Source organism: Cupriavidus sp. GW822-FHT02D05, assembly GCF_058802485.1.
The window spans coordinates 1-57671 of the sequence record NZ_JBXAOE010000022.1; the positions used below are offsets into that span (position 1 = coordinate 1).

General features: G+C 60.7%; 45 protein-coding genes and 1 pseudogene. 14 read left to right on the plus strand and 32 right to left on the minus strand.

The genetic code is table 11. The annotated features are described in order from the left end of the window. The 7 genes from AC1RQK_RS26590 to AC1RQK_RS26620 form a co-directional block, all read right to left on the minus strand. Window positions 1-554: SDR family NAD(P)-dependent oxidoreductase (locus tag AC1RQK_RS26590; protein WP_492812028.1), on the minus strand; the 554-nt coding region annotated here is incomplete at its 3' end. A gap of 183 nt (window positions 555-737) precedes the next feature. After that, window positions 738-1643: a LysR substrate-binding domain-containing protein gene (locus AC1RQK_RS26595; protein ID WP_492812030.1), complete on the minus strand. Its 906-nt coding sequence runs from the start codon at window positions 1641-1643 to the stop codon at window positions 738-740. Between the two features lie 691 nt (window positions 1644-2334). Further along, window positions 2335-3060 (minus strand): hypothetical protein, encoded by a 726-nt coding sequence (locus tag AC1RQK_RS26600; protein ID WP_492812260.1) that lies wholly within the window; start codon window positions 3058-3060, stop codon window positions 2335-2337. Window positions 3061-3165: 105 nt separating this feature from the next. Beyond that, window positions 3166-5301: a TonB-dependent siderophore receptor gene (locus AC1RQK_RS26605; RefSeq protein WP_492812032.1), complete on the minus strand. Its 2136-nt coding sequence runs from the start codon at window positions 5299-5301 to the stop codon at window positions 3166-3168. A gap of 187 nt (window positions 5302-5488) precedes the next feature. Next, window positions 5489-7774 carry a TonB-dependent siderophore receptor gene (locus AC1RQK_RS26610; protein WP_492812034.1) on the minus strand — a complete coding sequence of 762 codons (2286 nt, stop codon included), beginning with the start codon at window positions 7772-7774 and terminating at the stop codon, window positions 5489-5491. 122 nt (window positions 7775-7896) lie between these two features. Beyond that, window positions 7897-8898, minus strand: a complete 1002-nt coding sequence (locus AC1RQK_RS26615) for a FecR domain-containing protein (protein WP_492812036.1) — start codon at window positions 8896-8898, stop codon at window positions 7897-7899. Then, complete coding sequence (locus AC1RQK_RS26620; RefSeq protein WP_492812038.1) at window positions 8877-9383, minus strand: sigma-70 family RNA polymerase sigma factor; 507 nt, start codon at window positions 9381-9383, stop codon at window positions 8877-8879. Before AC1RQK_RS26620 ends, AC1RQK_RS26615 begins: the two co-directional genes overlap by 22 nt. Window positions 9384-10012: 629 nt before the next feature. On the opposite strand from AC1RQK_RS26620, the gene AC1RQK_RS26625 reads away from it, so the two are divergent. From AC1RQK_RS26625 to AC1RQK_RS26635, 3 genes and pseudogenes are all read left to right on the plus strand, one after another. Beyond that, window positions 10013-10588, plus strand: a complete 576-nt coding sequence (locus AC1RQK_RS26625; RefSeq protein WP_492812040.1) for a TetR/AcrR family transcriptional regulator — start codon at window positions 10013-10015, stop codon at window positions 10586-10588. A 101-nt stretch (window positions 10589-10689) separates the two neighbouring features. Then, window positions 10690-11385 carry a pentapeptide repeat-containing protein gene (locus tag AC1RQK_RS26630; RefSeq protein ID WP_492812042.1) on the plus strand — a complete coding sequence of 232 codons (696 nt, stop codon included), beginning with the start codon at window positions 10690-10692 and terminating at the stop codon, window positions 11383-11385. A gap of 456 nt (window positions 11386-11841) precedes the next feature. Further along, a pseudogene (locus tag AC1RQK_RS26635) lies at window positions 11842-12227 on the plus strand (transposase); the annotation flags it as partial. A 454-nt stretch (window positions 12228-12681) separates the two neighbouring features. Here AC1RQK_RS26635 and AC1RQK_RS26640 read toward each other — a convergent pair. From AC1RQK_RS26640 to AC1RQK_RS26690, 11 genes are all read right to left on the minus strand, one after another. Beyond that, on the minus strand, window positions 12682-13284 hold the full coding sequence (locus AC1RQK_RS26640) for a nitroreductase family protein (RefSeq protein WP_492812044.1): 603 nt from the start codon (window positions 13282-13284) through the stop codon (window positions 12682-12684). A gap of 101 nt (window positions 13285-13385) precedes the next feature. Continuing rightward, window positions 13386-13982, minus strand: a complete 597-nt coding sequence (locus AC1RQK_RS26645; protein ID WP_492812046.1) for a malonic semialdehyde reductase — start codon at window positions 13980-13982, stop codon at window positions 13386-13388. Window positions 13983-14070: 88 nt separating this feature from the next. Beyond that, a complete protein-coding gene (locus tag AC1RQK_RS26650; protein WP_492812048.1) occupies window positions 14071-14823 on the minus strand; it encodes a class II aldolase/adducin family protein in 753 nt (250 codons plus the stop codon). Between the two features lie 100 nt (window positions 14824-14923). Then, on the minus strand, window positions 14924-15364 hold the full coding sequence (locus AC1RQK_RS26655; RefSeq protein WP_492812050.1) for a Zn-ribbon domain-containing OB-fold protein: 441 nt from the start codon (window positions 15362-15364) through the stop codon (window positions 14924-14926). After that, a complete protein-coding gene (locus tag AC1RQK_RS26660; protein WP_492812052.1) occupies window positions 15361-16563 on the minus strand; it encodes a thiolase C-terminal domain-containing protein in 1203 nt (400 codons plus the stop codon). The genes AC1RQK_RS26655 and AC1RQK_RS26660 overlap by 4 nt, the downstream gene beginning before the upstream one ends. Window positions 16564-16583: 20 nt before the next feature. Beyond that, entirely contained in the window at window positions 16584-17990 is a 1407-nt protein-coding gene (locus tag AC1RQK_RS26665; protein ID WP_492812054.1) for an amidohydrolase family protein, read from the minus strand. A gap of 162 nt (window positions 17991-18152) precedes the next feature. Then, entirely contained in the window at window positions 18153-19391 is a 1239-nt protein-coding gene (locus AC1RQK_RS26670; protein ID WP_492812056.1) for an FAD-dependent monooxygenase, read from the minus strand. A gap of 71 nt (window positions 19392-19462) precedes the next feature. Further along, window positions 19463-20449: a fumarylacetoacetate hydrolase family protein gene (locus AC1RQK_RS26675; RefSeq protein WP_492812058.1), complete on the minus strand. Its 987-nt coding sequence runs from the start codon at window positions 20447-20449 to the stop codon at window positions 19463-19465. Window positions 20450-20461: 12 nt separating this feature from the next. Further along, entirely contained in the window at window positions 20462-21397 is a 936-nt protein-coding gene (locus tag AC1RQK_RS26680; protein WP_492812060.1) for a VOC family protein, read from the minus strand. A gap of 122 nt (window positions 21398-21519) precedes the next feature. After that, entirely contained in the window at window positions 21520-22698 is a 1179-nt protein-coding gene (locus tag AC1RQK_RS26685; RefSeq protein ID WP_492812062.1) for a CaiB/BaiF CoA transferase family protein, read from the minus strand. 163 nt (window positions 22699-22861) lie between these two features. After that, entirely contained in the window at window positions 22862-24361 is a 1500-nt protein-coding gene (locus AC1RQK_RS26690) for an aldehyde dehydrogenase (RefSeq protein ID WP_492812064.1), read from the minus strand. A gap of 441 nt (window positions 24362-24802) precedes the next feature. Between AC1RQK_RS26690 and AC1RQK_RS26695 the strand changes: the two genes are divergently transcribed. Then, the gene (locus AC1RQK_RS26695; RefSeq protein WP_492812066.1) at window positions 24803-26104 is read left to right on the plus strand and encodes an NtaA/DmoA family FMN-dependent monooxygenase; all 1302 of its coding nucleotides are present in this window, start codon (window positions 24803-24805) and stop codon (window positions 26102-26104) included. A gap of 62 nt (window positions 26105-26166) precedes the next feature. Further along, on the plus strand, window positions 26167-27486 hold the full coding sequence (locus AC1RQK_RS26700) for a flavin monoamine oxidase family protein (RefSeq protein ID WP_492812068.1): 1320 nt from the start codon (window positions 26167-26169) through the stop codon (window positions 27484-27486). A gap of 142 nt (window positions 27487-27628) precedes the next feature. Here AC1RQK_RS26700 and AC1RQK_RS26705 read toward each other — a convergent pair whose 3' ends face one another. The 8 genes from AC1RQK_RS26705 to AC1RQK_RS26740 form a co-directional block, all read right to left on the minus strand. Beyond that, entirely contained in the window at window positions 27629-28240 is a 612-nt protein-coding gene (locus AC1RQK_RS26705; RefSeq protein ID WP_492812070.1) for a TetR/AcrR family transcriptional regulator, read from the minus strand. 651 nt (window positions 28241-28891) lie between these two features. Beyond that, the gene (locus tag AC1RQK_RS26710) at window positions 28892-30361 is read right to left on the minus strand and encodes an MFS transporter (RefSeq protein WP_492812072.1); all 1470 of its coding nucleotides are present in this window, start codon (window positions 30359-30361) and stop codon (window positions 28892-28894) included. A gap of 83 nt (window positions 30362-30444) precedes the next feature. Further along, window positions 30445-31236 carry a TorF family putative porin gene (locus AC1RQK_RS26715; RefSeq protein ID WP_492812074.1) on the minus strand — a complete coding sequence of 264 codons (792 nt, stop codon included), beginning with the start codon at window positions 31234-31236 and terminating at the stop codon, window positions 30445-30447. Between the two features lie 625 nt (window positions 31237-31861). After that, window positions 31862-32233: a nuclear transport factor 2 family protein gene (locus AC1RQK_RS26720; RefSeq protein ID WP_492812076.1), complete on the minus strand. Its 372-nt coding sequence runs from the start codon at window positions 32231-32233 to the stop codon at window positions 31862-31864. A gap of 170 nt (window positions 32234-32403) precedes the next feature. Next, entirely contained in the window at window positions 32404-32922 is a 519-nt protein-coding gene (locus AC1RQK_RS26725; RefSeq protein ID WP_492812078.1) for a flavin reductase family protein, read from the minus strand. A 166-nt stretch (window positions 32923-33088) separates the two neighbouring features. After that, a complete protein-coding gene (locus AC1RQK_RS26730; protein WP_492812080.1) occupies window positions 33089-34264 on the minus strand; it encodes a cupin domain-containing protein in 1176 nt (391 codons plus the stop codon). Between the two features lie 105 nt (window positions 34265-34369). After that, a complete protein-coding gene (locus AC1RQK_RS26735; RefSeq protein WP_492812082.1) occupies window positions 34370-35338 on the minus strand; it encodes a dihydrodipicolinate synthase family protein in 969 nt (322 codons plus the stop codon). A gap of 52 nt (window positions 35339-35390) precedes the next feature. Next, window positions 35391-36860: an aldehyde dehydrogenase family protein gene (locus tag AC1RQK_RS26740; protein ID WP_492812084.1), complete on the minus strand. Its 1470-nt coding sequence runs from the start codon at window positions 36858-36860 to the stop codon at window positions 35391-35393. Window positions 36861-37182: 322 nt separating this feature from the next. Between AC1RQK_RS26740 and AC1RQK_RS26745 the strand changes: the two genes are divergently transcribed. From AC1RQK_RS26745 to AC1RQK_RS26755, 3 genes are read left to right on the plus strand one after another with little or no spacing between them, the layout of a single operon-like run. After that, a complete protein-coding gene (locus AC1RQK_RS26745) occupies window positions 37183-37878 on the plus strand; it encodes a MarR family winged helix-turn-helix transcriptional regulator (protein WP_492812086.1) in 696 nt (231 codons plus the stop codon). Next, the gene (gene ribBA, locus AC1RQK_RS26750) at window positions 37875-39026 is read left to right on the plus strand and encodes a bifunctional 3,4-dihydroxy-2-butanone-4-phosphate synthase/GTP cyclohydrolase II (RefSeq protein ID WP_492812088.1); all 1152 of its coding nucleotides are present in this window, start codon (window positions 37875-37877) and stop codon (window positions 39024-39026) included. Before AC1RQK_RS26745 ends, ribBA begins: the two co-directional genes overlap by 4 nt. Before the next feature lie 41 nt (window positions 39027-39067). Continuing rightward, window positions 39068-39574: a MarR family transcriptional regulator gene (locus tag AC1RQK_RS26755; protein WP_492812090.1), complete on the plus strand. Its 507-nt coding sequence runs from the start codon at window positions 39068-39070 to the stop codon at window positions 39572-39574. Window positions 39575-39665: 91 nt separating this feature from the next. Here AC1RQK_RS26755 and AC1RQK_RS26760 read toward each other — a convergent pair whose 3' ends face one another. After that, on the minus strand, window positions 39666-40646 hold the full coding sequence (locus AC1RQK_RS26760; protein WP_492812092.1) for a tripartite tricarboxylate transporter substrate-binding protein: 981 nt from the start codon (window positions 40644-40646) through the stop codon (window positions 39666-39668). Between the two features lie 377 nt (window positions 40647-41023). On the opposite strand from AC1RQK_RS26760, the gene AC1RQK_RS26765 reads away from it, so the two are divergent. After that, window positions 41024-41641, plus strand: coding sequence for a MarR family winged helix-turn-helix transcriptional regulator (locus AC1RQK_RS26765; RefSeq protein WP_492812094.1), 618 nt, complete (start codon window positions 41024-41026; stop codon window positions 41639-41641). 268 nt (window positions 41642-41909) lie between these two features. Here AC1RQK_RS26765 and AC1RQK_RS26770 read toward each other — a convergent pair whose 3' ends face one another. Then, entirely contained in the window at window positions 41910-42440 is a 531-nt protein-coding gene (locus AC1RQK_RS26770; protein WP_492812096.1) for a MarR family winged helix-turn-helix transcriptional regulator, read from the minus strand. 190 nt (window positions 42441-42630) lie between these two features. On the opposite strand from AC1RQK_RS26770, the gene AC1RQK_RS26775 reads away from it, so the two are divergent. From AC1RQK_RS26775 to AC1RQK_RS26785, 3 genes are all read left to right on the plus strand, one after another. Further along, on the plus strand, window positions 42631-43653 hold the full coding sequence (locus tag AC1RQK_RS26775) for a Rieske 2Fe-2S domain-containing protein (protein WP_492812098.1): 1023 nt from the start codon (window positions 42631-42633) through the stop codon (window positions 43651-43653). Between the two features lie 200 nt (window positions 43654-43853). Beyond that, entirely contained in the window at window positions 43854-45050 is a 1197-nt protein-coding gene (fdhA, locus tag AC1RQK_RS26780; RefSeq protein ID WP_492812100.1) for a formaldehyde dehydrogenase, glutathione-independent, read from the plus strand. Between the two features lie 96 nt (window positions 45051-45146). Beyond that, the gene (locus AC1RQK_RS26785) at window positions 45147-46094 is read left to right on the plus strand and encodes a PDR/VanB family oxidoreductase (protein ID WP_492812102.1); all 948 of its coding nucleotides are present in this window, start codon (window positions 45147-45149) and stop codon (window positions 46092-46094) included. Here the strand turns inward: AC1RQK_RS26785 and AC1RQK_RS26790 are convergent. The 3 genes from AC1RQK_RS26790 to AC1RQK_RS26800 all read right to left on the minus strand — a co-directional run bounded on the left by AC1RQK_RS26790 (window position 46083) and on the right by AC1RQK_RS26800 (window position 48607). Continuing rightward, window positions 46083-46442: a hypothetical protein gene (locus AC1RQK_RS26790; RefSeq protein ID WP_492812104.1), complete on the minus strand. Its 360-nt coding sequence runs from the start codon at window positions 46440-46442 to the stop codon at window positions 46083-46085. The genes AC1RQK_RS26785 and AC1RQK_RS26790 overlap by 12 nt on opposite strands. Before the next feature lie 706 nt (window positions 46443-47148). Beyond that, on the minus strand, window positions 47149-47655 hold the full coding sequence (locus AC1RQK_RS26795; RefSeq protein WP_492812106.1) for a hypothetical protein: 507 nt from the start codon (window positions 47653-47655) through the stop codon (window positions 47149-47151). Window positions 47656-47980: 325 nt separating this feature from the next. Next, window positions 47981-48607 (minus strand): hypothetical protein, encoded by a 627-nt coding sequence (locus AC1RQK_RS26800; protein ID WP_492812108.1) that lies wholly within the window; start codon window positions 48605-48607, stop codon window positions 47981-47983. Between the two features lie 4692 nt (window positions 48608-53299). Here AC1RQK_RS26800 and AC1RQK_RS26805 point away from each other — a divergent pair. Further along, complete coding sequence (locus AC1RQK_RS26805) at window positions 53300-54007, plus strand: nucleotide-binding protein (RefSeq protein ID WP_416046825.1); 708 nt, start codon at window positions 53300-53302, stop codon at window positions 54005-54007. Then, window positions 54007-54339, plus strand: a complete 333-nt coding sequence (locus AC1RQK_RS26810; protein ID WP_492812110.1) for a hypothetical protein — start codon at window positions 54007-54009, stop codon at window positions 54337-54339. The genes AC1RQK_RS26805 and AC1RQK_RS26810 overlap by 1 nt, the downstream gene beginning before the upstream one ends. Before the next feature lie 79 nt (window positions 54340-54418). Here the strand turns inward: AC1RQK_RS26810 and AC1RQK_RS26815 are convergent, their stop codons facing one another. Next, entirely contained in the window at window positions 54419-55753 is a 1335-nt protein-coding gene (locus AC1RQK_RS26815) for a replication initiation protein (protein WP_492812112.1), read from the minus strand. Window positions 55754-57671 lie beyond the last annotated feature (1918 nt).

Consider the following 57671-nt stretch of genomic DNA (forward strand, 5'->3'; position numbering starts at 1 on the left):
GGCGTGATGGAGTTGATGCGGATGTTGTCGCCACCGAATTCGCGGGCCATGGCACGTGCAAGGCCAAGTACGCCCGCTTTGGCCGCGCTGTAGTGCGGCCCCCCGAAGATGCCGCCGCCGCGTTGCGCGGAGACAGACGACATGCAAACGATGCTGCCGCGCCTTTGCGCCTTCATTTGCGGGAGGACGGCCTGCGACATGTGGAGCGTGCCGCGCAGGTTCACATCGACCACGGCGTCGAAATTGGCGGGCTGGATGTCCAGTGTCCGTACCGGCTGCGTAATCCCCGCGTTATTGACCAGGCCATCGATCCGGCCGTATTTTTCCAGGGTGGCGCGTGCTGCCAGTTGGCAGGCCTCGCGGTCGGTCACATCGCATGCGAGGCCGAGATGGCCTGCGCCCAGTTCCAGCGCTGCGCGCTCAGCGTCAGCCTGCCGCAGGTCCAGGACCACCACCTTGGCGCCCTGCGCGGCAAGGGCGCTTGCCGTTGCCCTGCCGATGCCGCGGGGGGAGGCGGCGCCGGTTACGATCACAACCTTGTTCTCGAGCATCATGTCTGTCTCCTGATTATTGAAATGATGATTCGAGTGTGGTGCCTCGGGCAGCGCTGATCAATGCAGTCCATCTCAGCTATTGCTGAGAAATTTTCAGATGAGAAACGCGGTTCAGCAAAAACGGGAATGGTGCGCCGCACAATTTCCGGCTTTGAGCGAGAAATAGGCCAAGCAAAGCGTGGGCTAAGCTCCCGCCATTTTTCCGGCAGTTGACTTCCGTTCGCGCTCGATCCAGTCCAGAAATCGTTGAACCCGAGGCAAGTCCGCATTCTGTGATGGGCAGACGATATGGTGCGCTCCCACTTCCACGGCATGCGTATGGTCAAAGACCGGTACCAGCGTTCCCTTCCGGAGGTGCACTGACGCCAGCAACATGCTTTCCAATGCCACGCCGATGCCAAGGGCCGCCGTCTCCAGTGACATGTACGAGCGGTCAAAGGAAAAATCAAACGCTTGGGGCTGACTTGAGACGCCGAACCTGGCGAACCATTGCTGCCACTGGACAAGAGGCGTCTCTGAGAAGATCAGGCGTTGCTCAAGCAGATCAGCCGGACTACGAACGGGGTGCTCGGCAAGATACTCTGGGGACGCCAGAGGGGCGATGAACTCGTCGCGGAGTGTCTTGACCTGCAAATCACGCCAATGCGCATAGCCGTATCGGATATCGATGTCGTAGTAGCCGCTAGTGAACGAGATGTCCTCATAGGAGCAGGATAAATTCAACTGGATGTCGCCATTGTCGGCTTGAAACGACTCAAGCCGCGGCAGCAGCCACATCAGGCCGAAACTCGGACTCGAGTGCACCCTGAGTATGTCGACTTCGGCCTGGCTGGATGCGCGCTCCGTGGCGCGGTTCAGTTCTGCAAGCGCCCCCGTGACGTCGCGCAGGTATTGCTCACCAATAGGAGTGAGGGCCAGCCCCCGTCCTTGTCGAAAGAACAGCGGCTGGCCAACGATGGACTCGAGATTGGCAATCTGATGGCTCACTGCCGACGCGGTCAGACCTAACTCCTCGGACGCCCGGCCTACGCTCTTCGTTCTGGCGACACTCTCAAACGCGACGATCGACTTCACCGGCGGAATGCGCATGTTTGGTTCTCTAGTGACAGCGGTGAAGAGAGTAAATACTTGAAGTACCCGTCCCAGCGGTCTTCTGCTCCCAAGTCAATCGGCATACCGCCAAGACATGAAAACGAGCAACACGATTCTGAAGTTTCGCATAAAGTACACCACGGTTGTGAAGGGTCCCGCAATCGGTGATGACATCCCATCAGAGCGAGGCGAGTCATTTCACACCAAAGCTGCGAACGACGGAGCCGACGACGGCGTCCCTGCTTTCGAAGCAGCCGGTACAGTATTCTCCACTTGGCGGCGAGTTGGACAAGCGTCGCCTCAGATGTGGGTATTGACAAACTCGCGGTAGCTCCATCCTTGATCTGAGATTCACGCGGCGACGGGGCCAAGCGCCTGTTGGTATGGGTCGCCCCAATCGCTGGCGCCGCTACGTCGCAAGGCTGGGCTAAGCGGCTACAGCCTCGTCAGCAAAACAGACGCGGTGCTATGAGCCAGCAACCGGTCATGACTGCCCGGTCTACGGTGAATTGTAAACACAACCCCTCCGCGAGCGTAGCCCCCTCACAATGGCAGACCGCATCAACCATTCAACTCACCTCGTGTCCAGTGCGAGCAGTTTCGTACTTCCGCCGGCCAAGACAGAATGACCAGCAATCGACCATGGAGTCGCCCGACTGAAACGGGCGCCCCCCCGGGACGGCACGCGCTACCTGGCGACCTTCTCCTTCTGCAAGCCGACCGCCCAGTCCACCGCTCCATCGAATAACCGCACACCCTGCGTGCTGAGTTGTCCGAAGGTCAGGTTGTCCAGGAATAGCGCCGCACGGCGCGCCGGCGCGATGAAGTCATAGTCCATGGTTGCGCCCTGCTCATAGCCAAACACCACCGCCTTGTCGGGATCGCCCGGCAACGTGGCGATCACGATGGCGCTGCGCGCAGGGGTGCCCCAGCCCATCGCCACGTCACGCGGATAGACGTAGGTCTTGCCGGCCGGCAGCCCCGCTGCCAGTGGATGCGGCGCATTGACGACGCGGATGTAGTGCTCTTTCTCGACCTCGCCGTAGTCCACGCCCTTCCTGCGCCCTGTCAGGCGCAGCGAGTCGAGCAGGTCGTTCTCCCAGGTCACCAGCGGAACCGGTAGATTGCGGTAGGCGGTGTCCGCCATCTCGCGAGACTGCACCACCGACGACAAAATTACCAGGTCGTAGTTGCGTGCGGCATCAGGTGCCGCAGCCTGGTCCGCCATGGTGACTCGGAAACCACGGGATTCGAGATGCGCGCGGACCCTGGAGTCGCTCTCCAGCCCTTTTTGCTGAAGTTCACGGTGTCGCTCCGAGGCATTGGGATCCTGCTTGAGGCGGGTGACATACAGCACCGATTTGCCGTTGTCTTGCGCCTGCGCTGGTGCAACGCCCGCGATCAGCATCAGCATGCCGAGTGCGGCGGAGGCAGTGAATCGCGTCAGCAAGGACTTGGCATAGGGGGCAAATTGCATGGGAAATCCTTGTAAAGAATCAGATGGAGACGTTCGGGAAACTCAGAACTCGAAGACCGAGGCGAGGGTCACGGTGCGCGGCATGCCTACAGCCATCTGGCCGCTGCCCGCCGCACTCCAGTAGCGCTTGTCGCTGAGGTTGTCGATATTCGCCCGTACCGTTGCCCGCGTACCGTAAACCCTGGTGGTATAGCTGACGCCGGCGGTAAAGGTAGTGTAGCCACCGATATAGGCCTGGTTCAGGTTATTGACCGGCCGCGAGCCAACCGCATAGGCACCCGCATTGACGCTCAGACCCGCCAACAGCGGCACGCGATAGCTGAGAAACACGCTGGCGGTGCGCTGCGGCGTATTCTCCGGCGTCTTGCCGACCAGGTTGGCGCTGGTCGACGAAATGACCTTGGCATCGAGCAGCATCAGCGAGGCCAGCACGGAGAGATCGCGCGTCAGCTTGCCTTGCAGCGAGAACTCCAGCCCGCGATAGCGCTCCTTGCCGTTGAGCGAATAGATGTCGTCGCTGCCCGTGCTAGCCGACGGCCGCCCTAGTTCGAAGTAGGCGGCCGATGCCAGCAGGTCGCCAAAGACACGCGAGCGGATGCCGATCTCCTTTTGCCGGCTGACGGCGGCGGGCAGCGACTGCCCCGCGTTGCCGGCAGTGACGGGCGCCGTGCCGGCAGACTCCAGCCCCTCGATATAGCTGCCGTACAGGCTGATACGCGGCGTGGCCTTGTAGATGACGCTGACCGCCGGCGATGTGGCCGAAGCCTCGTAGGACGCGCTATTGCGCTGGTCGATGGTGTACTTACTGTAGCGCAACGCGCCCACCACCTGCCACTGCTCGTTCAGAGTGATGCGGTCCAGGGCAAATACGCCGCCGTTGCGCACGGTCTGCTCATAGAAGGAACGGTCCCGCTGCGTGTTCTTGCTGCCGTTGGGCGCGCGCTGCAGCGAGGTGATCTCGACCGGGTCGTACAGGTTCTGGGAGGCTCGGTACATCGACGTTTCGAAGCTCGGCTGATATAGCCGGTTCTGGCTCGCCCCGATCAGCACGTCATGCCCGATCGGGCCGGTCTTGAACACGCCGTTGACTTCGGCCCGCACGTTCTGGTTGAGGTAATCCTGCCCCGGCTGGTCCGCACCGTACAAGGTGCCGGCGCCGGTCTTGACATTGTAGTTGTCGAAGATCCACAGCCAGCGGTCCCGCCGCGTGCGGGATTGGCCCAGGCTCAGGCTGGCGGTCCAGCCTTCATTGAAGGCGTAGTCGGCTCGCAGCAAATGCGTGGTGGCCTCGGACTGTGTGTCCTTGCCCTTCATGGACAGCAGCCTCCCAGGGTCCGGGATTGAGGGCAGCGTGATGACGCCGTTGACCGCGTTCTGCGGCACGATACCCGCCTGCTCCGTGATGCGGGCGCGGATGCGCTCCATATCGTACTTGAGGGTCAGGCTGTCGGTCACGCGCCAGTCCAGCGCGGCGCTGAACATACGGCGGTAGCCATTGTCGCCGTCAATCGGCGTATGGACGTTGTTGGTGAGTGCGTTGACACGCACGCCGAACTGCTGGCGCTCGCCAAAGCGCCGGCCCAGATCGATGTGGGCCAACGACGAACCGTTGTTGTCGGTGGAAAACGCCAGCGCCGTGACCGGGTTGGCGCCGGCGCGCTTGGTCACCATATTGACCACGCCGCCCGGATCGACAAAGCCGTAATAAAGCGCCGCGGCGCCCTTGAGTACCTCCATGCGCTCCTTGTCCTCCATCGGGATCGGGAGATTATTGTCGAACGGCAGGACACTGTTGAACATATAGCTCGACCGGTTGTCGAGGCTGATGCCACGTACCGAGAGCTGGTCGTAGGCAATGCCGCTTTGCTGCTGGCGCACTACGCCGGCCACGTTGCGCAGCGCGTCGTGCAGGCCGGTGGCGCCCTGCTCGTCCAGCACCTCGCGCGGCACCACGTTGACCGTAGCAGGGATATCGAGCATGTCCAGCCCGCGGTACATGCCCAATTCCGCATGGACCGGCGCGAATCCGTTGGCGATGTTGCCGACCACGTTGACGGCGGGCAGGTCGTTCGGGGCAGCCGCCGCCTCCGGCGCGGCGGTTTGCGCAAGCGCGGGGGCAGTCGATTCGATCAGGGCAAGCGTGATCAGCGCGCGACGAAGCGCTACGGCAAACATCATGATTTCCTAGGTTGTCTTTCGGCCGGCGAACGGGAGCGGCCATGCGAGCGCGCGCCCCGAGGGCGCGGCGAGCGGCGTGGCTCCTATGCACCACGCCCTGCTCCGCCGAGCTCCTACCTGGTAAGCCGGACGAGAACAGAAAACGTGCAAATGCGCGCGAGAAATTCGCGCGGCGCGGAGCGCGAGCTCAGAAGGCGACGCTTGCCAGCAGCCGCGCCTCGCGCCGCGCGCCCACATTGACCCGCAGCGCGCCGGCGCTCGACGGATAGTAAGCCTGGTCGAGCAGATTGTTGACGTTGACTTGCAGCCGCGTCCTGTAGCCGCCCAGCCGGCTCTCCCAGCGCAGGAACAGGTCGACGATGGCGTAGCCGGGTAGCCAGAATGCGTTGGCCTCATCGCCAGCGCGCCTGCCGACATAGCGCGCGCCGCCGCCGATGCGCCACTGGCCGGCGAACGCGGGCAGGTCCAGCCGGTGGCTGGCGTACAGGCTGAACGCGTGGCGCGGCACATTGACTAGGCGGTTGCCCGCCGTGACGGGATCTTCCAGCACCCGGGCATCGGTATAGGCATAGGCTCCGACCAGTTCCCAGCGCGGGCCCAGCCGTGCCCTGACATCCAGCTCCACACCGCGCGAGCCGGCCTTGCCCAGCGCGCGGCTGACACTCAGCCCGGTTTGGGGATCGGCTTCGGCCACTACGATATTGCGCTTGCGGATGTCATACACAGCCAGGCTGCCCGCCAGTCCCGTGGACAGTTCGAGCTTCGCCCCGGCCTCGAAGCTGCGCCCTTGCTCGGGCTCGAATCCCTGCCCGGTCTGCGTAGCGGCACGGTTCGGCACGAACGAGCGGCTGTAGTTACCATACAGCGAGACCTGTGGGGTGAGCCTGTACACCAGGCCAGCGAAAGGCAGCCAGGCCTGCAGGCTGTCGTCGGTCCTCGGCACGAACGGCCGGCCGATACCCTGGTATTGGTGCAGGCGCTGGTAGCGGGCCCCCAACGCAAGCATCCACTGCTCGCCCAGGTGCCAGTTGTCCTTGAGATACAGCGCGGATGCCGCGATGCGCGACACATAGCCGCTGCTTGCTTCGTCCACCACCGCCGGCGCCGCCAGGTTGCCGTACGCCGGGTCGAACACATCGAATGCGCCGTTGACAGCGCCGCGCAGCGAGTCACCCCGGGTTTCGCCGTTGCGCTCCAAATTGGCGCCCACCACCAGGTCGTGGCGCACGCCAGCCACCACGGGATGGCCCTGCACGCTCCAGTCGAGGTAGTGGATGGTCTCGTGCACGTCCCGGTTGCCGTCGCTGCGGCGCGTGAGCATGCCCGCGCCGGACAGCGCCACCGGCCTGGCCATGCTGTCATCGTAGAGGCTCTTGCTCCAATTGTAGTGCAGCCGGGTTTTCCAGTCGCCGGCCAGGCGCCGCTCAACTTGCAGGCTGAGGTTTTCATTGTGGCCATCGGCCACGGCCCAGTGTTCGTCAAAGCGCTGGCGGTAGCCGGTGCCGACGGGCTTACCGTCGACAAATACCGTGCCCCGGTCGAAGGGCTGCGTGTAGTCGTTGCGCTCGTAGGCCAGCAGGATCCGCGTATTGCCGCCGGTCCAGCGCAGAGACGGCGCCAGCAGCGTGTGCACGTTGGCACCGAAGTTGCGCCAGTAGTCCTCATGCCCGCGCTCCGCGATCATCCGGTAGTCCAGCCCGCTGTTCGCCACCGGCCCGGTCACATCCGCCATGACGGTGCCGCCGCCATAGCTGCTGGTTTCCGCACGCGCCTCTGCGTGAAAAGCAGAGAGTGGCTGCCTGGAGATAACGTTGATCACGCCACCCGGCTCCATCACGCCGTAAAGCAGAGATGCCGGGCCTTTGAGGATCTCGACCCGCTCCGTGGTGGCGCTGAACTTGTGTTGGCTGGCGCTGCGCGCGCCGTCGCGCAGAACCGAGCCATCGGTATTGGTGCCGAAGCCGCGCTTGATCAGGCCGTCCTCGGTGTTGCCGTAGGTATTGCTCTGGACCACGCCGCTGGCAAAGCGGGCGATATCGTCCAGCGAGCGCGCGCGGAAATCGTCAATCATCGCCGGCGTGATCACGTTGACTACCTGCGCGTCTTCCAACGCCAGTATCGTCATCATGCCGGCGGTGACGCTGGCGCTGGCGTGGTAGCCCTGGATGGCGCCCGCGCTGACGGTCACGGCGGGCAGGAGTGGATCGGTCTGCGCCGGCGCTGGCGCCGCCAGCTGGCGCAAGGTGTATGCGCCGTCGCCCAGCGCCACCGCTTCCAGGCCGGAGCCCGCCAGCAAGGCGGCAAAGCCCGCCGTCACCGTGTAGCTGCCGGCCAGCCCCGCAGCGCGCAGCCCGTACGCGTTAGCGGGATCGAACGATAGCGCCACACCTGCCTCAGCGGCAAAGCGGCCCAGCGCCGTCGCCAGCGGACCGGGCTCGACGTGGTACGACCGGCCTGATTGGCTACTGGGCACAGCCGGCTCTGTACTGCTGAATCCCAGTTGCGGCGCTAGCACCGCGCAGGCAGCCACGCCTTGCGCGGCAAGCCGGATCCAGGCGGAAAACAAGATCGCCGCGCGCATCGATGCCACCCGAGCTACAACGGCAAGACAGTGACCCAGTACCGCGTCAGCGACGCAATCCGGATGGGAAGTGTCCTGGCGAGGACGGCCAGCGCCTTGTCGGTGTTGTCGAGTGGGAACGCGCCGGAAACCCGCAGCGCAGCCACCGCCGGATCGCAGGCCAACCGGCCGCTGCGATAGCGGCGCAGTTCGGCCAGGATATCTTCGAGGCGCCAGTCGTTGACGACCAGGCTGCCGTCTTCCCAGGACGCGGCGGCAGGATCGGCAGTATGGATCGGCCCAACGCGCTCGCGCGTGAAGCTGGCCTGCTCGCCCGCGCGCAGCAGCAGCGACCCGCCAGCGCCGGCGCGGATCTCCACGGCACTCTCCAACACCATCACGCTGGTGCGGTCATCTTCCACGCGCACAGTAAAGCGCGTGCCCAGGGCCCGCACGCTTCCGTGTGCCGTGCCGACGAGCAAGGGGCGCGCATCGCGCGGCCTGCGTATGCCGGCGCGGGCCGTTTCGACCAGGATTTCGCCGGCACGTAACCGCAGCAGCCGCCGTGTAGCGCCGAACGTCACATCGACCGCACTGCGGGTGTTCAGGATCAAGTGCGAGCCGTCGGCCAACGCCACGCTACGGCGCTCGCCCACGCCGGTGCTGTAGTCCGCCAGCAGCGCCGGCGCCAACTCGCCATCGCGCAACCAGCGATATGATGCCGCCGCCAGTGAGCCCATGCACACGAGCACAGCCACGTTCTTGAGCCCGCGCCGCCGGCGCCGGCCCGCCGCCGTCAGCGCCGGCACCGCGATGCCGGCGGGCACTTGGCGCATGACATCGCGAATGGCCTCCAAGCGCTGCCACGCGCGCTGGTGGGCGGCATGCCTGGCGTGCCATTGCTGCCAGGCCTGGTACTCCGCCGCGCCGACCGCGCCGGAGCACAGGCGGACATACCACGCGATGGCTTCGCGCCGCACCGTGTCGGCATTGGGCTCGGCCGCGTGCGGCCCGCTCACGGCGCCAGCAGGAAGCACTGTTCGAGCGCCTTGATCATGTAGTTGTTGACGGTGCGCAGGCTCACGCCAAGCCTCAGCGCGATTTCAGCATATGTCAGGCCTTCGCACTGGGACAACACGAAAGCCTGGCGCACCGGCGGTTTCATCGCATCGAGCATGCCGTCGATGGCCATCAGTGCCTCGAGCACAATGGCGCGCTCTTCCAGCGAGGGGAGTTGCGGTTCCGGCAAGGTGGCGAGGACATCCAGGTAAGCGCGTTCGAGCGCGCGGCGCCGGTAGAAATCCACCACGAGCCCGCGCGCAATGGTGGCCAGGTAAGCCCGTGGCTCGGCCATGGCGACCGCCTCCCGCTTGCTGAGCACGCGCACGAAGGTATCGTGCGCCAGATCTGCCGCCAGGTGTGAGCAACTCAGCTTCTTGCGTAACCAGGTAAGCAGCCAACTGTGGTGATGGCTGTATAGGGCATGTAATTCGTGCTGCAAGGCAGGCTCGGCGACCGACATGACTTCCCTTGGTTGCCGACAGGCGGCCAGTTCAAATGCTAATAAGACGTATTCGCATTATAACCGATAGAAGACGATGATGTAATGCCCCTATGCTCCCCTTGGGGTTTTGGGTGCGCTGCTCCGCCAGCGCCAGCACGCCGTAGGCATCGACCAACCCAAATATGTGCCGCAGTCAGGGTGTGCTGGCGGCGCTCCAAGGCCGCGCGCTGGCATGGCTCGGCAAAGCGGGCGAAGTTCTTGATCGCAGAGTACGCAAAATCGGCGCCATTTCCCGTACATCGCGCCGCTCGACGCGGATATCGGCACTTTCTTCCGTAACTTCTCCCATCCCGCAGTGAGGGAGGAAGTGCTCGCGATAAGCCGGGTGGTTTGCGTCGGCCACGCCGCCGTGCTGCGCCCACTGAAGTCGCAGGATCTTGGCTTTTTCGCCCTCGCCGCATAGCCCTGTCACGACGGGCTCGCCGGCGCCTAGCATAGCTAGAGCGAGCGAGAGGTGGGATCGCTCGGTGTACTCGGATCGCAGCCGCTCGGTATCGGGACCCGCTCATCGCTCACCCGAGCAAATTTCCGAAGAAGACTAAAGCGATGATAGAATAATAAATCCTTCCGGATGGATTTATTATTCTATGTCCGAAGCAAACAGGCGCCTCAAGAACCCTGAACTTATTCGTAACCAATGCCTATCGGTAGTGCGAGAGTTGCTGCTCTCGCACGGGCCCGATTCCGTTACCCTCGACTTGGTCGCACAGGGCGCCGGAGTGACCAAGGGAGGGCTGCAGTATCACTACCGCAGCAAGAATGCCCTGCTCGAGGCACTGAGCGAGCAACTTTTCGAGGAATTCGACAGAAACTATCAACGCGCGCTGGCTGCTGAGGCAGACGATCCTGGCAAATACGCTCGAGCCTACATTAATACATGTTTCCACAGCACAACTTACGACAATGCCATCGGAACACAGCGTGCCATAGCAATGCTGGCGTTGACGCTCCCCTCTTGTCGTGAGAAATGGAGCCACAGAATGACTAAGGCCCTTAAGCATGACGACGCGGGCGCGGCGAATGAAGATCAACTCCTAATATGCCGACTCACAGGAGATGGAATGTGGTTTGCGGAAATGTTCGAGGTCTATGATTTCGATGGCCCCCGGAAAGCGCGTCTACTCGCATTGCTTCTGGAAATGTGCGACAGAGCCATGCGTTAGCGCTTTAACCGCCTGGCACATACCGTGAGATACCGCCGGTACATTACCGCGCCCCTCCCCAACGCGTCTTAACGTTTCTTGACGCTCATTCGGCAAACTGCATGCTCGCACCATCTCCCCGCACCCTGTCAAACACGAGGTTCTCCCGCGACGGCCTCCTCGAGATTCTTTCGGAGCGTCCGTCCCAGCTCCGTTTCGAGCGATGCGACTTCGATGATCAAGATTTCAGTGGACTAGACCTCTCGTCCGTCGAGTTTCTGATGTGCACATTCGTGGGCGTGTTGTTAAGGAAAACTAATCTTGTCGAATCAAAGTGGATGCGCAACAAGGCCGCGGGCGCTGACTTTACTATGGCGGACGCCACAGAAGCGAGGTTTTGCAGCTGCGACCTTAACAACACGCAGTGGGAACGCGCACGGCTAGCTAGCACAATCTTCACGGAAACAAAGCTAACAGGCGCTCGGTTTCGCGAAGCCACTACCCTTGGCTTAGTCTTCCATAGCAGCCTTCTCGTCGGCTGCGACCTTCGCGGCTTATCGTTTCGTAAACAACGCCTTGAGCAAATTGACTTGTCCGACGCCGACCTCGCGGGCTGCGATTTCCGGGATGCCGTGTTCGACGGAGGCCGTCTGCGTGGCGCCAATCTGAAGCAAGCGCGCTTTGATGGCGCCGACCTTCGCCTGGCCGACATCGGCGGGTTAAACCTGACCACTGCCGTAGCTTCATTCAAGGGCGCCATCATCTCTGCTGACCAAGCAGCCGAGATTGTTGGGCAAGCGGGCATCCGCGTCTACTAACCTTGGGATGGTGTTCAAAACGACGTCATGAGAGTCGTGCTGACCGTGCGAGCGTGGTCGGATGAAATTGATGAGATCTTCGGTCAGATTTCGACACCAGGTTCAGGATTGGCACCGGCGCTATCACCCACGTTTCGCGTCGCCGGCCCAAATACCGGCGCACTCATCCCTTGGTGCTCGGCTGCAGTCGACGGCGCTCCATCCACAGATTGCTCAGTCAAGCCACGGTAGCGCCCTTCATGTGGGCAAACTGGCGTTTGATGATGCGAAAAAGGGGGACTCCATGCGGGCCTACTACGCATGACTCCGCCCCTATGCCTCGCATCGGCACGCTTACTCTCACGGGTACTCCGCTTAAGTTTCTCCCTTAGAAGCTGTTGCGAAATTACCCATAGGGTCTGTTAGGTTTTTCGAGCCGGTGTTAACTTCCTGTCTTGTTTTGCCTGACAGGAAGCGATGCCCGGAGAGCTGATAGACGACGAACTGTGGTCACTCATCGAACCGTTGCTGCCGGCGCGAGCGCCGCGCAACCGCCGATATGCAGGGCGCAAGCCGACGCCAGACCGAGCGGTGCTAACTGGCATCGTGTTCGTTCTGCGCTCTGGCATCGCCTGGAATCTACTGCCGAAAGAGTTGGGCTGTAGCTCGGGCACCGCATGCTGGCGGTGGCTGCTTGCATGGCAGGAGGCTGGCGTCTGGCAACGCATCCACGAGACACCACTGTCCGAATTGCGCCGTCGCGGCCAACTCGACATGGCGCGCGCCATTGTCGACAGCTCCTCGGTTCGCGCCATGCTGGCGGGAAAAAAACTGGCCCGAACCCAACGGACCGGCGCAAGTTGATTTCAAGCAGGGCATGCTGCGCGAGCAACTCACTGTGCACCGGGTCGCATCCCAACGCCAATCGACGCCATGCGCGTCGCGTCACCGGACTCGCATCGTTCGACAGGAAGGGGTGCGAAACCTGGGAATCTAGCCCGCGGTTGGGGGAGCAGACCAATGTGCGGTTGCTCTCCGCGCAAGCCGATTCTCGGTTCAAGACGTAGCGGCAGCGCGTACGCACGATGCAGGCGGCGTAGATGCTGAGCACAGCTTTGTCACGTTGACGTGCCGCCGCGATAGCGGCGCTCCATCCGACCGCCAACTCGATCGAAGAGAGCGCATTTAATAGCCGCGTCACAATGACCGCATCAAAAATGAGATCGGCTTTCATCGGCTTGACGTCATAGGAAACAATATCAGCCCAGACATGACGCTGGAGTCAATGCACGAATCCCCACCCAACTCACTAGCAGGTCAGTTTTCGAAACCGAATTTCCCTTCTACGGCGATGGCCTTCATGGCAAGCCGCGCGCTGGGTGCTTCGCGCGACTGTAGGGACGCGGACAGGAAGCTCTTGTCTTCGCTGCGGCGGCCAATGGCAACTGCGGCCTGCACTGTGTAATCGGCCGGAATGCCAAGGCTGCTGCGTGCCAAATCCTTGTCGAAGCCGGCGATGCCATGGGCATGCCAGCCCAGCAAAGTGGCTTGCAAGGCGACGTAACCCCAAGCAGATCCCGTGTCGAACTCGTGACTTGCGTTGTACACGGGCGCCGCTGCGCCCGGCATTTGAGCGCTGTTGGCCGACGCGATGATCAGCAAGGCCGACGCGCGCTCTGCCCAACTCTGGTTAAAGGTGTTGAGCGTGGCAAACAGCGGCTGCCAGGCCGGCGTGCCCGCACGGGCGTAGATGAAACGCCAGGGCTGCAGGTTGAAGGCCGAAGGCGCCCAGCGGCCTGCCTCGATGATGGTCAGCAGTTCCTCCTCGCTGATGCTCTCGCCCGTGAATGCACGGGGCGACCAACGGTCGATGAAGATGGGGCTGACTCCGTATTCCGGTTGGCGGGACGGTGCTGGCATAGAGAGACTCCTTTAGTGTGTCCGATATGGAAATGAAGCTGCTTGCCGCAATGGTATCCGCCCGGCGCTGGCGGTGCGTATGCCCGGTCCGGCGTGAAATCTCATGCGAACGAGCACACCTCGTCGAAAGACGGCCGAGGGAGCCGATCCCACATTTCTCGATGTGGGTCGCCGCGGCCCAGCGCGCAAACGAGGTTAGTCTTCACACGTCCGTCGGGGAAGAAATCTCGGTCGACGCTGTCATGCCTGAACCCCGACATCGGTCCGCAATCGAGTCCAACCGCGCGAGCAGCAACGATGAAATACCCTGCCTGCATTGAAGAATTCCGAAACGCCGTCTCTTCGGACAGAGCAGGACTGTCCGTGAACATTTTCGCCCGCGTCGGATCATGGGGAAACAAGACATCCAGCCGCTCGAAGAAGCGAGTGTCATAGCCGAGTATCGCCGTCACCGGCGCAGCGAGAACCTTGTCAGCGTTCCTGCCCAGCATGGCCTTTGCTAGGCGTTCGCGGCCTTCCTGTCCGCTCACGAACACAATACGCAGCGGATTTGTGTTGGAACTGGTCGGACAGAACTTCATCAGCTCATAGAGTTCGACCAGCTTTTCCCTCTCGACAGGTGCATCGGTCCATGCATTAAAGCTGCGCGCCTCGAGGAAAATCCGATCGATGTTCTCTTTGTCTGTCCCGTTACCCATTACCTGACTCCTTTGTATCTACCTTGAATCATTGAAAGTGGCTCAGCGCTCGCCTCCACGATGCAAAGCACAAGGCCAACGAGTAAATCTACCGGCCATCCTGCGGCGCGAGTTCCTTCACGAGCCGGCGCGCCTTGTTCCGCCAGAGCACCCAGGCCCGGTCCAGATGGGCATTCGTGCTTGCATCGGTGGCTCTCGCTTCTTCGTCGGTGAGATAGCGCACCTCGCCCAGCGCCATCCCCTGCAATTGCAGGCGGGCATTGAGCTCCGCGTAGACGGCCCGATGCACCGCCTGGCGCAGCGACTCGCCCACCACGGTACTGCCGTGTCCACGCATCAGCACGATCGTAGATCTCCCCAGCGACGCGGCCAGTCCCTGCCCCAGGACGGGATTTCTGACGAGGAGATCGGAGCCATCCCCTGCCACGTCTTGAATCTCGAAGACGGGACAGCCCTCACCGCCGAGAAAGCCGCAGGTGTGGCATACCGGTCGCAAGCGCGTGCCCGTCACCCCGAATGGAATCAGCGTAGGGGAATGGCTGTGGACGATAGCTTTGACGTCTGGCCGTGACCGATAGATCTCGGTATGAATGAACCGCTCCACGTAGGTCTGCATGCCGCTTTGCCCGACCACCTGACCATCCAGATCGACCCTCAGGATATCCTCCGCTCCCACGAGCGCCGGCGCCATGCTGCGTGCAATGAAGAAGCTCCCGGGATCACTGTCTGACCGCACGCTGACATGGCCGAATCCGTCAAGCACGCCCTCGCTATACAAAATGTGATTGGCATCGACCAGGTCGTCTACCAGAATGCTGTCTGAATCTGCCTGTGTTCCCACACACACTCCCAATGATCAGAAAATCGCCCGCGCAAGGCGCTCGTACATCCGCGCACCGCCTCTCGCGGTCTCTTATCCACGGCCAAGCCGAGCCTGCCGCCTACCCTGGCCGCGCCTGCTTCAGGTAATCGATGGTGAAGTGCGGCAGGATGAGGTCGCTGCGCACACGCACGAATCGCACCATCACGGCTTTACCGACCTCCGCCTGTGGCCATTGCCCGGGTAACAGATTCGATGTCAGCACCATCTCGCCGTCGGTTCCATCCAGCCGCACATGCACGATAGGCAGTGGCGTGCGCAAGGCGAAGGCCGGGTCCATCACGCGGTGGTTGACCACGTGGCCAACGATCACGCCTGTGCCGACAAGACGCTCCCATACCGGATCGGCGGCGTGGCAACGAGGACAATACTCGCGAGGCGGCCAGCGCCAGGTCGCGCACTGGCCGCATTTCTGGCCCAGCAGTTCGCGCCGCTGGCAGCCCGCCCAGAAGGCCGCGCTGTCGGGGTCCGGGCGAACGCCCGGTGGCAATGGAGACGTCATGCCCCCCTCCTCAGGATCAGCGCGCTGTCGCCGGATTCGCTGCCGACTAGCGCGAACTCGGCATTGCGCACCTGGCGACAACGGCAGCGGTCGTAGTCGTGGCCGGCGGTGCACAGGTCGTCGCGCACGCCGCCCTCGCGCAGCTGTTGCACGGCCTCGACAACGTGGCCCAGACCCGCGATGTTGCCCTCGGACAAGTGGCCACCGTGCGTATTGGTCGGGATCACCCCGTCAAGAGCCAGCTCACCGCTGCGGACTCGCGCCGCAGCCTGACCCGGCGGCACGAGGCCGAACTGCTCGATGTGCAGCAGGGCCATGCCCGTGAAGGGATCGTAGATCTCGGCAACGTCGATGTCCTGCGCCCGAATGCCAGCCTTTCGGTAAAGCGATTGCGCCAGCATTCCAGCATGCAGGTCCCAGTGGTTGGGGCCGGTCCGCGAACGCACCGGAGCACCAAGGGTACCCCCCTCTATTGCTCGGATCGTGACCAGCGACGACGGCAGCCGCCGCGCGTCCTCGGTCAACGAGACGACCACGGCCATCGCGCCGTCGTTCCATATGCTGCAGTCGAGCAGGCGAAACGGCTCAATGACCCACGGCGACTTCTGGTGGTCCTCAACCGTGATCGCGTCTGTCATCAGCGCCTTGCGGTTGAGCCTGGCGTTCGCCCGCTGCTGCACGGCCAACTCGGCGAAATCACGGTTTTGCAAGTCGTAGGCATGCATGTAAGCGCTGACGTGGGGACCATAAAGGGTCGCAGGATGCTGCGCTCCGAAAGGCTCGTTCCACTGCCGCTGCCCCGAATGCCACGTGTCCAGACCCGGCAGAAAGCCGGGCTCGGAGCGGGAATTCGCGGCCCGGTAAACCAGCACATGCCGGCACATGCCGGAATACACGGCCATTGCAGCCGCCGCGATGGCCGACGCCGCCCAGGCTCCGCCGCTGCTGTCACAGAATGACATGCGGCACGCGCCAAGCCCCAGGCTGTTGGCCAGCTCGGCAGGCGCCGGCGTATCACGCATGCCCCAGTAGTAGGTCACCAAGCCATCGATGTCGTCCGGCTCGAGCCCGGCATCCGCGATCGCGTGTAGCGCAGCCTCGGTGGCCAGCGAGAGCACACTGCGGCCACTCTTCTTGGAAATCGCGGTCCATCCGACGCCCGAGATCGCCGTACGATCCATCATCGCGTTATCCGCCATGAGCGCACTCCGTGGGCAAATCAGCTGGCAAGGTTCTTTTGCACCCAGTGCGGGAACCCGGCGATGACGTCGGCGGGAATCGGCACCCTGGCTGCAGCGCGCTCAGCCATGCGAGCCTTGACCCTCTGCGCGGATTCGTCGAGCCGAGCCAGCAGCGATGCGAGCTGGACACCGACGAGATGACCATCGCGCTTGACGATGCGGCCGCCAACAATCACCGTGTCGATGAGTCCGGCATGGGTCTGCAGGACGAGCTGCGCCACCGGATCGTTCACCGGTCGCACACCGATGTGATGGCCACCCACCACGATCAGATCGGCCTGCTTGCCCGGGGTCAGACTGCCAGTACGGTCGCCGAGACCGACTGCCTCGGCGCCGTTGATCGTGGCCCACTTCAGCGCATCCGCAGGATTGATGGTCATGCCGTAGACGTCACGGCCCTGGGCGAGCAGCGGCTCCGCGTCCGCCCATCGCACGAACCCCAGCGCCTGACGTGTCGGGGTCAGGATGTCGCCACCGTTGAGCGAAACAATATCGGCCCCGATGGTCGGCTTGAGGCCGTATCGGATCGCCTCGTTGATGGCTAACCGGCCCATGCCCATGTTGATCTCGCTCTCCGGCGTAGTCGAGAGCCAGGCTCCGGATTCCGCAACGAGCTTCCAGTCGGACGGCTGAAGCGCGGTCGCGTGCACCAGGATCACGCGCGAATCCAGCACGCCGGCCGCGGCGAGCTGTGGCACGCCCGATGGCAAGGCCTTGCTGGTGGCGATGTGCACGGTCGACACAGCGCCAAATTCATCGGCAAGGCGCTTCTGGGCAAGATTCACCGAAATCGGGGATAGCCCGATCTCAGACAGGGCGGCCGCCAAGGTCACCCGTCCGGACGAGGAGAACCGCTCCTTGGCAATCCGTGCAAAATCGGCCATGCGATCGTAGTCGGGCGGCGCGAAGATGTTGGACTGGCCGAGGCCGTAGGCATAGACGCCACGGATGCCAGACTCCACCAGCGCGTCCACGCCAGCATCGGCATGCTCGGGCGTGTTGGTGATGTGGGCGTAGTCCAGCAGGGTGGTCACGCCCGAGTCGAGCGCTTCGAGCGCACCTACCAGGGTTCCAAGCCGCGCATCCTCTGCCGTGTAGGAAGGGGTGGAATCGGCCCAGAAGCCGCTGATGTACTCCTGCAGCGAAATAGAGCCGCAGCAGCCACGAAGCTGAGTCTGCCAGGTATGGCGATGGGTGTCGACGGTACCCGGCGCGATGATCCCGCCTTCGGCGTGGATGACTTCCGCATCGCTCACGCCCAGATCACGCCCGACGGCGACGATCACATCGTCCTCGATCAAGACCTCACCATCTGGAATGACGCCGAGCTTGGGGTCGACCGTGACCACATGTCCGCCCCGGACCAGAATACGCCGCCTGTTCATGCATGACTCCTGTTGGTAATAACCGAACCCAATTCCATCGTCTGAAACATCATCTTTCTCCCGGTTTTTGAATGACCGCAATCCTTGTGTGAGCGCCCATTTTCCCGTCAGTCACCAAGAGACCCGAAGCAAGCCAGCGGCAGCTCCAGGCTCCCATGAGCATCAGGCGTCGATCGGCTCTCCGAACGACAGCGGGTATTCCTGCCGTACGTTCCATTCCTGCTCGGGCTCATAGCCATAGATCCAGCCCAGCCCAAGCGGGGTATCCCCCGCACGCTCACGCGCCCGGAACTGTTCCTGCCGCTTTTCCCAGTCGCCAGCGTGCACGAGCCGGCTGTTGATGAGGGATTGCCGCTGTACGGCATGCGCACGCGGAATACGCACGTTGCGGAATCCGGCCAGGGCCGCTTCGGGATCGCCGCGCCCGGCATCGAGCCAGCGCGACAGCACATAGGCGTCCTCGAATGCCTGCGCCGCGCCCTGCCCGGCATTTGGCAGCATCGGATGCGCGGCATCTCCGATCAACTGGATCCTGCCGCGGCCCCAGTTCTGCGAAGGCTGGCGCCCGAACAAGCCCCACTTCGAGCACTCGGTCACTTCGCCCAGCAAGCGGTTGAGATCGGCGGTCGGGCACGCGAAGCTGCTGCGCATCTCATCCGGATCGCCGGGCGTGGTCCAGCTCTCCGCCACCCACCCGTCCGCGTCGGCCTGCGTGGTGATATTGATGATCTTGCTGCCGCGCAGGTAATAGGTCATCAGGTGCATGCCCTTGCCGATCCAGCCATAGAAGCCGTGCGGGCCAAGGAACCCCTCGGGCAATCGGCTGCCATCGATCAGCGCGCGCCAGACCATCTGCCCCGTGAACTGTGCCTCGTCCTGGCCATACAGATACTCGCGCACCTGCGAGCGGATGCCGTCGGCACCAATCACCAGGTCGGCCGTGTGCGTACGGCCATTGGCAAACGCCAGCGTGATTCCGCCCGGCCCTTCCGAAAGGTCAACGAGCGAGTGCCCGAGGTGGATCCGGCCGGCATCGATGGCGCCAGACAGAACGCCGATCAGATCGGCCCGGTGGAAAGCGTAGTACGGTGCGCCATAACGCCCGACGGTGGTGCCAGGATCGGCGAACCGCGTCTCGGCCAGCGACTCACCGGAATACAGCGACCGCTGGATGTAGCCTGTCACCGGATTGCCCACTGACGCCAGTGACTCGCCCAGACCGATCGCCGACAAAGCCTTAACCGCCTGTGGACTGATGTTGATGCCCGCCCCGACCTCGCCCAGTTGCGGGGCGCGCTCGAAGACGTCAACCTCGAAGCCAACGCGAGACAAAGCGATGGCCGTGGCCAGCCCGCCAAGGCCGCCACCGACAACTGCGATGGAAGGAGTTTTCCCATTCATGACGTCTCACCTTTCTAATAGTTTTTTCAGGTCGCCTGGGCATGTGCGAAGCGCGCACACCTGGCAGAGAATCAACGCGCAGTCTGCGCCTGACGCTCCCGAATGATGTTGCGCAACGGCGCAAGACCGGTGATCTCGACGCGAACCTCGTCGCCATCGACAAGCCGCTCGCCACGGGTATGGCCAACACCTGCGGGCGTGCCGGTGGCGATCACGTCGCCGGGTTCCAGGGTGAAGTAACGGCTAGCGGCTGCAATGATCTCGGGAATACCTGTAATCAGACTGGCCGTGCTGCCATCCTGCTTGACCACGCCATTGACGAGGCATCGGATACGCAGATCGTTCGGATCGCCGACCTGCCAGGCGGGCTTGACCGCACCGAGCGGGGAAAATCCGTCCAAGCCCTTGCAGGCCGTCCAGTCGAACTGGAACGGCGGCGCGATGGCGACCTTGCGGCGCAGCAGCCCACGTGCGGTGATGTCGTTGAAGCAGGCATAGCCGGCCACATGGCCGAAGGCATCCTCGGGACGGATATCGCGCCCACCGCGCCCGATCACCACCGCCAATTCGGCCTCCCAGTCGACCGCGAAGGCGGGATCGGCGGGGATCGGCACGGTGTCGCCGTCGCCGACCAGAGCCGTGGTCGGTGGGACCAGGAAGAAGTATGGCTGCCATCCTTCGGGAATTTCGGTGACGCTCATCTCGGCAATATGGTCGCGATAGTTCGCGCCCACGCACAGTACCTTGCGCGGATGGCGGATGGACAGCAGTTCCTTACCCTCCAGAGGCTCCAGCGCATCCGGATCGATGTCACGCAGGATCGGCGCCAATGCATCCCAGTCGTTCAGCGCATGGAAAAGGCCTGGATAAGGCCGCAGCGCATCGGGGACCACGACGCGGCCGTCCGCACGACGGATCGCAGCTACCTCGGTCTCGCGTCCAGCCGATTCCAGGCGATAGGTGATAAGACTCCAGGAACTCATGTTGTTGCCCTTTCTCGATGTCATGTCGTTGGTCTGCCTGCGTCGTTTGCAGGCCGGTGCCTCGTCCGTTTGCACGGATTCCGCGCCTTATCGCTTAATGGGCCCGCCGGGAGGAATCGGTCCCCACAGGTTCATGGACACCGGATTGGCCTCCCACGTGGTCGGGCGCATCGGGAAATACTCGTGCCAGGGCCTCGGCTCGTAGTAGCCCTTGTCCTCGTCGAGCATGACATCGAGCTGGGTAAACAATTCGATATGGTTACCGTCGGGATCGTCGTGGTAAGCGAAGATGTTATGACCCACGGCGTGGCGACCAGGTCCCCAGTTCAAGCGAATCCCATGCTTGACGAGGTTGTCGATCATCCCCTGCAGATGCGTCAGATCTCTCGCCTCGTAGGCCATATGGTGTATGCCGGACATCGTGTCGCTCTGCATGAAGACGCCCGCATGGTGATCGGCGTTGCAGCGCATGAAGACGAAAAAGTTGCTGATCGAGTCAGACCAGCGGAAGCCAAGCGCACCCTCGTAGAAAGAACGCATTGCCGCAATCGACGGCGTGTAGGCGCCGACGTGTCCGAGCTTGCTTGGTCGATGGTCGAAGCTCAGACCGACGCCGCTTTGCTCCTGCTCCTGGTACAGGTGCAGTGCAGCCCCTGTCCCTGGCTCGGTCAGCACCAGCACATCGGGGGTGCCTGGACCGATGTCAGAACGACGCTCGGCCTTGAGACCAGCCGCCGCGAGGCGGCGTTGCGCGCTCGTCAGGTCCTCGTTGATCTCATAGCCAACGATGGAGCGCCCTCGGGACGCCTCAGCCTTGTTGATAACGATGCAGTGGTGGTCGCCCCCGGTAGTGAGAAACGCCTGCTGCGGCGACTCGTCGAGCGCGACGAACCCCAGCACCTTGGTGTAGTGTTCGGTGAGGCGGGCGACATCCGGCGTATCGAGAGAGACATACCCCAGTCGCGAGACATGCACCGGCGAATCGGCAGTCCTCGTGCTATCGGGCGTGGTGGAATCTGTCATGTTCTATTCCTCATGTTTACGCAGCAAGGGCGTAGGTATCGGCGATGTGGCAGACCGGGGGCATCGTTCGGCGACTGCCCGCAAGTCCACACGTCAGGCGCGCATCCCGGCAGGAACGCGCTTCAGATGGCTCCGGCTTTGCGCAGCTGGTCGAGCGTCTGCTCGTCGTAGCCAAGTACTTCCCGGTAAACCTCGTCGTTGAACTCGCCGACCGCCGATCCCGCATGGCGAATTTGCGAAGGTGTCCGGCTGAAACGGATCCAGGGCGCCAGCAGGGTGACGTCGCCGGCCTCGGCGTGCGGTACCGTCACGAACGCCTCGCGCGCCTTGATGTGGCGGTCCTCCAGGACTTCGCCGATCGAGTAGACCGGTCCAACCGGGATCTTCAATGGGGTTAGCAGATCGAACAGTTCCTTCGGCGTGAACTCCTTCAGCCACCCGGCCGCAGTCTGCTGAACGAGTTTGAGGTTCGTCCGGCGCGCCTCGACCGTTGCGAACCGCTCGTCCGCGAGCGCGTCGGCGTGTCCGAGCGCCGTCGCGAAGCCGGTGAACTGCTCTTGCGTCATGTCCGGCACGTGGAAAGCAACGTGGCCGTTCTTCGCCTCCATGTACGCGCCTGCCGGCCCTTGTCCCTCGAAATGCTCATGGAAGCCCTGCACCATAAAACCCATGAGCGCCTCCTGCATCGAGACCTCGACCTTCTGCCCCTCGCCCGTCATCGAGCGATGATAGAGCGCGCCGAGAATGCCAACAGCGAGCGAGACGCCAGCCGCTTCATCGCCGATGCCGAGCACCTGGGTACCGTGTGCACCCGAAAGCCCCCAAGAGGTGGCTGCCCAGCCCGACACGGCCATGGCAACGGTCGCGTACGAACGGAACGATGCGTACGGGCCGGTCTCGCCGTACCCCTTGGACGAGCCGTAGATGATCGAAGGATTGAGTTCCTTCAGCGCTTCATAGCCGAAGCCTAGCCGGTCCATGACGCCCGTCGAGAAATTCTCCACCACGACATCGGATTTCTTCACCAGTTCGGCAAAGACCTCACGACCTCGCTCGCTCTTCAGGTTCAGGGTGATCGTCTTCTTATTCGCATTGACGGCGAGGAACTCGTATCCGTCATGGTCTGCGTCGACCGGCATCCAGGCGTGACGAAAGCGATCGGGAGCTTCCTGCTGCTCGACCTTGATCACTTCGGCGCCCATGTGCGCCAGCAACATCGTCGCAAAAGGACCGTTCAAGACATGCGAAAGGTCGAGCACGCGAATTCCGCTCAGCGGCCCGGAATTTTTGGTTGCACTCATCAGATACCACTCCCTGGAATGAAAATGCCAGAATGAAGATGACAAAGCGAAGACAGGCAGCAGGCCGTTGCCCTCTGAAGGCCGGCTCGCGCCTGACCGGGCCATGTAGCCGACGGCGGTACGCGGCGAATTCCGCCGACGACCACCAGGGTCAAGGGCCAGCTCAAGCGTCGCCCCTTGGAGCCTGCACCTGCGCACCAGCCGCCTGGGCGGCGAACAGTGCTGCAGTTGATGCGGTGAGATTCACCGTCTTGAGCTCGTGGAAGGCATGCAGCCCTTCCAGCCCTAGCTCACGACCCACGCCCGATCCCTTGACGCCGCCAAAGGGAACCTGCACGTTGTGGGCAAACGCATTGATGCTGAACGTACCTGCGCGCACCGACCGCGCCACCCGCGCAGCGGTCTGCGGGTCCTCAGTGAAGACGCCGCCATGCAGGCCATACTCGGTGTCGTTGGCGATCGTCACCGCCTGGTCGAGCGTGTCATAGGGCAGCACTACGGCCACAGGTCCGAAGATCTCCTCGCGGCTCACGCGCATCGCATTGCTGGCATTGGAGAACACCGTCGGCTGGACGTAGAAGCCGGTGGCAAGGTTGGCGGGCACGCCACCACCGGTCGCCACGGTCGCGCCCTCTTGCCGGCCGGTCTCGATATAGCCTAAGACTCGGTCGCGCTGCGCCTTCGAAGCCAGCGGCCCCATGGTCGTGGTCGACTCGTGGGGATCGCCGACGACGAACGATTCGGCAGCGCCAACGACCACGTCCAACCATTGGGTATACTGGGAGGCCGGCACCAGGATGCGTGTGAATGCCGAACAGAGTTGGCCGGTATTGGAGAAGGTCCCCTCGACAATGCCGCGCAAGACCGTGTCGCGGTCGGCATCCGCGGCGATGATCGCGGCGGACTTTCCGCCAAGCTCGAGCTGCAGTCGGGCGAAGTTCGCGCCGGCCGTACGCGCGATCTCACGGCCAGCGGCCGTCGACCCGGTGAAGCTGACTTTGTCGATGCCGCGGTGGGCCACGAGTGCTCGGCCGGTCTCCCGGCCTCCCGTCACCAGGTTGAAGACCCCTGGCGGCAAGCCGGCCTCGCGGAACGCTTCCGCGACCAGGTAGATGTCCAGCGGTGTCTCCGGCGCCGGCTTGAACACCACAGTGCAGCCACTCACCAGCGCAGGCACGATTTTGGCGATGGCCATATTGAAGGGGCTGTTCCAAGGCGTGATCGCGGCGACCACGCCAACCGGCTCGCGCAGTACGGCAGCCGGACCCCAACGGGTCTCGCGGATGTCGCAGAGCGCGTCCTCTCGCGCCAATGCCAGGAAGTACCGCCCCACCCACAGGCCGGCGGGTGCCTTCTTCAACGAGATCGAAGCGGGCAGCCCCATCTGCGCCGTCACCAACTCGGCGATCTCGCCGAGCTTGGGCTCCAGCAGCGCGAGCGCACGCTCGATGAAGGCGGCGCGCTCGGCCGTTGGCAAAGTGGGCCATGGACCCTGATCGAAGGCACGCCGGGCCGCCGCCACTGCCGTGTCGATATCACTGGCGTCAGCATCTGGAACCTGGCCAATGGCGACTTCCGTCGCCGGCGACGTGACGACGATGCGCTCACGCGAATTCGCAGCGCGCCACCGGCCATCGATGAACAAGTCGTGCCGCACATTCATGTTGTGTCTCCTCTCATATGACGAAACGCCGGCAACGGTACCGAGCCCGGATGAGCAACGGGATTCATCCCTAGCCATGCCATTGCCAAAGCATAGCTAATGCAATGTTTCACTGTCAAGGAGGAATATTCAGAAAAAGACAAGTACCGCTGCACGAAGGCGCGAAATCCCCATAAAACCTTATAATCCCTCAATATTCGGGATGCGCATGAACTCATACCATTGGAGATCCTCCCAAGGGAAAGCCCTAACAACAATGCACTTGCTATGTTTTGCACACTTGTGCACGATAGATGGATAGGCTGCGTGCTCCGCTCATCCGCGGCGCTTGAGGGATCCCCGACACCGGCGGCAACCGGACGGCATCCTTCATGCACCGCATGACGTCGCACAACCTGCATCGACCTTCAACATCGACCTTCAACCCTGAGAGGATCGGCCATGAAAACCCCATTGCACTTCGGCTTCTTTAGCTCGTTCTCACAACCGGCGTGGCACGCGCCAGACGACCGACTCTTCGGCGATGACTGGCCGACCGGCGCGTACCACGCCTGGCTCGCGCAACGCGTCGAGGAGGCCACCTTCGACTTCCTGTTCTTCCTGGACACTTCGGCGGTCTCCCGCGTGCTGAACGACAACACCGACATTGACCTGCGCTACGCGCTCACGTCGCCGCACAACGATCCCGTCGCGCTGCTCAGCTATCTGGCCGCCAAGACCAAACGGCTGGGCCTGATCGCCACCGCCTCGACCACGCTGTACCCGCCGTTCCTGCTTGCGCGGCTCTACGCCACGATCGACAACCTGAGCCATGGCCGGGCCGGATGGAACATCGTCACCTCCAGCGAGAACGAATCTGCGCAGAACTATGGGATGGACGCACTGCCGCCTACGCAGCAGCGTTACGACATGGCCGACGAATTCGTCGAAGTTGTCAACAAACTATGGGATTCCTGGGAGCCCGACGCCATCGTCAAGGACATGGAGAACGGCTGCTATACCAACCCGGCGAAGGTCCACTCCATCGAACACGTCGGCCCGCACTTCAAAGTACGCGGACCACTGAACTCGTATCCCTCGCCGCAGCGGCGCCCGGTGTTTGCCCAGGCCGGAGGCTCGCCTCGCGGGCGCGAGTTCGCGGCCCAGCATGCCGAACTGATCATGTCGGTGACGATAGGCGGCGTCGAGGCGATGAAGGAGTTCAAGGAAGACATTCATGCCCGGATGAAGAAGCACGGGCGAGATCCGCGTGAAGCCCGCATCCTCTACGCACTGCATCCCTACATCACGGATGACAACGAGACCCTGCGCAAGTCGATCACCGATTCTCAACTCATCCCCGTGCTCGGCAAGCACAGCGCCCACTTGGGTGTGGACCTGCTCTCGTTCGACCTCAACAAGCCCTTCCCCTCTGACGTTGTCGCCAACGGCACGACGAGCATGCTGGAAATGCTCAAGGAGAAAGGTCGCAGAGGCATCACGTTGCGCGAGGCGATCATCGACTTCAACTGGGGGGACGACGAAATCGGCGCAGTCGGAACTGCACAGTCGGTGGCCCGCAACCTCGTCGAGGTAATGGAAGAAGTCGGCGGCGACGGTTACATCATCATGGCGACGCAGGACGCGAACCGCGCCTATCTCGACGGCATATTCGAAGGGCTCGTCCCGGAACTCAAACGCCTCGGCGCCATGCGGACCTCGTATACGGACGGCACCCTGCGCGACAACCTTTTCGCCTTCTAAACCCCTTTGCGCGCGCAGGCTAACTTCGTCTCGCGCACCTACGACTCAGGACGCTAACACCCATGACTATTGCACCTCCTTCCGACGTCACGGCTGACGTCGCCATCGTCGGTGGCGGCTTCGCCGGCCTCGCAGCCGCGCGTGACCTCACCCGTGCTGGCCTGAGAGTCAAGCTATTCGAAGGCCGCGACCGGCTGGGAGGCCGGACCTGGTATCGCGACAGCTCGCTCGGACGCCCGCTGGAGTTTGGCGGCGGCTTCGTCCACTGGACCCAGCCGCACGTGTGGGCGGACCTCGTCGCCTATGGCATGGAGCTCGAACCCGTCGATCCGGTCGACACCGTCTATTGGATCGGCGACAGCGGCGTGAAACAGACGCCTATCGACCAGTACAGAGCATTTGTCGGACAGGGCCAGGCGGCATTGGCTGCCGGTGCCCTGAAGGCTTTCCCTCAGCCGCATGAACCATTTCCGTTGACGCACGAGGCGATCAAGGCAGATCAGGTGTCCGTAGCCGATCGCATCGCCGAACTCGGCCTGCCGGAGGAGCTTGCGCAGATCCTGCGCGGCCACTGGACACTGTCCTTCAACGGATCGACAGCCGACGGTGCCTGGTCGCAGATTCTCCGCCATACCGCACTGGCCGGCGGCGTGTGGCAGATGCGCGCGGAATCTGCCTCGACCTATATCATTCGCGGTGGCACAACACAATTCGTCGATGCATTCGCTGCCGACACCGACGCCGAGATCCACCTGTCCACGACGGTACGAGCCATCCGCAGCACCGGCGAAGGCGCCTCGATCGAGACCGAGAACGGTGACACATTCCACGCACGCCATGTGATCGTGACCGTCCCGCTGAATGTGCTGGGTTCGATTGAGTTCGAACCCGCCCTGTCCGATGTGAAACAGGCCGCGGCGCAGCAGGGGCAAGTCTCGACGGGCTTCAAGGTATGGATGCGCGCGAAAGGCAAGGTGGACCGCTTCATCGCCTTTGCGCCGGACAGCTATCCGCTGACCATGATGGGCTACGAATATGAACTGGACGGCGATACCATCCTGCTCGGCTTCGGCCCGCGCACGAATGATCTCGACCTCACGGATGTACGTGCCGTGGAAGCGGCGGTACGGCAATGGCGACCGGACATTGAACTGGTCGGGGTTGACGCGCACGACTGGAGCGCCGACCCGCTCGCCGGCGAGACCTGGGCGATGCTACGCACCGGTCAGCTTTCCGGCCAGATCGAGGAACTCATCCGACCTGAAGGCCCGGTGCGCATTGCCGGCAGCGATTACGCGCTGGGCTGGAGCGGCCACATCGACGGCGCTATCGAGAGCGGGCGGCGCGCTGCCCGCGAGATCATTCGTGAACAGGGTCGTTGACGGCAGCCCGCGACTGCGCTGAATAGATGTTCGCGAGCCGATCGCTCAACATCGGCTCGACCGCAGAATATCGTCGTGGCCCCATCCCGGCAGCGCTCCGGTCAAACGCCGGGGGATCGAAAACGTTCACCGACTACACCCTCTAGGCCGAAAGGTGTTTGCTGATGGCGCCGACCTGCTCTTTGAAGAGCAGCGCCATCAGCAGTCGCTGTGCGCCACTCACCTGCCGTTCGGTCACCTCAGCATAGGAGGGACCGAAGATCACCCGCTGGTACATCAATCCGTCCCCGATCGCCAGCACCGCGTCGATCAACTCGTCATCCACGGACAACCCGGCCGCCTCGAGCGAAACCCGGACACGGTTGCGGTAGCTCGCCTGGTGCCGCTGCACGATTTCCAGCAACTCGGGGGTGTGACGCGCGAACACGTAGACCTCCGTCAGGAATGCCGGAATCTCGGGCCGCTCGTGCATCATCTGGATCATGTGGCCCAGCAGGTCGTCGCCCTGCCGCTTAGGCAGCGCCAGATACGACTTGGAAACATCCAGGCAGCTCTCCAGGGCAGCCTCCAACACGCCGATCAAATGCGGAAAATGATGGCGCAGGCTGCCCTGACTCACGCCCGCCTCCGCGGTCAGTGACCGGTACGTCAATCGCGGCATGCCTTCACGCGCAACCAGCTTGATCGCCGCGTTCACCAGTGCTTGTCGCCCCTCACCGTATGGCAAACGGCGAGAACCCATGTCATCGTCCACGTTCAGACTTCCATCGTTATGTACACCCAAATCCGACCTCTCAGTCCATGCGAGCGCAACGTGTCCGAACGTGGCGCGGAAGCTCCGACGGAGCCAGATCTCGAATCCGAAAAACCCGGGGAGCATAGCGCATCCGCCATGCTTCGCGTCGCAAAGAGCCGTTTCACGGAATGGCGGCCCTTGACAACATGGCACAGCACGATTTTCGTCGCGTAGTTGGCGGCTTGGTAGCAGATGCACTGGGGCGAAGCCCACGTGCCCGGCCATGATCGGCGCCCAGTGCCTCATCAGTTGCAGGCAACCAGCACGCCCCACAGTTCCAGGAGCACCAATACGGGTGCTTGGTGCACAAAATGACCTCCCAGCGCTGGCCGTAGATCTAGCCCCATGTCTGCGTCGGCGGGTTCCTCGAACAAGCCGCGCAGCAGTCATGCGGCGACGTTAACCTCAATCCAGCGCACCTGTCAATGGTTGGGCTGCCGGTGCACAGTTGCCGCCGCCAGACCAAGGCGCGTGGCAACTGCGCACCAGCATCCATTGCACCTTGACGCACAATCGCGCGGACACCCGGGCCGGGCCTCCGCGCGATCGTCGCGACAAACAGGTTCAACGTATTCAGCCTGCTGCCGCTGGCCTAGCCCATTGCGGACCTCACGATTGCGTTCGTGCGCGCCCCCGCGTGCCCAGCACTTCAATCACACTGATAACCAAAGCCGCGCTTGCAAGCAACGCGCAGAGCAGGACCGAACTTGTCCCCGTGCGGAGCATCGTCTCCGGCCCGAAGTCCTGCGGCCCGCCTGGCCCCGGCTGGGAGATCAGCAGGATCACGATCGCGGATCCGAGTGCCGCGCCGATGCGCTGTACGGTCACCAGCATGCCCACCGCGCTGCCGGCGTTGCGGCCCGCGACCGTCAAGAGCGTCGATGCCATGTTCAGACTGAAGAAGACACCGCTGCCGAAGCCGGCGACAGACAATGGCACGATGAGCACGGCCGGGCTGACATGGGGATCGGCCCGCAGGATGAGGTAGCTGACCAGGTAGCCGCCCGACAGCATCAAGAGCGATGCGGGGATGACCCAGCGCTTGAGCATGTTGGCCAATCGATCGCCGACCAGAGGCCCGATGGAGCTACCGAGCGAGAAAGGCAGAATCACCAGCGCCGCCGCAAGGGCACCCTCGCCTCGGCCGCTTTGCCATATGACCGCGAAGGCAATATAGATGGAGCCGGTGAAACTCGCGAACGTCAGAAATGCCGAAGCCAGGCCGAAGGAGAACGTCGTCTCCCTGAACAAGCTCAGTGGCAGCAGCGGGAACGCGTTGGCCTGCTCAAGGCGGCGCTCCCAGAGAATGAAGGCGATCAGCAGCAGCACGGCAGCGATCGCACTGATCGACGCCCACCAGGCCACTTGGCCGTTGCTGATTTGAATCAAGGGTACGAAGAACCCGACCACCGCCAGCGACATCAGGATGGACCCGAGCAAGTCGAAACGTCCCAGCCCTTCTGCCGCACTGCTCTTGCCAGGCAAGGTGGGAATACCCAGCAGGATGGCGAGAACACCCAGCGACAAGCCGTATGCCAAGGCCCAGCGCCAGCCATTCTCCATGCCGACCGTCTCGATGATCCAGCCACCGATGATGGGACCGAAAAGTGCAGCGAATGCCACGACGAAAGCGTAGAAGCCGAATGCCCGCGCGCGCTCGGCACCGTGGAACATCACCTGGATGAGTGCGGCAATCGACGGAATCATCAATCCACCGGCAACGCCGTGGAGCAGGCGGAACACTACCAGATGGCGTTCGTCCGAGGCCAGGGAGACGGCAATTCCGGTGAGCACGTAGAGCAAGGTGCCCAGGAGGAACACCCACTTGTGGCCGTAGCGGTCGCCCAGCCTGCCTCCTGGCACCAGGGAGAGCGCGTAGGCGAGCGCGTAGCCGGCGAGGACCCAGGACGACGCGGCCTCGGACAGACCGAGCCCTTTGCGGATCGACGGCAGCGCAATGTTGGCGCACGTGAGGTCGAAAAAGGACATGGCAAGCGTCAGGAAAAGGACCGCAAGCGCGACCCATCGAGCGGCGGATGATTGTCCGACCGCGGTATTGCCAAGAGTTGTACTGGACATGGGGGCACCCTAAGGAGGAGTTGCGAACCGTCTCTGGACTGGCCTCGCAACAAGGATTTACACGGGCATTTAGGGAAAAACGGCTAGAACGAATAGGTTACTGACGCGACGAAACGAGGTTTGTTTCTCCACCCGACATTCGGGCCACCCACAGTGGAGGCGCCGGTATACACCAGCCCCAATGTCATGTCATCCCGCCACTTGTAATCGACCCCGACCAAAAAATAGTATTTGTCCTTTAATCCCTGATCCTTTAGCCCGTCCGGCAAGAACAAGCGGCCGACCTCGCCCTTCAACACAACTCGCTCGGTCAGATTTTTCCATCCCTCCAGCGCCAAAGCCTGCCGGCCCCGGCCATCGGGGAGCCCGACGTAATATTTGCTGATGACTCCGGTCCATTTAATGGAGAAATTTTGAAGATAATATATCGCGTACAACGATGTGGTGTTTGCGTACGCCGCGCCCGGGTAGAAGTTATAGCCGACACTGATGTCGTAAACTCCGGGGCCGAGCTTTGAGCGATACCCGAGGTATGTCGTCGAATCTATCCGGTTGTTGTCCACCATCTTGATGGTAGAGGACCAATTCCCAAGGTAAATACCGTTGTCGAACCCGTAAAACAAACTTGCCTGCAGGGTCGGGAAAATCGCCTTGTCTTCATAGAAGTCCTGGTCCGCACCCGCCCATTTGTAATGGCTCAGGACGGCGATGCTGCCATGAAGGTCCCCTGCAATGGCCTGTCCGGCACTGCCTGCTGCGGCCGTCAGCACCGCCGCGGATAGCCAGCACGAACCTGGCCTTAGATACTTTTTTGCGGTCCTTTTAATACTGAAAACACTCCTCATATCAACCTCATCATCATGTGTGGAAGACAAAAGAACTCCCCGGCCATCGCTCGGATGGACTGCTCTGGGAGTAACCTGGTGGTGGTGTGGTAACGAATAAACGTCTTGTGACTGGTCTCTGGATAACTCGCGGGCCAAACCACAGCAAGAGGCCGTGTGGCCGGCATGCATTCGGCCTCGGGTTCTCCGCAGTTGCTGGTATCCGTGCGGGCTAGCAGCAGCTCAGGTGTTTAGCATGCGCGATGCCGCACCCGGTTTCCCTGACCATCGTACGGCCGGGTATGCGGGCATGGCGCTATCGAGCGCACGCTTAGAACACTTGTTTTTGCTTGCCTTACCGTTAGGCTCATGACGGAACTGGCTCTAACACGCCAGACGCCGGCCTCGCTCGAACGGGGACTCGTCCCCATCCATCCGTTGCGGCTCGGACTTCATGTGATTTACCGTAACACCCGATAAAGCCCGCCCCGTAGCCACCACCATGCATGAGTGATTCATATCTCCTCCTTGTATTATTTTTTTGATTCGCTGCCCTTATATAAGGGCAGCTGCATTACTGGCAATGCATGGCATCGCGTTCACAAAATCTACTGGAACCGGCAGAGCCCATCGCAATGCCAAGTCGTACCGGCCCATCGCCACCGGACAAGAGGTCTCAGGTTGCTACCTGCTTCAAGTAGGTATCCTTCACTAGGACTTTTCCGTCACGGAAGGTCCATAGATCACACCCGAGCGCATCGATGCCGGCCGCAGGCGACTGCACCCGCCACTCGGTCACAGCACGATCGCCGGACACGAACTCGGCAACAGAGGTCCAGCGCATGTCGGCCAGACTCTCGAATCGCTTGGCAAAGAATCCACGGATCGCATCGGCGCCCTCAATGACCTGGCCATTCCCATTCGCGCCAGATGCCGCCACCATGATCGCGTTCTCGGCAAAATGCTGCATCACGCCATCCAGGTCATGGCGATTGAAAGCCGATAGCAGGTCATTCAGCATGTCAGCGGTAAAGTCATTCACACTCATCACGCACCTCCCTCTCAAAAAAAAAACAGTCTAAGGTTGAGTCAACGTCGGTCCTTGCGGCGTACCGTTTGTCCCATCGCGCCTCACGACATCGATGACCGACACAGCGAACGATGCCAACGCGTGCGGCGCCGTTCATGCCGAATCGGGGTCGCGAAGGGTCATTTCGCTCATGCCGCGACCTCGCGTCGAGCCTCCGGTTCCGGTGACAATCCACGGAATCTCGAGCCATGAAAGATGAGCGGATCCACGCTCAGGATCAGCTCATAGTCGACAACTTCCAGGAGCACGATGACGTGGTCTCCTGCATCATGTTCGGCATAGGGAATGCAGTTGAGCCAGGCGCACGCCCCATGGATCCGGACGGCGGCATCCTCGACGTAGCTCCTGGTAACCCCGTTCCAGCGCGCCTGCCGATCCTTGGAGGCCAGTTGGCGGCATAGTCCCTCCTGTCCTTGCCCAAGAAGCGAGACACCGATACGTCGAGCCTTGCGCAGCGATGGCCACGTCGTGGAGGCACTCTGCACGGCTACGGAAACCAGCGGCGGATCAAGTGAGATCCCGGGCATGAACGAGGACGCGACCAGAACATGGTCGTCTCCTCCTACCTTCGCAGCGATCGCGGCGACGCCGGCGGGATAGTGGGCAAAGACGCGCTTCAACGCGCCTGGATCGATCTTCGAAACCATCTTTTGTCTCCTACTCATTCACTCTTTGAGTGCATCGTTTTGTTTTTCATGCAGTCTGCAATGCGAGAGCTGCGCAAGCCGGGAAGCGCATCGCGTTTCGGGCTTCCCGCTCTTGGCGGCCAGCCAACTCGCCGCGCCGCGGATGATGCGACTTGCCCGCCATTCGTCAGCGCACTTCGTCGCCATCGAGGAAGATGTCGGACCGGTACGTCTGCTTCAACGGCACGCCCGGAACCTTGGGAGCTGGCGCGCGGCCGATGATGGGTGTGGGCTCTTCGTACAACAGGCCCAGGGCCTGCAGCGTCGGGATATCGTGTACCGTGAACAGTCGCAGCGGCTCGCTGCCAGTGTTGACCACGCGATGCCAAGCGTAATTCGGAATGGCAAAGGTGTCGTGCCGGGCGATCTCTAGCGTCTCGTCGCCCACCTCGATCCGGCCCTGACCCGAGATGACCACACCGACACTGCTTGAGGTTCGGCGGTGCTTCGCGCCCTGGAATCCGGGCGCGAATTGCTGCACCCAGCAGTCCATCGTCGGGAACGTCGGGCCACCGTTGACCGGGTTAGCGTAGCGCAGGGCCAAGCCGTCGTACTCGTTGCCGACGCGGCCATCCTTGGCATACTGGTCGAGGATCGGTTCGATGTCTTTCCATGCGTAGCGGATGGGCTGGCGCGCCTGGCGCGCCTGCTCGTCCACGGGACGCAGCAGAGTGGCCCGCAAGCCCTGCGACTCCGAGGCAGAGTCACGCTGCGCCTGGCTGGCGCCCCCATACGGCTCGAAGAACGCCTGGTTCAGGCCGAGCGTCAGGCCCAGGTCCAGCGCGTCCCACCAGATCACCTCGTCGTTGGTGGGATTGTGATGGTCATGCCAGGATCCGCGTGGGGTGAGTAGCAGGTCATAGGTGTCCATCGAGAGCGGCTCGCCGTCGACGACTGTGAATGCCTCGGGATTGCCCTCCAAGATGAAGCGCAGCGCATTCATCGTGTGCCGGTGCGACCAGCAGACTTCTTGTGCGCGCATAGCCTGGATGCCGGCAGCCAAGGTATGGGTCGAGCCGGGAGGCCCCTGCGTGATTCCCGGGTTGAGGAACACGATGCTGGTGCGACCGACGCCGCGCGGGCCGAGGATACGCGAAGCTTCCACCAGCCGCTCGCGCGTGAGCGACCAGGGCCACACGTAGCCAGTGCCCCGCGGCTGCGGCCCCCCGATGGCGTTTTCCAGCAGGGGTTCCATTGTCCACTGGCCGATGATGTGCTCGGCCTTGATCTTTGCGTCGTACTCCTTCAGATCGCGAGCTTCCGGAGCTTCACTGGAGGCGGATCTGTTTTCGTTGGCTGACATGTGCTCCTCCTGGGGTCGTGAACTGAGCTGAGGGACGTTTTCGAAAGGGGCGGCTTGCGCGATGGCGCGGGTGCCGATGCAGGACGCCCCGTTGCGCGAGCAGCCCTACTTCGAATCCGAAAACTCCCGTTGCAGCTCGGCCCATCGCTTGCCGGTCTCAATGCCGCCCGCGCGATAGTTATCGGGTACGAACATATATGGTGGGCGTACCGGCCCCGGATTGACCAGCCCCGCATGCTGGAAGCGCAGATGCCCAACTGCGATGCTGTAATCCATGAAACCTTCAAGGTCGCCGCCCGCGAACATCGGTCGCTCTGCCCAGCGCACACGGTCGCAGAGCCGGCTGGCCAGCGCCCAATCGCGTGCCAGGATAGCCTTCGACACGGCATTGAGTACCGCCGGCGCGCAGGCCGTCGCACCCGACCAGGCAGCCAGTGCCCGCTCCGGCATCTTCTCGGCCAGCGCCTGCCAGTCTCCGGGCAACGGCAGGATACGGATCTTGTCGCCAATGGCACGCATGTCGGCTTCCAGCGCAGGTCCGCCGGTATGCTTGGCCGCCACCACCTCAGGGATCTTGGCGAGTTCAGCGTAGGCTAGCGATGAAATCTTGCCCTTGAAGGCGACAGGATTGTCGTAGACGATCAGCGGCACGCCCGGCAGCGCCTCGGCCACGTCACGGTAGAAACGAACGATGCCCTGATCGTCCAAGGCCAGCCACATCGGACGCCCCACGAACAAGCCGTCGGCACCGCGCTCGACCAGCGCCCTGCCGCGGCGGATGGTGTCACGCGTGTTGAGCGTTGTGATACCGGCGAACACCGGGCGCCGTTTGGCTACCGTTTCGACAACACAGGACACGAGCTCGTTGAGCTCGGGCTCCGTCAGCGTCGCGCATTCGCCGAAGGTACCGGTCGTGGCAATCATCTCGATGCCCGAGTCCACGACCAGCCGGATCATCTTCTCTGTTTCGGCGAGGTTGACTGTCTGCGTCGAGCGCCAGTTCTCGGCGTCGGGCGTCGCGGGCGTGGGAACGATGCCCAACATGCCGCGAAAGTCGGCGTAGGTGATTTTCATGTGAAACTTCCTTGTTGGCTGTTATTGAATAGTTAGGGAGAGGCGGTGCAGCTCAGTAGAGCTTCACGTTGACATTCTTGTTCTGCGTGAACGCCATCAACTCGGACAGGCCTTCTTCACGGCCCAGTCCACTCTTCTTGTATCCACCAAAGTCGGCGCCGGGAAAATGCGCGCTGCCATGGTTGACCCAGACGTAGCCCGATTCGATGCGCGCGGCCAGACGATGAGCGCGTGCCAGGTCGCGTGTCCAGATCGATGCGGTCAGCCCGTATTCCAGGCCATTGACCTGCTCGAGCATGGCATCCTCGTCATCCCATGGGGTCACCGCTAGCACCGGCCCAAACACCTCCTCGCGGAACAGGCGCATCTGCGGCGTCACATCGGCGAACACCGTGGGCTCAACAAACCATCCCTTGGCCAGCGCCGGGTCCGGGCTGCGCCGCCCCCCCGTCACCAGAAGGGCACCTTCGGCCCGTGCCGACTCGATCAGATCCAGCACCTTCTCGTAGTGCTGTCGGGATACCAGACTGCCCATCGTCGTGTCGGGATCTGTGGGCAAGCCACAGCGATGGCGCTGAGGGATGCGCTTGGCAAGCTCTTCGATCACCTGCCCATAGACTGACCTATGCACGAAACAACGTGAGGTGGAGCCACAACTCTGGCCAGCCCAGGTCAGATTCATCCCATTGATAACGCCGTCGATCGCCTGGTCAAGGTCCGCGTCAGGGCAAATGACGAGTGGATTCTTGCCACCGAGTTCCAGCGACACTGGCATCACCTTGTCCGCCGCAGCCCGCAGGATCGACACGCCGGTGGAAGTGGAGCCGATGAGCGTAGCCTTCTTGACGAGCGGGTGGGCCACCAGCGCCTGCCCGCATTCGTGCCCGCCGGTCAGGATGTTGACGACACCCGGAGGAAAACACTCCCACGCGATGTCGGCCAGACGATAAGCGGACAAGGGCGCTTGATCCGGAGCCTTGAGCACCACGGCGTTGCCAGCGGCGACTGCGGGAGCCAGCTTGGTCACCAGGAACATCGCGGGATGGTTATAGGCAACGATGCGTGCCACCACGCCCAGCGGCTCGCGCACCGAGTAGTTGAGATGGGCATCGCCCATCGGCAGCGTCTGGCCCTTGGCTTCATGCGCCAGTCCGGCGAAATAGTCGACCACGCCGGCGGCCACCTGCGCGTCGTTGATCATTTCGCGCACTGGATTACCGCCATTGATGGCATCCAGCCAGCCCAGTTCGCTGGCCGCCTCGCGCACGCCTTGTGCAAAGGCACGTAGTGCCTTGGCTCTCTCGGCAGGCTTGGTACGCCGCCACTCGAGGAACCCCTGCTGCGCCGACTGCACCGCGGCGTCAACGTCATCGGCATTGGCATGCGCGGCAGGTCCGAGGTCGTCCTGCGTCGCCGGATTGAGCGTGCGCTGATAGCCACCGAGCGGCTCGTGGAAACGTCCGCCGTAGAACAGTTTGCGCGAGTCCGGCAACGCCGGAGGGATGGCAGCAATTTGCGTCATGTTTTCGACCTCGAGATACCTACCTTGATGAGCATGCGGCATGGGCGTCTGCCGCGAGCCTAGAGGGCACAACAGACCTCGACCATTGCCTGACGGGTTGAATTAAACGACTCAAATACTTAGGAGGCTATAGGTGTTTTCTCCTATGCATGAAGAGTTCACGCAGATTTCACGAGTGTATAGAATTGGTTCCTAACCTTATGAGCGTGCTGGCCACACGGAACTGCCAAGGACGCAGTGGCACGGACCACCCCCTTGGCGCAGCCGCCGATGCCGAACTGCGGTACGGCCCGGCGGCACCAGCCCTCGCTTCGGAATCCGCATGCAAACAGACTTGATGACCAGCCGCCCCAAGGACACCGACAAACGCTTGGAAGACGACGTCCCGACGCAGAGGCTCGATGAATCCATCGGCTTCCTTCTGAATGAGGCAGCCCGCCTCAGTCGGCGCCTGCTCTACGGCCGCCTGGCGGCCCGGGGCGTCCGCGGGGGTAGTTGGCACCTGTTGCGCGTGTTGTGGGACGGCGACGGCTTGACGCAGCGGGAGCTGGCTGAACGGCTGGCCATGACTCAGCCGTCAACCCTGGAGATGCTGCGCACCATGGAGCGTGATGACCTGATCCGCTTTGAGCGCGACACCGTAGACAAGCGAAAGACGCGCGTCTACCTCACGACCCAAGCATGGAACCTGAAGGCACCGCTGCTGCATCTGGCCGACGAGGCCACCCGGCTAATGGCGGGACGCCTATCCCCACCCGAGGAGGTGGCGCTCAGGATGCTTCTTCGCGGCATACGCGACACCGCATCGGCAGTCTTGGATAGCGAGCCGCAAGACGAAGCCGCTACAGCCCTCACACGTGGCCGACAACGGAGAGCCACGGCGACTACCAAAGTGGGTCCCCAGGCATCCGCAGTCAAGCCGACTGCCCGACCGTTAAAAGAGGACAGCGTGAATCCGGTGCACGACACCGCCGCCGAGTCCACGATTACTTCAATCGGTACCCGCACGAAATCATGAATGCAGCTCACGATCGCCCCGTTCTTCCCGCTCAAGTCGAAACATGCATCTCCTCTGTCGAGGAGATCGTTGCGGAAATTCGTCAAGGCCGCATGGTTATTCTGGTCGATGAAGAAGACCGCGAGAACGAAGGCGACCTCATCGTTGCCGCAGATCACATCACTCCTGAAGTGATTAACTTCATGGCGCGCTACGCGCGTGGCCTGATCTGCCTGACACTCCCGCGCGAGATGTGTGAGCAGCTTCGCCTGCCCCCCATGACTCAGCGCAACGGCGCCAAACATGGCACGGCATTTACCGTATCGATCGAAGCGGCAGAGGGCGTAACCACGGGGATTTCCGCGGCTGACCGTGCGAGAACCGTTCAGGCTGCGGTAGCCAGAGGCGCCCTGGCCGAGCACTTGGTCCAACCAGGTCATATCTTTCCTCTGCAGGCCGTCGATGGCGGCGTCCTTATTCGCGCGGGTCACACAGAAGCAGGTTGTGACCTGGCCCGCTTGGCTGGCTGCAGCCCGACCTCGGTGATTTGCGAGGTGATGAACGAAGATGGATCCATGGCGCGATTGCCCGATCTGCGACTATTCGCGGCGCAACATGGGTTGAAGATTGGCACGATTTCTGACCTCATTGAATATCGCAGCCGCAGTGAATCGATGATTGAGCACATAAGCACTCGCGCGCTGGAAACGCATTGGGGTCATTTTGTTGCGCATGTTTATCAAGACCGTCCCGGTCATCATTTGCATCTTGCACTTGTGCATGGACAATGGGCCGAAGACGATCTGGTACCGGTCCGCGTACACGAACCTCTGTCTGTACTTGATGTACTGGAAATTAATCGGAGCATACACTCGTGGAGTTTGGATTCGAGCTTGGCTCACATTGTTCAGGAGGGCCAAGGCGTTGCCATATTGCTCAATTGCGGAGAAAGCGCCGAACAACTGCTTGCCCAGGTCGCCAGGACATCACAGACCGCGCATGCCCCCATCCGGGGCGCCATGGATTTACGGACCTACGGCACGGGAGCACAGATCTTGCGCGAATGTGGAGTGCGTCGGATGAAGCTATTGGGAACGCCACGCCGCATGCCCAGCATGGCGGGTTACGGGCTTGAGGTCGCCAGCTACGTCGAGCCTCATACCAGCTGAAATGCATCACGATCAATACTATTTCCCATCGTGGATATCTCATGTCCCGAAATAAAAATCAATCGCCATCCACAGCATTTCTGACAAATAGCGACAGCCCTGAGGAAATCTTCTTCTCATTGCCATCCTCATTGTTGCGCGGGCGCGAAGCAGTATTGAGTCGCCTTCGCACCATCCTGCGCGAACACGACATCACGGAGCAACAATGGCGCATACTTCTAGCGCTCTCCTCATCCCATTCCTCGATCAGGCCTAGCGATCTTTCCCAGATAACTTTGTTAAGCACGTCGAACCTTTCGCGACGGCTAAAGACGCTGGAATCCCGGCTTTTAATAGATCGTGCAGCAGATGAAAAAGATCTCCGTGCAAAACAAATTCATATTACGCCTATGGGGCGAGCGCTAGTCGAAAAAATCACTCCGCTTTGGAAGGAAAACAATAGAAATATAGAGTCATCCCTCGGAAAGGAAGATGCTCATTCGCTTTATAACCTGCTTGAGGATCTCGCAAAGAAACTAGGCTCGTCGACTACTATTGAAGTCGAGTAGCTTATTTTTCTGGCTCCGCACGCCGCCCGGCCGGCAGGAGACGATGCGCCATCCCTGAGTGCCGGCCAGTGCGGTTATGAAGTGCACGGCCTCAGCTCTCCTGGACGAAGCCAGAGGTCTTAATGATTTCTCCCCAGCGCGCCGAGTCGGCCCGGGCAAGTTGATCTAGTTCCTGCGGCGTCGAAGCAACGGCCTCGAAACCCTGCTTCGCAATCGCCTCGGCGAAAGCAGGCGTCTTGACGGCGGCCTGAACCAGCGCAACCAGGCGCTCAAGCACCTTCGCTTCGGGCTTGCCCCCAATATAGATGCCATGCCATTCGCGCATCCCGAGCCCGCGCACACCTTGCTCCTCGAAGGTAGGCACGGACGGGAAGAAGCGGGAGCGCCCGACACCTGTACTGGCGAGGACGCGCAGCCTGCCATCGGCGGCTTGTGCCATCAGCGCGGGTAGCGAGCCGGCGCCCGCCGCAATTTGTCCCCCCAGGATGTCGACGATCATTGGGCCAGCGCCCCGGTAGGGGACATGCACCATGTTCAGGTTTCGGCTTTGGCTGTAGGCATGAGCCATGAAGTGCAAGCCCGAGCCGGTGGCTGGAGAGCCGTAGCCCACCGCCTGGCGCTGCTGACGGACCCAGGCCGTGAAATGGGAAAGGGTCTTCACTGACTCCGGCACCGCCGGCCCGACAGCGAAGCCGAGTTCGTAGCGGGCCACCAGGCTAACGGGCTGAAGGTCCTTGAAAGGCGAGAAGCCGAGTTTGCGGAAAGTGTGCGGATTCACGGTCAGGACGCCGCTTGGATTCGAGATCAGCGTCGTGCCGTCGGGTGCCGCGGCCAGCGCGGCGCTCACTGCGATGTTGCCGGAGGCTCCCGTGCGATTGTCGACGATGATAGCGGCAGCGAGCTTGCCGGTCAGTTCGTTAGCGAGACGCCGGGCCACGAGATCGATGCCCGACCCTGGCGAGAACCCAACAATGATGCGCGCATTCGCGGGGAGCGACTGGGCCGATGCGTGCTTCGTCAGCAAGCTGGCGATCGCGCCCAGCATCAGTTCGCGACGGGTGATATGCGCCATGTTGTGCTCCTATGTGACTGTTCTGTTGACGCAAGGCGTGGGATGGCGAGTTCAGATTTCGGCGGTAGCGCGCAGCTCCCGGACGATTCTTCCCCATCGCTGGGATTCCCGTTGAACCGGTTCGGGCGGTTGGCGCAGACTAATCCATCCCGTCTCCAACACGTTGTCCTTGGCCGCCCCGGCCAAGTTCCTCCGACCAGCTATCGAACCCTTGGATTGGAACTCAATTTTAATTTGGTTCCTATAAGTGTTTTCTCGAGGTATAAGACTGTTACTCTTGGACAGTCCTGTGGAATAAAATTGGTTCCTATTCGACAGCGCTTGCCCGCGAGCGTAGAGCTGGTATTTCTGGAAATTCACACTGCTGGAACGAGCCGATGACCCGCAACCCACGAACGCCTCCCATGCACGCGGAGGATGACGTCCCGAGCCAGAGTCTGGATGAGTCAATCGGATTCCTGTTGAACGAAACGTCCCGACTGAGCCGGCGATTGCTTTACGGCCGCCTGGCAAGCCGAGGCATCCGTGGCGGCAGCTGGTACGTGCTTCGTGTGCTGTGGGAAGGCGATGGCGTGACCCAGCGCGAACTGGCCGAACGTTTGGGCATGACCCAGCCGTCGACGCTGGAAATGCTACGGACCATGGAGCGCGATGATCTGATCAGGTTCGAGCGTGATACGCTCGACAAGCGAAAAACGCGCGTCTACCTGACCACTCGGGCATGGGACCTGAAAGTACCGCTCCTGCATCTGGCCGAAGAAGCCACCCAGGCCGTCGTGCAGGGGCTTTCCCAGCCCGAGCAAGTCGCCCTCAGAATACTGTTGCGAAACGTGCGCGACACCACTGCGCAAGCGCTTGCAAACGAGCCCCTGGATGGCAGTGGAGCCTCGGCACCTGCGCTCGATCTACGGCGCGAAACAGCGGCGGCGACAGGCACCCCTGCGAGGGCGCCCAGCCCAGGCAAGGGTAAGGGCCGCGGACGAACCGCCGCCTGACGCACGTAAATCCGCAGATAGACACAACCATACCCAGAACTGGAAACCGAACGGTGCACCCGCGAGCGCTGCGCATGCACCTGCCCTTGGAGCGAAATCCTGTTCCCGGGGACCGCAACCACATCAGCAGGCTGGCGTACCTGCACCATATCCCACCCCACCCCACCCGGCCTACGCTGTCTGGAGTAGGCCACGAGTGCGTTGCCCCTGCCACCCCTTGGCGGCGATACGGCCATCAAGCTCAATCCTGCTGCCAAGAACATGACAGTCAGCGATCGGATTCCCCAGGGCCGCGGCGAAGCGGCGCTCTGCTCTTCTCGTTGTTCAGTCGGACAAATTTCGAGAGGAGCGCAAGAAACGTGGCCTGCTCGTCTTTCGTCAGAGGCTCGAGCAGCCGGTGACGCAATTCGTGCACGGACGGCACAAGCTCTTCCAAAAGCTCGGCGCCAGCACGAGTGAGCCGCAGCAGGCGATAGCGCTTGTTTTCCGGCGGCACGAAGCGCTCGATCAGTCCTCGCTCTTCCAGGCGGACAGCAAGCGAGGCGGTCGTAGAGTTATCTAGCGCACACAGCTTCGCCAATGTCACCTGATCAATATCGGGATGATCCTGGAGGATACGCAAGGCACCATATTGAATCGCCGTGACCTCTTGCCCTATCACGGCATGGAACATCGAGACGGAGATCTGATGAGCACGACGAATCAGATGGCCTGGCTGGTCATAGAGATCTGTCGACAACTCCTCTTCGGGTCCGCTCGGTTTTGTGGTGCGACTGGATGATGCTGTCTGGCGACTCATGTCCTTCCTTCGAAATTTGGGTACTAGGGATTAATCCCTAGTACCTGTGCAGCAAAAAGATCTTTCTTGCACGGGTGACGATGAGTATACTGAACGTCAGATTAAGTACACTGAACGTTGACTGAAGAGCGTCGCCTTTCGACAGGTAGAGGGGCGAGCCATAGGTGACGCACCCTCACAAGGAGACAGCATGTTTGCACTCAACCAGTGGTATGCCGGCGGTTTCTCATCAGAACTGACTGATAAGCCGCTTGCACGCACCCTGCTCAATCGGCACCTGGTGTTGTTTCGAGGCACCGACGGCGTCGCAGGCGCACTTGAAGATCGCTGCTGCCATCGGTCCCTGCCGCTGTCATGCGGCACTGTGGAAGAACGAGGTATCCGCTGTGGGTATCACGGCCTGCTGTTCTCGCCGCAAGGTAAATGCCTCGAAATTCCGGGGCAGGATCGCATTCCCGAGAAGGCTCGCGTTGCGAGCTTTCCCGTGGTGGAAAGGGATCAGATCTTGTGGATATGGTTCGGTGCCCATCCCGAGAGCGAACCCGACATCGAGCCCCCCGCCTATCGCTGGCATAACGACGAGCGCTACGAGTTCCGAGGCGGCGTGGTTCACTATGATGCGCCGTACCAACTCATCCACGACAACCTGCTGGATCTGAGCCATCTTGGCTACGTTCACCTGCGAACGATTGGTGGCAACCCCTCCGTGCATATGAATGCCGAGATGAAGGTTGAAAGCAAGGGAAACGCGGTACGGATCGTACGGCACATGATGAACTCTCAAGCGCCGAAGACCTATGTGGATGCCTGGGGCTTTCGCGATCGGATCGACCGATGGCAGGAGATTGAGTTCGACGTCAATCACATTCGAATCTGGACCGGGGCCGTTGATGCTGGCGCCGAGTCACTTGAAAACCAGGATCGTGGCGGCTTCCACATGCGTGGTCTTCATTGCATTACGCCAGAGACGGATAAGACAGCGCACTATTTCTGGACCATTGCAACCAACCGGCCGTCGTCCGGCAGCAGCAATCTGGATGTCGTCTATGAGCAGACAGCGTTGACCTTCGAGGAGGACAAGATCGTAATCGAAGCACAACACCGGAACATGTGTCGCTTCGGACCCCAACCACAGGTCGACATTCACGTCGACACGGGTGCGAACCGTGCACGCCGCATTATCGCAGCGTTGACCGCAAAGCAGGCAAGCTAATCCGACCTCACGGACACCGTACAAGTTCGATACGAAAGGACAGCGCGAAGCGCCCGCTCGTCCAGCGATGACGTAAATCACCAAAGGAGGTCGTATCGACGCCAGCAAGTCGAGGCTTCCACACGTCCGCGGCGAAATATCTGCAGCCCGCAGGATAGGTGCTTGCGCGCATTGTCCTCACTCATATAGCGGAGATAGAGATGTCAGGTAACCGAGGTGTTGTGTATATCGCCCCAGGCAAGGTCGAGGTCCAGTCGATTGCCTTTCCAGAATTGACCGAACCGAGCGGCCGTAAGGCAAACCACGGGGTAGTGCTCCGTGTGGTGTCGACCAATATTTGCGGATCGGACCAGCATATGGTGCGTGGCCGCACGACGGCTCCTGCTGGCCTGGTGCTAGGCCACGAAATCACCGGGGAAGTGGTCGAGGTAGGCTCAGATGTCACGACGCTGCAGAAAGGAGACATCGTATCCGTACCATTCAATGTCGCATGTGGACGCTGTCCGATGTGCAAGGAGATGAACACCGGCGTTTGCCTGAGCGTCAACCTTGCACGGCCAGGTGGTGCATATGGGTATGTCGACATGGGGGGCTGGATCGGCGGACAGGCCGAGTATGTGATGGTGCCCTATGCGGACTTCAATTTGCTCAAGTTCCCCGACCGCGAGCAGGCCATGGAGAAGATTCGTGACCTGACGTGCCTGTCGGACATCCTGCCAACCGGCTACCACGGTGCTGTGACCGCAGGCGTGCGTCCCGGCTCGACGGTTTACGTCGCCGGCGCCGGTCCGGTTGGTTTGGCGGCGGCTGCGTCGGCTCGCCTTCTCGGCGCGGCTGTCACGATCGTCGGCGACGTCAACAAGATCCGGCTGGCACACGCACGCAACGTTGGCTTTCACACGGTCGACCTTTCCGAAGACGCGTCACTCGCCGACCAAATTGCGGCCATCCTGGGTGAGCCGCAGGTAGATTGTGCGATCGACTGTGTCGGCTTCGAAGCGCGCGGCCACGGACATAGCGGTTCGCATCAAGAAGCTCCCGCAACTGTCCTCAACTCACTAATGGAAGTTACGCGGGCAGCCGGCAAGATCGGTATTCCTGGCTTGTACGTGACGGAAGATCCCGGTGCAGCCGATGCCGCGGCGCAGCGCGGAAGCCTGTCTGTCCGATTTGGCCTCGGTTGGGCAAAGTCGCACAGCTTCTTCACAGGGCAAACGCCGGTCATGAAATACAACCGAAACCTGATGCAGGCCATTCTCTGGGACCGGATCAAGATCGCGGACATCGTCAACGTGCAGGTAATCACGCTTGACGAAGCGCCTCAAGGCTATCTGGAGTTTGATTCCGGCGTGCCGAAGAAGTTTGTCATCGACCCGCATGGACTGCTCGCTAGCTAACAAAAACCCAAGGTGCCACGCGCCTAGGCGCGTGGCGCGGAGAACCCTTGATCGCGTGATCGAAGCAGAACGTGTCACGAAAATTGGCAGCCAATCATGAAAGTGAAGATATTGAAGAAGGTCGAAACGGCTACGGATATTTTCTCCTTCGAGCTCGTGGACCCCACCGGAAAACCCTTACCCGGATTCTCCGCGGGATCGCATATCGACGTCCACGTCGGCAATGGGTTGGTACGGCAGTACTCCCTGAGTAACGATCCGAACGATACGCATCGCTACGTCCTTGGCGTGCTGCGCGACCCAAATTCCCGCGGGGGGTCAATCGCCATGCATGCCCAGGACGAAGGGGCGGAAATTGAGATCAGCCACCCCAGAAATCACTTTCCGCTCGCCAATGAAGCCAAACACTCGATTCTGCTCGCCGGCGGGATTGGCGTGACGCCGATACTCTGCATGGCCGAGCGATTGGCCCATCTCGATGCATCGTTCGAATTTCACTATTGCACACGCGCACCGGAAAGAACTGCCTTCCGCGAACAATTGAGCCGGCCTGGGATGAAGGAGCACGTGCGAATCTACTTCGATACGGCGCCCCCCGAAGAGCGTCTCGATCTGCAAGTGATTCTCGCGGGCCCCGATGTGGACAAACATGTCTATGTCTGCGGCCCCTCAGGCTTTGTTGACGCAGTGCTGTCCCGTGCGCGAAGCGCGGGCTGGCCAGAATCCAACCTCCATCGCGAGTACTTCAGCGCTCAGCAAGCGTCCGTCGCAGGGAATAGCGCGTTTCAGGTGAGGCTGGCTAGCTCCGGAAGAGTCATAGATGTTAGGGCTGAGCAAACCGTGGTGGAGGCGCTCAGTACGTTCGGTATCGAGATCGAGACCTCGTGCGAGCAAGGCATATGCGGCACGTGCCTAACTCGCGTACTGGAAGGCGATCCCGATCACCGCGACGCTTACCTAACCGATGAGGAGCGCGCCGCAAATGACCAGTTCCTGCCATGCTGCTCACGCTCTAGAACCCCGATCCTGACGCTAGATCTTTAGGGATGGGGCCCTGGCGGAGATAGCGGAATTGATTCCGAAGCACTTCGTAGTCGTGACGTGCAGTAACAATACGATTTTTGCGTAGTGGATGCCTTGACGAGGCTTGCGGCTTTTCTGGTCGACGCGCCCTACTTTTTCCGCCAGCGTTGTGATGATGTCGCGCGGATGGCCTTTCTGTTCGACAACGCCGAAGCCGCTAAGCCAGCACTGCTGTCGGTGAATGCAGCGGCTTGCACCAAAGGGTCGGCACGGCGGCAGCCGCATCAATGCATCGCCGCAAGCAGCCGGGCAGCCGGGCAGCCGGGCAGCCGCGTGGGCCTGCGTTGGCGGTACCTCGAGGATTGGCATACCTGGATCGAAGGCCCGGGTAGGGCCGCGGAGCCTGCATCATTCGCGCCGCCAACGGAGCTGTAGCCGAGTCAAGGGCTCTCACGAAGCAGATCGCACGACTCGGCTTTTGTCATCGCGCCAGACGTCGTGTCGCGCAGGACCACCGCCCTGCCCTTTCACTGCCCCGGCAGCCTAGCACTCCGCGCGAATGGCGTGTGAGCGCGTCGCGGTCATTCACTGCTACCTGTTCTGGCTCAGGACCGATCTCCGGCTCCGGCATTGGCTCGGGCACACAAGTCTCGGCAGAACCATCGCTACAGCTACAGTCACAGCTGCAGTCGCATCGTCTGCCGTGAAGGAGAGCGTGCAAAAATTGGGGAGCCGATTTCGTTAGGCGCGCTGGCGTGCGGCGAGGATGTCACGCTTAATTCTGTTCGTTGGCCGATGCGGGTCTGGCGATGTATGTCGACGCATTGACTGTGACGGGAGGCGGCGACCTCGAGTGCGGAGATGCAGTCGGATAAGAGTTCCCCGTTCAAAACCGCGACCCTCACCCGCACCATGCAGTGCCTTGATCCGGTCCACCGCCTTGCTGCCCTTGCCATGCCAGACCGACCACTGGCGTAGGTGATTTCGGTCTCCACCGGCGCCCGTTCCAGCGAGGCGATCCTCTTGCAGCGAACACAGAACGCTGCGCCGCCTTGAACTTAATCGCGATGTGGAATCAATCGAGGACCCGGCCACGAGCCAGCTGACTGCCTTGGGCGGTCTTCCCAAATTCGCCAGCGTCGTCGCTGATGACGGTCACGCGTTCATCGGTCGCCACACCGTTTCGACTGAGGAACTGATCGAGTCGCGCTGCAGCCGGGGGATTTCCCGGTGCACATAGGCATACAACCTTGGGGGACTGTTGTTGAATGTCGCTCGCCCGGCGACAATGTTGACGTGGCGGCCAAGGCCTCTCACGGAGTCGCAATGGCACAGCCACGACGTGGCTGGATTCGCGAACCTGGACTTCTGCAACGGCTTGGGGCAGCTTCGCGATGTCACGCTCAATGTCAGCGTCGAGTCGATTTCCAAGAGCGCGAATCCGACCTTGGGTGCCGCTGAGCGAAATGCCCTTGTCCAGCGGCAGCACTTCCTTGAGCATGACCGTGGCCTGGCGGTACGGCAGATGGGCCTGGAGGTATTGCAGCTCCGGCGTGGCGCGGTTAGTCAGAGCTTTGGCCAAGGGGTGCACCACACGCCGCGGCATCCGCGCAGTCCGCTAGCAGGCATACGACCACAGCCGCGGACCGTTCACCTTCACCGTACAAGAGGCGCAGCTCCGTGGAGCGACGGTCCTTGTGGCTCAAGGCCACGCCCCAGCGCCGACAATGGGTCTGGCCCGAGAGCCACCACTCCACCTGTTTCGAAACCAGCTCGGCCTGTACCTTGGCCAGCAGCGACCGCCCCTCCGCGAGGGTCAGGCCCAGTTGCGCAAGACTACAGTCACGGCTCGCAACCACGGCCAGAACTCCGTCAGCGTCATGGACCGTGTCGCTGCGCTCGTCGGCCTACCTGGCCTCGATGATCAACCGCATGGTTTGCTCCCACGTGGCGAACGCACGCTTGCCCTGCTCAAGGGTCAGTTTCTGTCGCGCCATGCTGTTGAACAGATTGACCGTGAAGGCGACAAATTCGTCGCCAAGCAGGGGAAACGGTTCGAGGGGTGCCCAATTGAAGAATGGCTCTGATACCCGGGCAAACATCCCGCGCAATGTCGTTTCCGAGCTGCCCGCGAAGATGACCTTGATACGGTCCTTGCGAATATCGAGCGCCGCGCGCAGTGCATGGGCAAAATCACTGTGGTCCGCACCCGCCGGGACCTGAGCTTCGTCGATGACCAGCAGAAGCGGCTTCTTTTTGCGGTCGAGCTGCTTGAGTACATCGTGCAGGGCCGCGGTTCTATCCATTCCCGCCTTACCCAGCTCAGCCTCCAATGAGCCCTCTACGCCGCCTGGAATCTTCGCGGTGGCTTTCACCTTCTTGAGCGGTGCGCGAAGCTTTAACAGTACTGCCGCGGCCCCTTTGGGCTCAAGGGCTTCGGTGAGCGCTGCGACGAGCGCGGCCTCCTGCGAATTACGGTTGTCCCAGAGGTTCGTGTACGCCGTCAGATAGCCGCGCTCCACGGCCGCAGGCATCAGGTCTCGACGTCTTGCCCATCCGCCGGCGCGCGAACAGCCCGCGGGCTGCAGAGAGCTTCAAATCGAACGCATGCAGATACGCGCTGGCCAGCTCCGGCCGCGCAAAGTGCCAAGGGTCCACCACAGTTGCATCATCTATTCTCATGGATTGTGAGAATTCTCAAAAATTGTGAGAAGCCTTGATACAAGTCGTCCCGCCTCTCGTAAAGGGAGCTATCAGGTACAAAGTTGACCTCTTCCAGCAATGCTGGAGGGGAGGCTTAGGCCATCTTGAGGTAGCGCATCGCCGCGAGTAGCCACGCAGCAGCGTTGGCCTGCGCTGGCGTGCATCGCTGCAAGCAGCTAGGCAGCATTTGCCTGCGCTCGTGCCACCTTGACGATCGGCAGGTCTGGTTCAAAAACCCGAGTAGTGCTGTGGATCCACCGCCGTTGGCGACGTGGAAGGCTCGCCGACAATCGGCGCAGCAGTAGCCGAGTCAGCCGCTCGCAGTTGCGAAGCAGATCATACGATTCAGCTTCTGTCACCGCGCTAGACGTCGTGCCGTGCCGGACTACCGCCCTGCCCGGCCCTGACCGCAGCCAATGGGTTGCGCCGGCAGCCACTGCAATCGTCGCCTAAAGCATATGAGCGCGTCGCGGTCAATTACCGCCACCTGCTCGGACGCAGGGGCTACTTCCTGTGCCGGAAGGCGCGGCACTCTGAGTATTGGCAGTACCGTCGCTACACCCGCAACCGCACTGTCTGCTGCGCCGCCACATAGCCGGACTTCCGGACGGCTCGCTCGCAGTGCGCTGGCTCGAGCACCAACCCGGTTGAGTCCCACCGCGGTCCGTTCAGCAACGTCCACTCCACAGCGCGGGTAAAGTAGTCCATTGGGATCTCCACTGGCCCTGCCAGTCGCGCGGCGCATGCGCGCTCACGAACCCGTTCCATAGCGCCGCCGATGATTGCTCGATCCGTAGTCCGGCAGCGCACGGGTCGGATAGAGGAATGCTGTGAAGCTGTCGCCCGTGTCCTCCGGATAGCGGCTCAGGTCATAGCTGGCCAGGCACTTCTCCCTACGCCTCCGTATCCAGTGCGACTCCGTTATCACAATGGAAACCCCGGGCAAGACGTACAGTTATCGGCATAGCATTTCGCTCGTCATTTCTGAACGGATGATTGGCGCACTAGATAGTAAATATTGAAAATCAAAGACTTACACTCGTGGGACAGTGCCAGCGGACTTGCGTCGATCGCCCCCTCGCGCTGCGGGGTGTACCTCCTGATGCCGGCTCCGCGGGACTTCTGGTTGCGTGTTGATCTGCCACTCCCCTTGCTTGATTCGGCTACGTTGGGGAGACCTCTGTCTTCTTCAGACTGTCGCCAGACATCGAACCGCCAGAAGGGGGACGCGGCAAGGCTTCTTCGCCAGCGATCTCGAATGGCGATCTGTCTGCTGGGATTGCTTCGCCGCAGGCGATACATGGTGCTTCCGAGTGGATTGGACTGGACAGCCAAACACAGCAGCATTTGCAGCGACCCGTTATGTGGATCTCCGGGAGGGTGATAGTCTATAGCTATAGATCGGAGTCCCCCCATTTTAAGTTGCACCGAAATACAACTTTCCAAATGGTTGCTGCTGATTGTGAGTCTCCCAACGCACTCAGTCCACGGCTACGTGCCGGGGCTCTGTCTAAAGGACAGCCCTCCCCGGCGTCCATATTTGACAAGCTAAGACCACGATCGCAGTCCCGCGAGGCCAATTTCCATACCGCCCCGAAGGGTGCGCTTATGAGGTGCATATTGTCCCGCACGGAGGTCGCGCTAGGTCTACTCATCTGATTCCGGCGCGAAGCTATCTAGTAGCTATCTAGTACTTCGATTGCGCATTTTCCCGCTGTAGCGCTCCATTTCGCTAGGGAACAAATGCCCCTGCCAACTAGCGAGAAGGACGCGAGCTACTCTTCTCACCCACAAGGATAGCTATCTGGTAGCCATCTACGGCGGACGCTCCCAGGATCCGAGATCAACTGGTGGCTACTACCGACGGATAGATAAGTAACTAGTCCTATTACCTGTCTCTCAAACACCCACGTACTTCCCGCTGGACCGCGTTGGAGTATCAACTGGCAATGCATATTCGCGGATACCTGGTAGCTATCCAGTAACATCCCTCCCTGCAACGCGAACGCGCTCCAATACGCTTAGCTGATAGCTATCTGATATCCGTCCGAGATGTACTTCGGCCGCCCTCTCATTAAGGCAAGTGTTCGAATGCAGAAACTAGGAAGTCTACGATCCCACGCCATAGCGCGTCGGACTTATTGATAGCTACCAGGTAACACTGTGGTACCCACTAGCTATCATATCAACGGGCCGATGCCCCGCTTTAGCATTGGCAATCTCCAGAGTAGCTCGCCGGGGAGCCCATTCAAAGATACCTATCAGGTATCTTTGAGGTACCTCCAGACCCGTCGACCGTTCGGTAATGCGTTGGATGATGCAGCTAGCTACCAGCTACCTATATAGATATTCCAACCTGCTGCTACGGGAAGGATTTGGAGTCTCTACACGCCCGCGCCGAAGCGAGTTGGATATATTAGTAGCTACTAAGTAGCAGCGTTGGTTTTCGCCGTGGTAGCTACCAGCTATCCATCGACGGTCGGTGCGTCGTTTCGGCGCCGGGCAGATCCTGCTGTGCTCGTCATTTTGCCTTTCCAAAGATATCTCTTCGGTATCTATCAGGTATCTTTATCCCAGTTGCCCTGGTGGTCTATGTCGACCATTTCGTTGCGCTAGTAGCTACCTAATCGCTACCTAATAGCTCTTGCCGCCAAGCGGCGATCGAACATCGCTGCATCTCGCGCCAGAAGCTATCGGTTAGCTACCAGCTAGCTTAAATCGATGTTCTACTCTAATGCTGCAGAGATTTGGAAGTCTTCGACCCCGCGGCATAGCGAGTCGGATTTACTGGTAGCTACCAAGTAGCTGCACGGGCGGTTGCGGCACCGAATGAATCCTGCTGTGCTCGTCGTTGTACCCACTAAACAATAGCTTGTAGGTATCTATCAGGTATCTTGATCCCAGTTGCCATGTCGGTACCATGTCAAACATTTCGTTGCGCTAGTAGCTACCTAGTAGCTATTGTCGCCAGGTGGCAATCGAACGTCGCTGCATCTCGCACCAGAAACTATTGGTTGGCTACCAGCTGGCTTGAATCGGTGTCCCACTCTGTCGCTGCAGAGATTGGGAAGTCTACGACCCCGCGGCATGGCGAGTCGGATTTATTGGTAGCTACCAAGTAGCTGCACGGACGGTTTCGGCACGGAGTGAATCCTGCTGTGCTCGTCGTTGCGCTCACTCAAAGATATCTCACAGGTATCTATCAGGTATCTTGATCCCAGTTGCCCTGGTGGTCTATGTCGACCGTTTCGTTGCGCTAGTAGCTATTGCTGCCAGGTGGCGATCAAGCATCGCTGCATCTCGCATCGGAAGCTATTGGTTAGCTACCAGCTAGCTTGAATCGGTGTTCCACTCTGTCGCTGCAGAGATTGGGAAGTCTACGACGCCGCGGCATGGCAAGTCGGATTTATAGGTAGCTACCAAGTAGCTGCACCGACTGCTTCGGCACTGGAGGAATCCTGCTGTGCTCGTCGTTGCGCTCACTAAAAGATATCTCACAGGTATCTATTAGGTATCTATCAGGTATCTTGATCCCAGTTGCCCTGTCGGTACTATGTCGACCATTTCGTGGCGCTTGTAGCTATTTCAAGCATCGCTGCATCTCGCATCGGAAGCTATTGGTTAGCTACCAGCTAGCTTGAATCGGTGTTCCGCTCTGTCGCTGCAGAGATTTGGAAGTCTACGACCCCGCGGCATAGCGAGTCGGATTTACTGGTAGCTACCGAGTAGCTGCGCCGGCTGATTCGTGTCGGAGTGATCCCGCTGTACTCGTCGTTGTGCCCATTCAAGACTAGCTTTTGGATATCTATCGGGTATCTAGATATCAGTTAGCTATCCGGTACTGTCTCGGCTATTGCATTACGCTAGTAGCTACTGCTATCCGGTACTTATCGGACATCGTTACATCTCTATCCGATAGCTACCAGATACCTTATGCAGCCGACTACTGTGTCCGGGTGCCGGTACTGGGCGAATCGGGGAAAGCAACATCGTCTTGGTCCGCAGGCAAATCCCGGAATGTACTGCAGGAGCAACGTCGCCAGTACTGCCAGGCCCAACGTCCTCTGAAGCGTCTACCGGCGGAAGTGCCTGCTCGAGGCGGCTTAGTCTGGCACTCGATATCTACTCGCTATCGAGTGCCATCGCCACCGGAAAGCCGGAGCTATTGTTCTAGCGAGTTAGCTGGTAGCGAGCTGACAGGTCGCCTAGATGCACTTCGACGATTGGTAGCCAGATAGATACCAATGTGGTAGCTATCTGGCTACATTCATCTCAGGGGTACTCTTGTATTCCCAAGGGGTCCTGCTTATTTGGCCGCTATCCGTTAGGTACTTTTAAGATATCTATAAGCTAGCTGGTAGATACCTAACATCCGAGTGGTCTAGTCAGCCAAGGATACCAATCGGGTATCACAGTAGCTACCTAGTAGCCATTGATATCTAGTAGCTATCCGCTATACTCCTGTAACTAGTTAGCCACGCCACCGGTTAGCAACCAGATAGCTACTTGCAAAAGGAAACTCGATGCCGACAATCGTGTTCGTAAGCCCGAAGGGCGGAGCAGGGAAAACGACATCATCCCTAGTCTTAGCCACCCAAATCGCAGAGCGCGGCAAGAGCGTCACCGTCATTGACGCCGACCCGAATCACCCCGTGAAGACCTGGGCTGCTGAGGGTGCGGCTCCAAAGTCTATGGCGGTGATCTCGGATGTCACTGAGGAGGACATTGCCGACAGGATTGATGCGGCAGCGAAGGAGTCCGCATTCGTGATCGTCGACTTGGAGGGAACGGCTGCGACAATCGTCGCGCACGCAATCAGCGAAGCAGACTTTGTCGTAGTGCCCACTCAAGGGTCGCAACTCGACGCGGAGCAGGCTGGCAGAGCGTTCCGCCTCATCCGTGCACACGAGAGAGGTATCCAAAAACACAAGCCTGACTACAAGCTTCCCTATGCTGTCCTGTTCACTAGAACATCCGTAGCAATCCAGAGCCGAGAAACAACACACATCCGGCGCTCCTTTGCTAATGCAGGTATTCCCGTGTTCAAGACAGAGCTGAATGAACGTGCAGCTTTCAAGGCAATGTTCGCCTACCGACAGTCGCTCTCGGGGCTTAGCCGCTCCGAGGTGTCAAATGTCGACAAGGCAATTGAGAACGCGGAGTTGTTCGCAGGTGAGGTCCTTCAGTTCCTGCGCAAGGGCCACATGGAAGAGAAGAAGGAGACCGCATAATGAGCAGAGCGAATCCACTTGACGCCGCGCTTGATGATTTCGAGCCGCGGCCGCGAGAAGACAAGCCACGGCCCGATCGGCAGGCCATTGAGCAAGTCGCAAAGGAGAACGGCTTCGTGAGTCGCGATGCCCGCAAACTGGAGACGGCGGCGACCGCCGCACCTCCACGACGCCAGCGTCGATTCACAACTGGTCGTAATCAGCAGATCAATATCAAGGCAACCCCCGATACGATTGCGCGCTTCAATGCTCTGGCCGAAGCATTGAATATCCCGTCCGGTGCGTTGCTCGAGCGCGCCGTGGAAGCGATGGAAGACAAATATAAGCGCTGATCGCTATCTGGTAGCTATCAGCTAATCCGCGCCATTAGAATAAGGGGGCTAGCCCCCTTATTCTGTGAGAGTGCCGCAATCACTGCGGCACTACAGGTTGTCCTCGCGTTCTGCTCATGAAGAGGCCCAATTCCGTCTTCAGGGCCTTCCGCCCAAGGATGGCTGCCTCATCTGGCTCAGACTTAATCTTTGCGCGCCGTGTGGCCATCTTGAAGGTAGTCTCGCGATATAGCGAGGCAAGTACATCGTCTCGTGCCGCCTTGTCCAACGCCTGAAATGCCGCCAGGCCTGCATCAACGTCCCGCTCAAGTGAACTGGCGAACTCGAGTTCGGCAGGGGCGATCTGGATCGGCTGACCGGGTTCGACCTTTTTACCAGCAGCAATCTCTCGTTCGATTTCGCTAAGCTCCCAGCCTTCCTTGATCGCTCGCATTAGGTAAGCGCCGGGAGACTTCACTCCGCCGACGCGCACACGATGCTTCACCAACTCGATAGCCTTACGAATGCGTTCGTCCGTATTCACTTCGCGGTTGCCAATGATTTCGTTGAGTTGCCGCTTGCTAAGGCCGAAACCCTTAACCAGGGTCTCATAGAGATCCTTCAGTTCGTGAGGATGAGCGAAGTCCAGGACCAACTTGCCCTTTGCGTTATCGCGCAGCTTGAAGCGCAGAGCCGCTACGCGACGCGATCCAGGCGTGGTCTTCGTCTCGAATTCAACATACAGGTCGGTCAATTCGTTGATCTGTTCCGTGCTTTTATCAAGCACGAGACGCTTGAACTGCTTGTACTCGGTCAGCGACTTAACCGAGTCAGCATTGACCCATTTTCGGACCACATCAAGCGGAATCCATTCAGTCGTCCCCATGAAGCGGAGCGAGCTCAACCTCTCGTACAGAATGTAGGCATAGTTGCTCAATGCAGCCGACATGCGCAACGATAGATAGGTGTACCGCTGTGGATCCTTGAGTTGCCGCCTGATCATCTCGTCGACCTTGAACACCACGCGGCCGCCGGAGATACCAACAGATCCGAGCAGTGGCACGGAGGCCCACTGCGGATCACCATCGGTATCGTCGACAGATACCTGCACCGACGCACTTTGGCATTCGCGCAATGCCTTCTTTAGGTGGGCTAGATTGTTAGATGTCTCGAACTTGGCAAGCCATTTGAAATAGCCCAGTTCAATATCGTAGTGTGATAGGTCGGGATTCTCGGAGACGGTCAACCAGAGAGCATTGATAGCACGGCGGGCGAGGAGCGTCAGCGGGGAAACATCGATCAATACGTTCGTTTTCCGATAGCCTATCTCGCGGCTCGACTCAGTGATCGGCGTTGCCGCACCCATTTCCCCACGCACTGCGTTGAAAATGTCGAAGCCCAGTTGTTCCTGGAGATTACGTGGGACGTCAGCCATAGGGGAGGGGGTGCACTAGCGGTAGTGCCGGTAATATCTATCTAAAGGTGCAACGAGTCAAGTATACGATTGCACCTTGATGCGGAGGCGACGTCCACGCCGCACCAAAAATCTACACCTCCGCACCAAAGCTTTATACCTTTGAAATGAACCGTGGCTTGCGAAGCCTTACCTGCCAAGCGATCCACGGTCTTCGAAGGGTCGCAAACCAATGGTTAACACCATAGGCCAATGAATTGCACTTTGAGACCAATGAATAACACCTTGAGGTACCAATAGTTAACACTTTTGCGGCCCAAAAAATGACACCTCCGAACCAATGAATCGCACCTTGTTACCAAAAAAGTACACTTTGCTTGCCATAACCTTTTGATTTACAACAAGAAAAACGCCCTCGTATACGTTAGCTGGTTTACAAACAAAGAAGCTGCTGGCTCTCCACAAAAAAGTGCGGAAAGTCAAAACCGGCCAGGTTATCCACAGCGGCTGCAGTTGAACCGCAGAGCATCCGTATGTATAGGTGTCATGTATTGGTCCGCAATCGGAGCGCTCCTGATAAAGTGCAATCGATTGGTCCGCAAGACTGCCGAACTACTGACGGTGTAGTCCATTGGTCCGCAAATCAACCCACGGAGCCAAGGTGTAATCGATTGGTCCGCGTCCTGGCGATTCATCCAAAGGTGCACTCTGTTGGTCCGCAGAATCGTTCACCCGCCAAGGTGCTATCTATTGGTGCGCAATACTCTGAGTTCAAAGAAGGTGCAGTCCATTGGTCCGCAGCACTACCCAGCCCATAAGGTGTAATTGATTGGTGCGCAGTCTGGTAGCCGATGCGCAATGGTGTCGTTTGTTGGTCCGCAGTGCCAGCGCCACGCTCAAGGTGCAATCGATTGGTCCGCTCGAGTACCCTCATACTCGCCAGCGGCGGCACGTGCCTCCGTTTTGCCGCAAAGAAGGTGTTATTCCTTGGTCCGCAATTCCCATCGAACGCGTACGGCACCTGTCCGTAACACGGTACATTGCCAATCGGACAGCACCTCGCTCCGTGGCCTGCTGCCGGGCTCTCCCGCGTATGCGGCACTTATTGTTCAACGGTGTAGCGAATTGGCCCGCAAAAAATGCCGCATCATCACCACTTCCGCGAAAGCGCAATCTATTGGTCCGCAAGGAATCGACGCGGAGAACGGCTGAGCCCACCGAAGCTTCTTTCCGGCATCCAGGATCGAAAGGTGTATCCCCTTGGTCCGCAAAGCTATCCGAATTTCCAAAACACAATGGATATGTCGATAGGAAGCGCTCACTTTTTTGAGTTGCGGGTCAAAAGCGGCCCAAAACGATGCACCTTTCTCCGGCCAACTTTAATTTGCGGCCCAATCCGTTGCACCAAGCAAGCGCAATACAAAACTGCGGCCCAACTCGTTACACCACCGGGTTGTGCAGGTGCCCTTGAGCCTAACTGCGAGCTAAGGGTATTGACGGTCACTTAGGACACTGCAGAATCAATCTCGCCGGCATGTCTGGCTGGGTGTAGCTTGAGGCCCGCCCTAAGACGTCAGGAAGCGAATGGGAGGTGCTGTACAGCTCTTCCACTTTGACCTGGCCTAGGCAACCCTGCATCGTCTTCGACGGTCAGAGATCATAGAAAGGACAATCGGACTCTGTCCGGGAGCCTTAACTTGGCACTGGAGTTGCATCCGGCGCTCGCGGCGCGGTGCCACTTACCCCTGGCCGGGTGCCATGCCTGCCCCGGCGTACCAAGTCCAGGAGGGCAACGTCTGGGCATGAGCGCGCGGTGCCTCGCTCCGCTTCCTGGCGTGATCTACGACTTCTGTCCAAATCGCGCGCCGCAAGAGCCGATTGCCTTCATGGGAATAGGCAGCGAATACGGCGACGTGAGACACCGGAAGGACGCTGTGCG

Excerpts from the sequence above, each read along its gene's own strand:
- AC1RQK_RS26595 (WP_492812030.1), bottom strand. The coding sequence starts at position 1,643 with ATGCGCATTCCGCCGGTGAAGTCGATCGTCGCGTTTGAGAGTGTCGCC.
- AC1RQK_RS26600 (WP_492812260.1), bottom strand. The coding sequence starts at position 3,060 with ATGCTGATGCTGATCGCGGGCGTTGCACCAGCGCAGGCGCAAGACAAC.
- AC1RQK_RS26605 (WP_492812032.1), bottom strand. The coding sequence starts at position 5,301 with ATGATGTTTGCCGTAGCGCTTCGTCGCGCGCTGATCACGCTTGCCCTG.
- AC1RQK_RS26620 (WP_492812038.1), bottom strand. The coding sequence starts at position 9,383 with ATGTCGGTCGCCGAGCCTGCCTTGCAGCACGAATTACATGCCCTATAC.
- AC1RQK_RS26625 (WP_492812040.1), top strand. The coding sequence starts at position 10,013 with ATGTCCGAAGCAAACAGGCGCCTCAAGAACCCTGAACTTATTCGTAAC.
- AC1RQK_RS26630 (WP_492812042.1), top strand. The coding sequence starts at position 10,690 with ATGCTCGCACCATCTCCCCGCACCCTGTCAAACACGAGGTTCTCCCGC.
- AC1RQK_RS26640 (WP_492812044.1), bottom strand. The coding sequence starts at position 13,284 with ATGCCAGCACCGTCCCGCCAACCGGAATACGGAGTCAGCCCCATCTTC.
- AC1RQK_RS26645 (WP_492812046.1), bottom strand. The coding sequence starts at position 13,982 with ATGGGTAACGGGACAGACAAAGAGAACATCGATCGGATTTTCCTCGAG.
- AC1RQK_RS26655 (WP_492812050.1), bottom strand. The coding sequence starts at position 15,364 with ATGACGTCTCCATTGCCACCGGGCGTTCGCCCGGACCCCGACAGCGCG.
- AC1RQK_RS26660 (WP_492812052.1), bottom strand. The coding sequence starts at position 16,563 with ATGGCGGATAACGCGATGATGGATCGTACGGCGATCTCGGGCGTCGGA.
- AC1RQK_RS26665 (WP_492812054.1), bottom strand. The coding sequence starts at position 17,990 with ATGAACAGGCGGCGTATTCTGGTCCGGGGCGGACATGTGGTCACGGTC.
- AC1RQK_RS26670 (WP_492812056.1), bottom strand. The coding sequence starts at position 19,391 with ATGAATGGGAAAACTCCTTCCATCGCAGTTGTCGGTGGCGGCCTTGGC.
- AC1RQK_RS26680 (WP_492812060.1), bottom strand. The coding sequence starts at position 21,397 with ATGACAGATTCCACCACGCCCGATAGCACGAGGACTGCCGATTCGCCG.
- AC1RQK_RS26685 (WP_492812062.1), bottom strand. The coding sequence starts at position 22,698 with ATGAGTGCAACCAAAAATTCCGGGCCGCTGAGCGGAATTCGCGTGCTC.
- AC1RQK_RS26690 (WP_492812064.1), bottom strand. The coding sequence starts at position 24,361 with ATGAATGTGCGGCACGACTTGTTCATCGATGGCCGGTGGCGCGCTGCG.
- AC1RQK_RS26695 (WP_492812066.1), top strand. The coding sequence starts at position 24,803 with ATGAAAACCCCATTGCACTTCGGCTTCTTTAGCTCGTTCTCACAACCG.
- AC1RQK_RS26700 (WP_492812068.1), top strand. The coding sequence starts at position 26,167 with ATGACTATTGCACCTCCTTCCGACGTCACGGCTGACGTCGCCATCGTC.
- AC1RQK_RS26710 (WP_492812072.1), bottom strand. The coding sequence starts at position 30,361 with ATGTCCAGTACAACTCTTGGCAATACCGCGGTCGGACAATCATCCGCC.
- AC1RQK_RS26720 (WP_492812076.1), bottom strand. The coding sequence starts at position 32,233 with ATGAGTGTGAATGACTTTACCGCTGACATGCTGAATGACCTGCTATCG.
- AC1RQK_RS26725 (WP_492812078.1), bottom strand. The coding sequence starts at position 32,922 with ATGGTTTCGAAGATCGATCCAGGCGCGTTGAAGCGCGTCTTTGCCCAC.
- AC1RQK_RS26730 (WP_492812080.1), bottom strand. The coding sequence starts at position 34,264 with ATGTCAGCCAACGAAAACAGATCCGCCTCCAGTGAAGCTCCGGAAGCT.
- AC1RQK_RS26735 (WP_492812082.1), bottom strand. The coding sequence starts at position 35,338 with ATGAAAATCACCTACGCCGACTTTCGCGGCATGTTGGGCATCGTTCCC.
- AC1RQK_RS26740 (WP_492812084.1), bottom strand. The coding sequence starts at position 36,860 with ATGACGCAAATTGCTGCCATCCCTCCGGCGTTGCCGGACTCGCGCAAA.
- AC1RQK_RS26745 (WP_492812086.1), top strand. The coding sequence starts at position 37,183 with ATGCAAACAGACTTGATGACCAGCCGCCCCAAGGACACCGACAAACGC.
- ribBA (WP_492812088.1), top strand. The coding sequence starts at position 37,875 with ATGAATGCAGCTCACGATCGCCCCGTTCTTCCCGCTCAAGTCGAAACA.
- AC1RQK_RS26755 (WP_492812090.1), top strand. The coding sequence starts at position 39,068 with ATGTCCCGAAATAAAAATCAATCGCCATCCACAGCATTTCTGACAAAT.
- AC1RQK_RS26760 (WP_492812092.1), bottom strand. The coding sequence starts at position 40,646 with ATGGCGCATATCACCCGTCGCGAACTGATGCTGGGCGCGATCGCCAGC.
- AC1RQK_RS26765 (WP_492812094.1), top strand. The coding sequence starts at position 41,024 with ATGACCCGCAACCCACGAACGCCTCCCATGCACGCGGAGGATGACGTC.
- AC1RQK_RS26770 (WP_492812096.1), bottom strand. The coding sequence starts at position 42,440 with ATGAGTCGCCAGACAGCATCATCCAGTCGCACCACAAAACCGAGCGGA.
- AC1RQK_RS26775 (WP_492812098.1), top strand. The coding sequence starts at position 42,631 with ATGTTTGCACTCAACCAGTGGTATGCCGGCGGTTTCTCATCAGAACTG.
- fdhA (WP_492812100.1), top strand. The coding sequence starts at position 43,854 with ATGTCAGGTAACCGAGGTGTTGTGTATATCGCCCCAGGCAAGGTCGAG.
- AC1RQK_RS26785 (WP_492812102.1), top strand. The coding sequence starts at position 45,147 with ATGAAAGTGAAGATATTGAAGAAGGTCGAAACGGCTACGGATATTTTC.
- AC1RQK_RS26790 (WP_492812104.1), bottom strand. The coding sequence starts at position 46,442 with ATGCCAATCCTCGAGGTACCGCCAACGCAGGCCCACGCGGCTGCCCGG.
- AC1RQK_RS26800 (WP_492812108.1), bottom strand. The coding sequence starts at position 48,607 with ATGCCTGCGGCCGTGGAGCGCGGCTATCTGACGGCGTACACGAACCTC.
- AC1RQK_RS26805 (WP_416046825.1), top strand. The coding sequence starts at position 53,300 with ATGCCGACAATCGTGTTCGTAAGCCCGAAGGGCGGAGCAGGGAAAACG.
- AC1RQK_RS26810 (WP_492812110.1), top strand. The coding sequence starts at position 54,007 with ATGAGCAGAGCGAATCCACTTGACGCCGCGCTTGATGATTTCGAGCCG.
- AC1RQK_RS26815 (WP_492812112.1), bottom strand. The coding sequence starts at position 55,753 with ATGGCTGACGTCCCACGTAATCTCCAGGAACAACTGGGCTTCGACATT.